At 62.9% G+C, this 56,309-nt stretch carries 55 protein-coding genes (1 of these 55 running past the window's edge); 28 read left to right on the top strand and 27 right to left on the bottom strand.

What is annotated here, in order from left to right; genetic code table 11:
* From glgA to rsmC, 3 genes are all read right to left on the bottom strand, one after another.
* On the bottom strand, positions 1–221 hold the beginning of the coding sequence (gene glgA, locus ACW5W7_RS11780; RefSeq protein WP_456501833.1) for a glycogen synthase GlgA. It extends 1,246 nt beyond the left edge of the window; only the first 221 of its 1,467 coding nucleotides appear in the window; its start codon is at positions 219–221; the stop codon falls past the left edge of the window.
* Positions 211–1,428: a glucose-1-phosphate adenylyltransferase gene (gene glgC, locus ACW5W7_RS11775; protein WP_349920889.1), complete on the bottom strand. Its 1,218-nt coding sequence runs from the start codon at positions 1,426–1,428 to the stop codon at positions 211–213. Before glgC ends, glgA begins: the two co-directional genes overlap by 11 nt.
* A 137-nt stretch (positions 1,429–1,565) precedes the next feature.
* Complete coding sequence (gene rsmC / locus ACW5W7_RS11770) at positions 1,566–2,594, bottom strand: 16S rRNA (guanine(1207)-N(2))-methyltransferase RsmC (RefSeq protein ID WP_456501832.1); 1,029 nt, start codon at positions 2,592–2,594, stop codon at positions 1,566–1,568.
* A gap of 275 nt (positions 2,595–2,869) precedes the next feature.
* Between rsmC and dapA the strand changes: the two genes are divergently transcribed.
* From dapA to ACW5W7_RS11755, 3 genes are all read left to right on the top strand, one after another.
* Positions 2,870–3,742 (top strand): 4-hydroxy-tetrahydrodipicolinate synthase, encoded by an 873-nt coding sequence (dapA, locus tag ACW5W7_RS11765; protein ID WP_349920891.1) that lies wholly within the window; start codon positions 2,870–2,872, stop codon positions 3,740–3,742.
* Between the two features lie 94 nt (positions 3,743–3,836).
* The gene (locus ACW5W7_RS11760; RefSeq protein ID WP_456501831.1) at positions 3,837–5,501 is read left to right on the top strand and encodes a GGDEF domain-containing protein; all 1,665 of its coding nucleotides are present in this window, start codon (positions 3,837–3,839) and stop codon (positions 5,499–5,501) included.
* A 143-nt stretch (positions 5,502–5,644) separates the two neighbouring features.
* Entirely contained in the window at positions 5,645–6,235 is a 591-nt protein-coding gene (locus ACW5W7_RS11755; RefSeq protein ID WP_456501830.1) for an HAD family hydrolase, read from the top strand.
* A gap of 135 nt (positions 6,236–6,370) precedes the next feature.
* Here the strand turns inward: ACW5W7_RS11755 and hfq are convergent, their stop codons facing one another.
* Entirely contained in the window at positions 6,371–6,730 is a 360-nt protein-coding gene (gene hfq, locus ACW5W7_RS11750; RefSeq protein ID WP_010675750.1) for an RNA chaperone Hfq, read from the bottom strand.
* A gap of 202 nt (positions 6,731–6,932) precedes the next feature.
* On the opposite strand from hfq, the gene ACW5W7_RS11745 reads away from it, so the two are divergent.
* From ACW5W7_RS11745 to ACW5W7_RS11735, 3 genes are read left to right on the top strand one after another with little or no spacing between them, the layout of a single operon-like run.
* Positions 6,933–8,177 carry a PqiA/YebS family transporter subunit gene (locus tag ACW5W7_RS11745; RefSeq protein ID WP_456501829.1) on the top strand — a complete coding sequence of 415 codons (1,245 nt, stop codon included), beginning with the start codon at positions 6,933–6,935 and terminating at the stop codon, positions 8,175–8,177.
* On the top strand, positions 8,170–9,816 hold the full coding sequence (gene pqiB, locus ACW5W7_RS11740; RefSeq protein ID WP_456501828.1) for an intermembrane transport protein PqiB: 1,647 nt from the start codon (positions 8,170–8,172) through the stop codon (positions 9,814–9,816). Before ACW5W7_RS11745 ends, pqiB begins: the two co-directional genes overlap by 8 nt.
* Positions 9,816–10,385, top strand: coding sequence for a PqiC family protein (locus tag ACW5W7_RS11735; RefSeq protein ID WP_456501827.1), 570 nt, complete (start codon positions 9,816–9,818; stop codon positions 10,383–10,385). Before pqiB ends, ACW5W7_RS11735 begins: the two co-directional genes overlap by 1 nt.
* A gap of 63 nt (positions 10,386–10,448) precedes the next feature.
* Here the strand turns inward: ACW5W7_RS11735 and ompA are convergent, their stop codons facing one another.
* Entirely contained in the window at positions 10,449–11,474 is a 1,026-nt protein-coding gene (gene ompA / locus ACW5W7_RS11730; RefSeq protein ID WP_456501826.1) for a porin OmpA, read from the bottom strand.
* Positions 11,475–11,758: 284 nt separating this feature from the next.
* A complete protein-coding gene (locus ACW5W7_RS11725) occupies positions 11,759–12,766 on the bottom strand; it encodes an SGNH/GDSL hydrolase family protein (RefSeq protein ID WP_456501825.1) in 1,008 nt (335 codons plus the stop codon).
* Positions 12,767–12,998: 232 nt separating this feature from the next.
* Here ACW5W7_RS11725 and ACW5W7_RS11720 point away from each other — a divergent pair, with 232 nt between their 5' ends.
* Complete coding sequence (locus ACW5W7_RS11720; protein ID WP_456501824.1) at positions 12,999–13,379, top strand: YgiW/YdeI family stress tolerance OB fold protein; 381 nt, start codon at positions 12,999–13,001, stop codon at positions 13,377–13,379.
* A gap of 63 nt (positions 13,380–13,442) precedes the next feature.
* Here ACW5W7_RS11720 and mltC read toward each other — a convergent pair whose 3' ends face one another.
* From mltC to ACW5W7_RS11695, 5 genes are all read right to left on the bottom strand, one after another.
* The gene (mltC, locus tag ACW5W7_RS11715; protein WP_456501823.1) at positions 13,443–14,543 is read right to left on the bottom strand and encodes a membrane-bound lytic murein transglycosylase MltC; all 1,101 of its coding nucleotides are present in this window, start codon (positions 14,541–14,543) and stop codon (positions 13,443–13,445) included.
* Between the two features lie 114 nt (positions 14,544–14,657).
* On the bottom strand, positions 14,658–14,930 hold the full coding sequence (locus tag ACW5W7_RS11710; RefSeq protein WP_139433930.1) for an oxidative damage protection protein: 273 nt from the start codon (positions 14,928–14,930) through the stop codon (positions 14,658–14,660).
* 21 nt (positions 14,931–14,951) lie between these two features.
* The gene (gene mutY / locus ACW5W7_RS11705; protein WP_456501822.1) at positions 14,952–16,013 is read right to left on the bottom strand and encodes an A/G-specific adenine glycosylase; all 1,062 of its coding nucleotides are present in this window, start codon (positions 16,011–16,013) and stop codon (positions 14,952–14,954) included.
* Between the two features lie 71 nt (positions 16,014–16,084).
* A complete protein-coding gene (gene exeB, locus ACW5W7_RS11700; RefSeq protein WP_349920903.1) occupies positions 16,085–16,771 on the bottom strand; it encodes a GspB family T2SS assembly factor variant ExeB in 687 nt (228 codons plus the stop codon).
* Complete coding sequence (locus ACW5W7_RS11695; RefSeq protein WP_456501821.1) at positions 16,771–18,390, bottom strand: ExeA family protein; 1,620 nt, start codon at positions 18,388–18,390, stop codon at positions 16,771–16,773. Before ACW5W7_RS11695 ends, exeB begins: the two co-directional genes overlap by 1 nt.
* Before the next feature lie 220 nt (positions 18,391–18,610).
* Between ACW5W7_RS11695 and ACW5W7_RS11690 the strand changes: the two genes are divergently transcribed.
* Entirely contained in the window at positions 18,611–19,849 is a 1,239-nt protein-coding gene (locus ACW5W7_RS11690) for a multifunctional CCA addition/repair protein (protein ID WP_456501820.1), read from the top strand.
* A 107-nt stretch (positions 19,850–19,956) separates the two neighbouring features.
* Here the strand turns inward: ACW5W7_RS11690 and ACW5W7_RS11685 are convergent, their stop codons facing one another.
* Positions 19,957–21,222 carry an inorganic phosphate transporter gene (locus tag ACW5W7_RS11685; protein WP_349920906.1) on the bottom strand — a complete coding sequence of 422 codons (1,266 nt, stop codon included), beginning with the start codon at positions 21,220–21,222 and terminating at the stop codon, positions 19,957–19,959.
* Between the two features lie 25 nt (positions 21,223–21,247).
* Positions 21,248–21,928, bottom strand: coding sequence for a TIGR00153 family protein (locus ACW5W7_RS11680; RefSeq protein WP_349920907.1), 681 nt, complete (start codon positions 21,926–21,928; stop codon positions 21,248–21,250).
* 169 nt (positions 21,929–22,097) lie between these two features.
* On the opposite strand from ACW5W7_RS11680, the gene ACW5W7_RS11675 reads away from it, so the two are divergent.
* The gene (locus ACW5W7_RS11675; RefSeq protein WP_456501819.1) at positions 22,098–23,060 is read left to right on the top strand and encodes a CYTH domain-containing protein; all 963 of its coding nucleotides are present in this window, start codon (positions 22,098–22,100) and stop codon (positions 23,058–23,060) included.
* A 93-nt stretch (positions 23,061–23,153) separates the two neighbouring features.
* Here ACW5W7_RS11675 and ACW5W7_RS11670 read toward each other — a convergent pair whose 3' ends face one another.
* The 8 genes from ACW5W7_RS11670 to hslR all read right to left on the bottom strand — a co-directional run bounded on the left by ACW5W7_RS11670 (position 23,154) and on the right by hslR (position 30,635).
* The gene (locus ACW5W7_RS11670) at positions 23,154–23,624 is read right to left on the bottom strand and encodes a glycine zipper 2TM domain-containing protein (RefSeq protein ID WP_456501818.1); all 471 of its coding nucleotides are present in this window, start codon (positions 23,622–23,624) and stop codon (positions 23,154–23,156) included.
* 128 nt (positions 23,625–23,752) lie between these two features.
* Positions 23,753–24,205, bottom strand: coding sequence for a GNAT family N-acetyltransferase (locus tag ACW5W7_RS11665; RefSeq protein ID WP_434665492.1), 453 nt, complete (start codon positions 24,203–24,205; stop codon positions 23,753–23,755).
* 89 nt (positions 24,206–24,294) lie between these two features.
* Positions 24,295–24,690 carry a nitrous oxide-stimulated promoter family protein gene (locus tag ACW5W7_RS11660; protein WP_349920911.1) on the bottom strand — a complete coding sequence of 132 codons (396 nt, stop codon included), beginning with the start codon at positions 24,688–24,690 and terminating at the stop codon, positions 24,295–24,297.
* A gap of 108 nt (positions 24,691–24,798) precedes the next feature.
* Positions 24,799–26,601 (bottom strand): aminopeptidase P family protein, encoded by a 1,803-nt coding sequence (locus ACW5W7_RS11655; RefSeq protein ID WP_456501817.1) that lies wholly within the window; start codon positions 26,599–26,601, stop codon positions 24,799–24,801.
* 33 nt (positions 26,602–26,634) lie between these two features.
* Positions 26,635–27,300: a GntR family transcriptional regulator gene (locus ACW5W7_RS11650; protein ID WP_349920913.1), complete on the bottom strand. Its 666-nt coding sequence runs from the start codon at positions 27,298–27,300 to the stop codon at positions 26,635–26,637.
* A gap of 171 nt (positions 27,301–27,471) precedes the next feature.
* Positions 27,472–29,097: a phosphoenolpyruvate carboxykinase (ATP) gene (pckA, locus tag ACW5W7_RS11645; protein WP_456501816.1), complete on the bottom strand. Its 1,626-nt coding sequence runs from the start codon at positions 29,095–29,097 to the stop codon at positions 27,472–27,474.
* Positions 29,098–29,246: 149 nt separating this feature from the next.
* Positions 29,247–30,131 (bottom strand): Hsp33 family molecular chaperone HslO, encoded by an 885-nt coding sequence (hslO, locus tag ACW5W7_RS11640; protein ID WP_456501815.1) that lies wholly within the window; start codon positions 30,129–30,131, stop codon positions 29,247–29,249.
* Positions 30,132–30,236: 105 nt separating this feature from the next.
* Entirely contained in the window at positions 30,237–30,635 is a 399-nt protein-coding gene (gene hslR, locus ACW5W7_RS11635) for a ribosome-associated heat shock protein Hsp15 (RefSeq protein WP_434665503.1), read from the bottom strand.
* Between the two features lie 212 nt (positions 30,636–30,847).
* Between hslR and exeC the strand changes: the two genes are divergently transcribed.
* The 12 genes from exeC to exeN all read left to right on the top strand — a co-directional run bounded on the left by exeC (position 30,848) and on the right by exeN (position 42,403).
* Positions 30,848–31,702: a GspC family type II secretion system variant ExeC gene (exeC, locus tag ACW5W7_RS11630; protein WP_434665505.1), complete on the top strand. Its 855-nt coding sequence runs from the start codon at positions 30,848–30,850 to the stop codon at positions 31,700–31,702.
* A 20-nt stretch (positions 31,703–31,722) separates the two neighbouring features.
* Complete coding sequence (gene exeD, locus ACW5W7_RS11625; protein ID WP_456501814.1) at positions 31,723–33,786, top strand: GspD family T2SS secretin variant ExeD; 2,064 nt, start codon at positions 31,723–31,725, stop codon at positions 33,784–33,786.
* Positions 33,783–35,288 (top strand): type II secretion system ATPase GspE, encoded by a 1,506-nt coding sequence (gene gspE, locus ACW5W7_RS11620; RefSeq protein WP_456501944.1) that lies wholly within the window; start codon positions 33,783–33,785, stop codon positions 35,286–35,288. The genes exeD and gspE overlap by 4 nt, the downstream gene beginning before the upstream one ends.
* A 1-nt stretch (position 35,289) precedes the next feature.
* Positions 35,290–36,510, top strand: a complete 1,221-nt coding sequence (exeF, locus tag ACW5W7_RS11615) for a GspF family T2SS innner membrane protein variant ExeF (RefSeq protein ID WP_349920919.1) — start codon at positions 35,290–35,292, stop codon at positions 36,508–36,510.
* An 86-nt stretch (positions 36,511–36,596) separates the two neighbouring features.
* Positions 36,597–37,028, top strand: a complete 432-nt coding sequence (exeG, locus tag ACW5W7_RS11610; protein WP_349920920.1) for a GspG family T2SS major pseudopilin variant ExeG — start codon at positions 36,597–36,599, stop codon at positions 37,026–37,028.
* Positions 37,029–37,153: 125 nt separating this feature from the next.
* On the top strand, positions 37,154–37,741 hold the full coding sequence (gene exeH / locus ACW5W7_RS11605) for a GspH family T2SS minor pseudopilin variant ExeH (protein WP_456501813.1): 588 nt from the start codon (positions 37,154–37,156) through the stop codon (positions 37,739–37,741).
* 17 nt (positions 37,742–37,758) lie between these two features.
* Positions 37,759–38,112, top strand: coding sequence for a GspI family T2SS minor pseudopilin variant ExeI (gene exeI, locus ACW5W7_RS11600; RefSeq protein ID WP_456501943.1), 354 nt, complete (start codon positions 37,759–37,761; stop codon positions 38,110–38,112).
* Between the two features lie 134 nt (positions 38,113–38,246).
* The gene (gene exeJ, locus ACW5W7_RS11595; protein ID WP_456501942.1) at positions 38,247–38,864 is read left to right on the top strand and encodes a GspJ family T2SS minor pseudopilin variant ExeJ; all 618 of its coding nucleotides are present in this window, start codon (positions 38,247–38,249) and stop codon (positions 38,862–38,864) included.
* Entirely contained in the window at positions 38,854–39,864 is a 1,011-nt protein-coding gene (gene exeK, locus ACW5W7_RS11590) for a GspK family T2SS minor pseudopilin variant ExeK (protein WP_349920921.1), read from the top strand. Before exeJ ends, exeK begins: the two co-directional genes overlap by 11 nt.
* A 111-nt stretch (positions 39,865–39,975) precedes the next feature.
* Positions 39,976–41,160 (top strand): GspL family type II secretion system protein ExeL, encoded by a 1,185-nt coding sequence (gene exeL, locus ACW5W7_RS11585; protein ID WP_456501812.1) that lies wholly within the window; start codon positions 39,976–39,978, stop codon positions 41,158–41,160.
* Positions 41,157–41,648 (top strand): GspM family type II secretion system protein ExeM, encoded by a 492-nt coding sequence (gene exeM / locus ACW5W7_RS11580; protein ID WP_456501811.1) that lies wholly within the window; start codon positions 41,157–41,159, stop codon positions 41,646–41,648. The genes exeL and exeM overlap by 4 nt, the downstream gene beginning before the upstream one ends.
* Positions 41,645–42,403, top strand: a complete 759-nt coding sequence (gene exeN / locus ACW5W7_RS11575; protein WP_349920926.1) for a GspN family type II secretion system protein ExeN — start codon at positions 41,645–41,647, stop codon at positions 42,401–42,403. Before exeM ends, exeN begins: the two co-directional genes overlap by 4 nt.
* Before the next feature lie 44 nt (positions 42,404–42,447).
* Here the strand turns inward: exeN and ACW5W7_RS11570 are convergent, their stop codons facing one another.
* Complete coding sequence (locus ACW5W7_RS11570; RefSeq protein WP_456501810.1) at positions 42,448–43,281, bottom strand: helix-turn-helix transcriptional regulator; 834 nt, start codon at positions 43,279–43,281, stop codon at positions 42,448–42,450.
* 141 nt (positions 43,282–43,422) lie between these two features.
* On the opposite strand from ACW5W7_RS11570, the gene tyrS reads away from it, so the two are divergent.
* Entirely contained in the window at positions 43,423–44,688 is a 1,266-nt protein-coding gene (gene tyrS / locus ACW5W7_RS11565) for a tyrosine--tRNA ligase (RefSeq protein ID WP_456501809.1), read from the top strand.
* Positions 44,689–44,889: 201 nt separating this feature from the next.
* On the opposite strand, the gene ACW5W7_RS11560 is transcribed toward tyrS, so the two are convergent.
* A complete protein-coding gene (locus ACW5W7_RS11560) occupies positions 44,890–45,525 on the bottom strand; it encodes a LysR family transcriptional regulator (protein ID WP_456501808.1) in 636 nt (211 codons plus the stop codon).
* 116 nt (positions 45,526–45,641) lie between these two features.
* Between ACW5W7_RS11560 and ACW5W7_RS11555 the strand changes: the two genes are divergently transcribed.
* Positions 45,642–46,745, top strand: a complete 1,104-nt coding sequence (locus ACW5W7_RS11555) for an NADH:flavin oxidoreductase (protein ID WP_456501807.1) — start codon at positions 45,642–45,644, stop codon at positions 46,743–46,745.
* A 30-nt stretch (positions 46,746–46,775) separates the two neighbouring features.
* Here the strand turns inward: ACW5W7_RS11555 and yrfG are convergent, their stop codons facing one another.
* A complete protein-coding gene (gene yrfG, locus ACW5W7_RS11550; RefSeq protein WP_456501806.1) occupies positions 46,776–47,444 on the bottom strand; it encodes a GMP/IMP nucleotidase in 669 nt (222 codons plus the stop codon).
* Positions 47,445–47,599: 155 nt separating this feature from the next.
* On the opposite strand from yrfG, the gene nudE reads away from it, so the two are divergent.
* The 3 genes from nudE (at position 47,600) to ACW5W7_RS11535 (ending at position 50,752) form a co-directional block, all read left to right on the top strand.
* Positions 47,600–48,217 (top strand): ADP compounds hydrolase NudE, encoded by a 618-nt coding sequence (gene nudE / locus ACW5W7_RS11545; RefSeq protein WP_456501805.1) that lies wholly within the window; start codon positions 47,600–47,602, stop codon positions 48,215–48,217.
* Between the two features lie 31 nt (positions 48,218–48,248).
* Positions 48,249–49,061 (top strand): 3'(2'),5'-bisphosphate nucleotidase CysQ, encoded by an 813-nt coding sequence (gene cysQ, locus ACW5W7_RS11540; protein WP_456501804.1) that lies wholly within the window; start codon positions 48,249–48,251, stop codon positions 49,059–49,061.
* Between the two features lie 413 nt (positions 49,062–49,474).
* Positions 49,475–50,752 carry an aromatic amino acid transport family protein gene (locus ACW5W7_RS11535; RefSeq protein ID WP_456501803.1) on the top strand — a complete coding sequence of 426 codons (1,278 nt, stop codon included), beginning with the start codon at positions 49,475–49,477 and terminating at the stop codon, positions 50,750–50,752.
* A gap of 95 nt (positions 50,753–50,847) precedes the next feature.
* On the opposite strand, the gene ACW5W7_RS11530 is transcribed toward ACW5W7_RS11535, so the two are convergent.
* The 3 genes from ACW5W7_RS11530 to metJ form a co-directional block, all read right to left on the bottom strand.
* Positions 50,848–51,186, bottom strand: coding sequence for a tRNA-binding protein (locus tag ACW5W7_RS11530; protein WP_456501802.1), 339 nt, complete (start codon positions 51,184–51,186; stop codon positions 50,848–50,850).
* Positions 51,187–51,269: 83 nt separating this feature from the next.
* Positions 51,270–52,013: a helix-turn-helix domain-containing protein gene (locus tag ACW5W7_RS11525; protein WP_456501801.1), complete on the bottom strand. Its 744-nt coding sequence runs from the start codon at positions 52,011–52,013 to the stop codon at positions 51,270–51,272.
* Between the two features lie 36 nt (positions 52,014–52,049).
* On the bottom strand, positions 52,050–52,373 hold the full coding sequence (gene metJ, locus ACW5W7_RS11520; protein ID WP_349920937.1) for a met regulon transcriptional regulator MetJ: 324 nt from the start codon (positions 52,371–52,373) through the stop codon (positions 52,050–52,052).
* A 220-nt stretch (positions 52,374–52,593) separates the two neighbouring features.
* On the opposite strand from metJ, the gene metB reads away from it, so the two are divergent.
* Together metB and ACW5W7_RS11510 are read left to right on the top strand one after the other, a co-directional pair.
* A complete protein-coding gene (gene metB / locus ACW5W7_RS11515; RefSeq protein ID WP_456501800.1) occupies positions 52,594–53,763 on the top strand; it encodes a cystathionine gamma-synthase in 1,170 nt (389 codons plus the stop codon).
* Positions 53,764–56,217, top strand: coding sequence for a bifunctional aspartate kinase/homoserine dehydrogenase II (locus tag ACW5W7_RS11510; protein ID WP_456501799.1), 2,454 nt, complete (start codon positions 53,764–53,766; stop codon positions 56,215–56,217). It abuts the gene before it with no gap.
* Positions 56,218–56,309 lie beyond the last annotated feature (92 nt).

Raw genomic sequence — 56,309 nt, 5'->3', positions numbered from 1 at the left:
TCAGCCCGATCCGGCGGGGTCGGCAGCCAGCGGGAGGCGATGAGTCTCGCCTCGTCCCGGCGTTTGAGGGTTTGGTAGAAGGGCAGGATGATGCGAACGTCGTGGCCCTGGCGGGCGAGATTCAGTGGCAGGGCTCTGGCGACATCCGCCAGGCCCCCGGTCTTGACCAACCCCTCGACCTCAGAGGCAACAAACAGAATTTTCAACGGGCTAGTAACCAACTCTTGCTCCCTTAGGTACCACGACGATACCGCCTTCGGACACGGTAAACCTCTCTCTGTCATGGTCCAGATTCTCACCGATCACGGTGCCGGGTGCAATTTCAACGTTTTTGTCGATGATGGCGCGCCGAATGGAGCTGCCTTCCCCGATCTTCACATCTCCCAGCAGCACGGATTCACTGATGTGACTGCAGGGGCCGACGTTGCAGCTAAAGCCCAGAATGGAGCGCTGGATCTGGCTGCCCTGGATGAAGCAACCACCGGAGATCAGGGAGTTGGCGATCTTTACCTTGCAGTCATCGGTGTCGATGAAGGTGGCGGGGGGCAGGGGCGGGTAGTGGGTATGCAACGGCCACTTGCGGTTGTAGAGGGAGAAGGGGGCGTCATCGGCCACCAGGTCCATGTGGGCCTGCCAGTAGGCATCCAGCGTCCCCACGTCACGCCAGTAGACGTTGGGCTTCTCTCCGGGGATCACGTTGCCGCTGTAGTCATAGACATAGACAGGGGTGCGCGGATAGAGGCTGGGGATGATGTCTTTGCCAAAGTCATGGCTGGAGTTCTCCTCCGCGGCATCCCGTTTCAGCTCCCGATAGAGGGTCTCGGTCTCGAAGATGTAGTTGCCCATGGAGACCAGGGCCTGGGTCGGATCCCCGGGGATGTGTTTGGGGTGCTTGGGTTTTTCCTCAAAGCCTATCATCCGCCCTTCCTGATCCACTTCGATCACCCCGAAGGCACTCGCCTCCTCGATGGGCATGCGCAGGGCGGCGACCGTCATGGCCGCGGCCTTCTGCTTGTGGAAGCTGACCATCTGGCTCACGTCCATCTTGTAGATGTGGTCGGAGCCGAAGATGCAGACATGCTCGGGATCCGAGGTCTCGATGAAGCGCAGGTTCTGGTAGATGGCGTCCGCGGTGCCGTCGTACCAGCGCTTGCCCATCCGCATCTGGGCCGGGATGGGATCGATGAAGCGATCCGTGATGCCGACGATGTTCCAGCCCTTCTTCATGTGCAGATAGAGAGACTGGGATTTGAACTGGGTCAGCACATAGATGCGCAGGAAATCGGCGTTGACGAAGTTGTTGAGGACGAAATCGATCAGCCGGTAACTACCGCCAAAGGGTACCGAGGGTTTGCTGCGAGTCGTGGTCAGTGGCTGGAGACGGGTTCCTTCTCCTCCGGCCAGGATCATGGTCAAAATGCCTGCCATCGTCTTTCTCTCTCTGTATGAAAAGGTTTTCAATCTGCTGCGAAAAAACACCCCAAAAGGGGTGGAAATCGTTTTCAGTCACCTTAACAGATCCCGTCTGGCACTCTCTATAGGTTTTATTAAGCACTTACATTTATTTACAGTTTGCTCAGGTAGACCTTGAATTTGGCATCGCTGCCGATGATCTCGGTCTGTTTAAAGTGAGCCTCCAGTATAGGCAGGTATCGCAGGAAGGCGTTGGCGACTATGGTCAGCGAGCCGTTGGCACTGAGGTAGGCGGGGGCTTTTTCCAGGAAGGTTTCGGTGGCGGCGTAGAAGGTCTTGAGGCCCGCATGGAAGGGGGGATTCGAGACGATATGTTGGAATTTCCCCTCAATGTCGGAGTAGACATCGGAGGCGTGCACCTTCCCCTGCAGACCGTTGGCAGCCAGGGTGCGGCGGCTGGATTCCAGTGCCAGGGCGCTGATGTCCACCAGGTTCACCTGCAGCTCGGGATTGCGCTTGGCCAGCGTGGCGCCGATGACGCCGGCTCCGCAGCCAAAGTCCAGCAGCTTGCCCGTCATGGGGGGGAGACTCGCCAGCAGCATCTGGCTGCCGAGATCCAGGCCGTCTGCGCTGAATACCCCGGGCAGGGCCATCACCGTCAACGAGGTGTCCCCGGCCTGGCATTCATAGCGGCTGAACCAGGCGTCCAGCTTGAACGGGGTGACCGGCTTGCTGAGCTCCCCGTGATAGAGGGAGCAGCGGCGCGCCGAATCCCGCTTGACCGGTTTCTCCCCATAAGCGGCCAGCAGCTTGTCGGCCCCGTTGATCCCCCCTCTGTTTTCTCCCGCCAGCAGCAGATCGGCACCCGTCTCCAGCAAGGGGGCCATCATGGCCAGCAGGTACTGGGCCTCGGCCTTGGCCTTGGGCATCAGCAGCAGCAGGGCATCGAAGCGGGGGGCGCCGCCAAGCTGGTGATCGAACAGAATGCGTTCGCCAAGGGCGGCCTGCTGGCTGAGGTAGTAGCAGTAGTCGGTGGTGAAGACCGCCAGGGAGTCAGTCAGTTCGGCCAGCTGGCGCGGATAGTCATCCTCCAGGGCGCCGCAGACGAGCAGCCGCTTGCCGACGAAGAGGGCTTGGTTACGTTCCAGCATCTGGCTGACGGCACTGACAGGACGACTCATTGGTTTTCTCCACGCAATTTTGGGCGGCCATTATACATGGCTGCTTTCGCCTTGACATTTATGCCGCCTTCCCGAAATATGCCAGACACCTTATATATCCAGAGATGAGCCATGCGTCAGCGCGTATCGAAACGAAAGCATAAACACAGCCTGATCCCCGGGCCTGCTGACGTGCGCGCGTAACCTCTCATCTCTGAGACGATTCTAGCCCCGGTAGCGACCCTCGTACCGGGGCTTTTTATTGACCCATTAATTCAGTCAGGAGAAGGAAATCCATGTTTCAAGGTTCGATAGTTGCCCTGATCACCCCTTTCAAACAGGGCCAACTGGATGAAGCCGCGCTGGTCCGTCTGGTGGAGTGGCACATAGCGCAGGGGACCCATGGCATAGTGCCGGTCGGTACCACGGGGGAGAGCCCGACCCTGACCCACGACGAGCATTGCCGGGTGGTGGAACTGGTGGTCAAGCAGGTGGCCGGTCGGGTGCCCGTCATCGCCGGTGCCGGCTCCAACAACCCGGTGGAGGCCATCGAGTACACCCGTCACGCCGAGCAGGCGGGGGCTGACGCCACCCTGCACGTGGCCGGTTACTACAACCGCCCGAATCAGGAGGGGTTGTATCATCACTTCAAGGCGGTGCATGACGCCACCACCAAGCCCATCATCGTCTACAACATCCCGCCCCGCGCCATCGTCGATGTGCAGCCGGCGACCCTGGCCCGGCTGGCCGAACTGCCGCGCATTGCCGGGGTGAAGGACGCCACCGGCGATCTGGCCCGTCCCTGGACCGAGCGTCAGCTCATCAAGAAGCCCTTCGCCTGGCTCTCCGGTGAAGATGCGACCGCGGTCGCCTACAACATAGGTGGCGGCCAGGGCTGCATCTCGGTGACCGCCAACGTGGCGCCCAAACTGGTGGCCGAGGTGCAAAACCTGGCCCTGGCCGGTGAGTGGCAGGCGGCTCGCGAGTTGCAGGACAAACTCATCCCGCTGCATCAGGCCATGTTCGCCGAGCCCAGCCCCGCCGGTGCCAAATATGCGGTCTCCTTGCTGGGGTTGTGCAGCGAAGAGTGCCGGCTGCCGGTGATGCCTCTGTCCGAGGCGACCCGCGAGCGTATTCGCAGCGCCATGCAAGCACTGGACCTGCTGTAAAAATGGGCTCTGGATCGCGCTTTTGATTGCCAAGTCAGTTAGCCGCTGACTTTGTCGATATACTCGCTTGGATACATTTCAAGGATGAGTGGGCATGCAAGAATGGGATCCGGAGCACTTCACCAGCTTTGAACATCTCTGTGAAGTGACCCTGGCGGCGGTCAGCGAGAAGACCGAAGCCGAGCAGATCTATCTATGGCTGCGGGCACCCGTGCCCCAGCTCTACTGTTACCGGCCGGAGTCGGGCTTGCTGTGCCTGGCTGCCGACGCCCTGTCGACCCTCCCGCTGCCCGTTTCCTTCATCGAACGCTCCCTGGCGCTTGGCCAACTGCTGGTGGAACCTGTGGCACCGACCCATGGGATCTGGGAGAGCGTCGAACCCGAGGCGCCGCGCCTGCGGGTCAGTTTCCCCCTCAAACGCCATCAGGGACTGGAGGCCGTGGTCTATCTGGAGACCCGCCGCCGCATAGATCGCCTGTCAAATCAAAAGAGACAGAGTATTCAGCTGCTGATGCATTATCTGGCAGCGGAACTGGAAGGAAGAAGGCTCGCCAGCCAGGTGGACAGGGAGCGGGATCAGCGCCTCAACACGCAGGCGGACCTCGTTCGCAGCCAGGCCCTGCAGGATGCCTTCCTCCATCTGTTGCAGGCCCTGCATGAGGTCGGAGTCAGGCTCTCTCGCTGCGACAGCGAGGATCAACTGCTGCACGACGCCGTGGTGCTCGCCCGGGAGGAGTTACAGTTCGATCGGGTCGCCATCTTCCTCATCGACAACGACCGCAAGACCATGCACGGCACCTGGGGTACCAACGAGGCGGGAGAGCTCACCAACGAACGCCATTTCGTCACCCCCATCCCGGAGCATCCCACGGTGCAGGAGGCGCTGCGGCGCAAGGATTATGTGTTGGTGCTGGAGGATGCCCCCCTCTATTACGAGCAGCAGGAGGTGGGACGGGGCTGGAATGCCATGGTCTCGCTGTGGGACGGGGCCATCCCCATCGGCTGGATCGCCGCCGACAACCTGCTCTGGCGCCGGCCCCTCAAGGCTTATCAGAGCGAGATCTTCAAGCAGTATGCCGCCACGCTCTCCCAGTTGCTGATCCGCCAACGTACCCAGTCGGCGCTTGAGCGTTTCAATCGGGAGCTGGAGCAGAGGGTGCAGGAACGCACCCGGCAGCTGGCCGATACCAACAGGGCGCTGGAGGAGGCCAACCGGCGCCTCTCCCTATTGTCCCTGGAAGATCCCTTGACCGGGATTGCCAATCGCCGCCAGTGGGACATCACCATGGAGCGGGAGTGGGAGCGGGCCCGCCGTCATCAGGGGGTATTGGCGGTGCTGATGATCGATGTGGACGAGTTCAAGTCCTACAACGATCACTTCGGCCACGGCAAGGGCGACCAATGCTTGCAGCAGGTGGCGGCGCTGCTGCAGGAGACGGAGCGACGGCGGACCAACCTGGTGGCCCGCTATGGCGGGGAGGAGTTTGTCATTCTGCTGTGTGCGCCGCAGCCGGGAGAGGCGGAGCGGCTGGCGGAGCAGATCCACCAGGGACTGGACAGGCTGCAGATCCCCCATCCCGCCTCCCGGGTGGAGGCACATCTCACGGTCAGCATCGGTTTCAGCTATCTCATTCCCTCATCGGACAAGGGGTGGCAGACCCTCACCGAGCAGGCGGATCAGGCGCTCTATCATGCCAAGTCCCGAGGGCGGGCCTGTACCCTGGCCTATCGGGTGGACTCTCTCGTCGCTCCCCATTGAGCCCGCCTGGCTCACGGGCTTCGACGAGTGTGATCCCATCATCATAAATGGGGCCGCAAGCGTTTCTCGTCCTCGGGCGCATGGCGAGATGCCCCGGCTCTGGCTAGAATGGGGGCCCATTTTTCAACGACAGATCCCGCATCATGACCCTCTCCGGATTTAAAGGCCTGGTTTTCGACCTCGACGGAACCCTGGTGGACTCCATGCCGCTGCACCTGGCCGCGTGGGAGCATACCGCACGGGAATTTGGCTTCCGCTTCGATGGGGAGTGGTTTTATGAGCTGGGGGGCATGCCGAGCCGCAAGATAGCCCTGCTGGTGGCCGAGGATCAGCAGATTGTGCTGGATCCTCTGGTCGTGACCCGCTGCAAGACGGAGCACTATGTGGCCAACCTGCACAAGGCGACGCCTTTCCCGGCCATGCTGGAACTGGTGGAGCGCTATCATGGCCTCATTCCCATGGGGATTGGGACGGGATCTCCCCGGGTCAATGCCGAGGCCGTGCTGCGCAATACCGGATTGGATCGCTACTTCCCGGTGGTGGTCACCGCCGACGATGTCGAGCTGCACAAACCCCATCCGGACACCTTCCTGCTGGTGGCGCGTCGCCTCGGGGTCGAGCCGGGTCAATGTCTGGTATTCGAAGACACGGGCATAGGTGCCCAGGCCGGTCAGGCGGCGGGCATGCAGGTGTGCATGGTCAAGGCAGGAAAGCCGGTCGGATTGAGCTACTGAGTCGGGAGGGGGCGGGTCTGGCCACCCGGGGTAAAACGTCCACTCTCATACGGGACAGGCGATAAACATGAGAGTGGACGGTCACTTGCGCCAGGAGATGACGTGGCGAAGCGCGGGGCAGGAAAAGAGCGAGCCTTATTGCTCGCTGCTGCCGCCCTGATTGTCGTCATAGCGACTCGGTGCACCGTGGGGGCGCGGCGCCATGGAGACGCGGGGCTTGCGGGCACGCTGGATGCTCACGGCCGGGCGACCGGAGTGCATGGCGATGGTGGAGATCTTGGCCTTGTAAACCAGCTGCTGGTTGCCATGGGCATCGGTCAACAGCACGCTGTACTGGTCGAAGCCGCTGATGGTCCCCTCCAGCTTGATGCCGCTCACCAGGAAGATGGCGACCTGACTGCGATTTTTGCGCAACCAGTTGAGGGCGGAATCCTGCCCATTTCCAAGTGAGAATGCTTGCTCAATCGTGGAGTAGCTTGGGGATTCAGTTGTCATAAATTATTGTCCCGCGAAGAAAAGTGGCGTTTGATTGTGCTAAATGGTTACAGGCTTGTCAAAGCCATTCTCTTTTCCTAGATGAGGGCTTAATGCCCCAAAGAACAGGGCTGGTGGTTCAGGGCGGCGGCTGCGATAATTGACCGCTCTGGCCGTGACAGGCCTCCGCTGGGATCCTATCTTGCATCCGGTTTCAAATCCAATGACTTATACCCATGACGCGACGGCCTGTGAAGAGTGCGATCTGCTGGTCCCGGCCACCTCCCTCGCGGTGGGGGAGACGAGCAGTTGCCCCCGTTGCGGTCACACCCTGAGCCGACACCTGCCCGAGCAGGAGCGCAGGCCGCTGGCCTATGGTTTTGCCGCCCTCATCATGTTCGTGCTCTCCAACACCTTCACCTTCATGTCGTTCTCATCCAACGGGTTGGGGCAGGAGATGACCTTCCTGCAGTGCATTACCACCCTGGTGGAGCAAGGCTATCTGTTCCTCGGCGCCGTGTTGAGCCTGACCCTGATCGGTCTGCCTCTGGTCTATGTGGGCTCCATCATGCTGGTGCTGTGGCGCATCGACAAGGATATGCACAGCCGTGCACTGCGCTCCCTCGGCCGTTTGCTGTGCCGGATCCGGCCCTGGCTGATGGTGGATGTCTTCCTGATCGGGGTGCTCATCTCCCTGGTCAAGCTGATGGGCATGGCGGACATCAAGATGGGGCTGTCGTTCTGGGCTTTCGTCGGCTATACGCTGCTGCTCATCAAGATGATGTCATCGCTGGACAGGATGTGGCTGTGGCAACGGCTGTTTGGCCAGACCGAGCCGAGGGAGCTGGATCCCGAGGCGAGCGCCATGGCATCCGGACTGGTTGGCTGCCACATCTGCGGCGCCCTGAGCGAGGCCGGTACCGACCGTTGCCCGCGCTGCGGCGATCACCTCCATGCGCGCAAGCCAGGTGGGCTGAACCGGACCTGGGCGCTGCTGATCACCTCGGTGATCCTCTACATTCCCGCTAACGTCTATCCCATCATGGACACGGTGTTTCTGGGTGACGACAGCCCCTCGACCATACTGGGCGGGGTGGTGCTGCTGTGGGCGCTGGGTTCCTATCCCATCGCCGCCGTCATCTTCTTCGCCAGCGTGGTCATCCCCCTGGTGAAGATCCTGGCGCTGTTGTGGCTCTGCTTTGTGGTGCAGCGGGGCCAGGGCGCCTCGCCCCTGCGCAAGCTCAAGCTCTATCGCATGACCGAATTTGTGGGACGCTGGTCGATGATCGACGTCTTCGTGGTGGCCATCCTGGCCGGTCTCATCCGGCTCGATAATCTGATGTCCATCTATCCTGGCCCCGCCGCCGTCGCCTTTGCCGGCGTCGTGCTGATCACCATGGTGGCCGCCATGAGTTTCGATTCCCGTCTGATCTGGGATTTACAACAAGGAGAGCGCGAACGTGAGTGAGCGTAAGACAAGGTGGAAACCCGGCTCGGACTTTCTGAGCTCGGCCGCCGCAATCTGGATGGTGCCGCTGCTGGCGCTGTTCATCGGTGCCTGGATGCTGTTCCAGCATTGGTATTCGCAAGGCCCCAGCTTCACCCTGACCGTGGCCACGGCCGAGGGCATAGTCGCGGGCAAGACGGTGATCCGCTCCCGCGAGGTGGAGGTGGGCCGCATCGAAGCGGTGGAGCTCAGCGACGACTACAGTCACGCCGTGCTCAAGGGGCGGCTGAGCAATGCCGCCGCTGGCATGCTCAAGAAAGACAGCCAGTTCTGGGTGGTCAAGCCCAGGGTTGGACGGGAAGGGGTCTCCGGCCTCGGCACCCTGCTCTCCGGCGCCTATATCGAGCTCTCCCCCGGCAAGAAGGGCAAGGCGCTCAACACCTATGCTATGCTGGACAGGCCGCCTCTGGCTTCGCTGGATGCCAAGGGGCTGCGGCTCTCCCTCAGTAGCCGCGATGCGCGTGCCCTGGGGGTGGGATCGCCCATCAACTACCAGGGCTTCACCATCGGTCAGGTGGAAGAGGCCAAGTTCCTGCCAGAGAAGAGCGAGATGGAGTATCAGCTCTTCATCAATGCACCCTATGACACTCTGGTAAGCAGCAACTCCCGCTTCTGGTTGACCCCGGGCTTCGAGGTCTCCATGAGCAGCGAGGGCATGAAGGTCAAGATGGACTCGCTGGAGACGTTGCTCGACGGCGGCATCACCATGGGGCTGCCGCCTGGCTGGTACCCCGGTGAACCGGCCAAACAGCATGACGAGTTCGTGCTGTTCCAGGACGAGGCGAGCGTGCTGGCCGGTAGCCTGGATCAGTTCATCGATTACGTCTTCCTGTTCGAGGACAACGTGGGTGGCCTGCATCCCGGTGCGGCGGTGCAATATCGCGGCATCCGGGTGGGTACCGTGATCTCGGCCCCCTATCTCATCGATGACAAGGGCGTGCAGCTGTTCAAGAATCGCGAGATCCCTGTGCTGGCCCGCATCGAGGTGCAGCGGCTTTCCCATCGCTATGCCAATGCGGAGAAGGAACAGTGGCGCGCCCTGTTCAGCAAGCAGTTCAAGGAAGGCTTGCGGGCATCCCTCAAGACCTCGAACCTGCTGACTGGTGGCAAGGTGGTGGATCTCAACTTCTACCCGGATGTGCCGGCCTACAAATCGGTCAAGGTGGCGGGTTATCAGGTGTTCCCGACCGTGCAGGCCGGGCTGGATCAGATAGAGCGCAAGGTGAACCTCATCCTCGACAAGTTCGTCGACATGGACATGACCACCACACTCACACAGGTCAACAGCACTCTGGCGACTCTGGACAAGACCCTCAAGCACGTCAGCGCCGTGAGTGCCAATCTGGAGCAGTTTACCGGTCAGGACTCGACCCAGCAGTTGCCGGCCTCGCTCAATGAGAGCCTCAAGCAGTTGCAGGAGACGTTGCAAACCTATGATGCCAGCTCCCAGACCAATCAGGAGTTGCGTCAGTCGGTGCAATCCCTCAACCAGCTGATGGGCGAATTGCAGCCCCTGGTACATTCCCTGAACGAGCAACCGAGTTCACTGATCTTCGATCGCTCTCGTCCCCAGGATCCTGAGCCCCAGCGAGGAAAATGATGAAAAAAAGGATGATGACCCTGGCCTTGCTGGGCCTGTTGGCGGGTTGCAGCTCGGCCCCTGCCAGCCTGCACTATTATTCGCTCGATACGGGCAGCCAGCCCGCGCCGCTGATGGCGACTAAACCCCAGCATCAGCTGGTGCTGCGCCCTGTCGCCCTGGCGGGGCAGCTGGATCGTGTGAGCCTGGTCTATCAGCTGGAGGGCAACGAGCTGCACTTTGCCGAATACCACCGCTGGGCGGGCTCGCTGGATGCCCAGCTGAACCAGTTGGCCCTGAGCGGCCTCTCCAGCCGGTTGCCTAGCTGGGTGGTGCGTCAGGACGGGGCCCGCAAGGGCCCGGTGCTGAGCATCTCGGTAGAGCGCTTCCAGGGACGTCACGACGGCCGCGCCTTGCTGAGTGGCCGCTGGCGCCTGTTGACGGAGGACGGTGTGGTGCTGCGGGACGTGCCCTTCCAGCAGGCGCGGGTACTGCCAGCCGATGGCTATGGCACCCTGGTCGACGAGCTGGGACAGGGTTGGCAACAGTTGCTGGACCAGATCGCGACAGAGGTGCGCAAAGCCGGTTGAGACCGGCATGAAAAACGGGAGGCCAAGGCCTCCCGTTTTGTTTTCTGGCAGATACGGACGAGGTTACTGCTGGACCTCGGAGACCCCTTGCACCTTGACCTCGACCCGGCGATCCGGGGCCAGGCAGACGATCAGCTCACGCTTGGACTTGCTGGTGCAGCTGTCGCCGGTAACTGGGGAGTTCTTGCCGTGCCCTTCCACGTTCACCTTGCCAGCAGGCAGGCCCTTGCCGATCAGGTAGTTGGCCACGGTCTGTGCCCGCTGCTCGGAGAGCTTCTGGTTGTAGGCATCGGAACCGATGCGGTCGGTGTAACCGATGACGGTGGCGGAACCATCCTTGGGTCTGGCTTCCTCAATCTGGTTGTAGAGGGTGTCCAGCGCCTGGCCGGCTTCCGGCTTGAGGGTGGCCTTGTTGAAGTCAAACAGCACATCCGAACTCAGGGTGAACTGCTTGTCCACCACGACCGGCTCTGGTGCCGGGGCGGCGACAGGCAGGGCCGGTGCAACCTGACCGAAGCGATAGACGGCGGCCACGGAGAGCAGGCCGTTGTCCATGCGCAGGCCGGTGTCATCTCGGCTGCCATAGGGGGTGCTGTACTGGTATTCGAGGCGGGCGGCCCAGTCCAGGTTGAGGGCATATTCGGCCCCGAGGGCGCCGACGAAGATGCCACGGCTGTCATTGTCCAGCTCGTCGCTGCTGCTCCAGCCATAGCCACCACCGACGCGGCCATAGAGATCCAGGCTCTCGGTGACCGGGAAGCCGAGTTTTAGAGAGAGCTGGGCCATCTGGGCCTCGACGGCATCGTTGAAGGCCGCGCCGTTACGGGTACCGCTATATTTGTATTTGCCCAGATAGTCGTAACCCAGCTCGACCCCCAGATTCCGGTTGATCTGGTAACCCACGAAGGCACCGGCGCCGACTTCGTCGTCATCCTTGTCCGTGGTGGTGATGGTGTTGCTTTCGTCGAAGTTGTAGAAGTTGGACCAACCCAATTTGGCACCGCCATACCAGGTATTGTCTTGTCCGGCTGCCTGAGCGTTGGCCGCAAGCAAGCCTGAAACCAGCAAGGTAATCAGTGTTTTTTTCATGTGAAGCCTCTGCAATTTTGTTTGTCGGGAGGCTGGAACCGTATCGCCTCGCCGTATGGGTTGGGCCAGTGGCCGGCCACAACATGTTTAAACGTAGCCCGTTTTTTTTGAACCTCAAGCAACTGATATAAAACATATTGTGATAACTATGCCCATCATAGGGGAGTTATTCGGGAAGAGGGCCAGTATGACTCCGATTTGTGACGGGGGTCATATGAGTTGCTTGGAGGTTGCTCAAGCGGGCAGACACAAAAAAGGCCGACATGCTGTCGGCCTTGGCATCCTCACTGGGGGATGAACTCGTACTGCTGCTCGATGAAGGCGCCAGCCCGCTCGCTCAGGGCCGCATGCACGGCCGTGGTGGGGTGCACCTGATCCCAGAACATCTTGCCCTCGCAGTTGAGCTCGCTTGCACTGCGACGTGCCATGGGGGAGGCGACGGCCTGCGCCAGCAAGGGGTTGCCGGCGATGGCGAGGCGCTCTGGCTCGCTGAAAGCCGCGAGCTGGTTGTTGCTGGCCGCGCTGCGAGAGGCGAATGGCTTCCACACATAGCCGCCGCCGTAGCAGGCATGTTCGGTGTCGCTCAGGCCGAAGTTCTGCGGCTCACGCAGCATCTCGGCGAATTGCTTGTCTATCTCGAACAGCTTCACCAGGCCGGTGGGCGCCAGCTGGCGTGCCAGATTCAACAGCAGTTCGTTATGGTAGGCCGAGACATGGCTGGCGGCTTTCACTACATTCTGGCTGCGTGCCGAGGGGTTCTGGCCGAGATCCGGCAGGTTGAACAGCAGTATCTGCTTGGCACCGTTGAGCACCATGCGATTCGCCGAGTCGCTGATGACATCCCGCACCCGCTTGGCATCCTGCTCGGTGTTCCAGCCATAGGCCAGATAATCGTTGGCGCCGACCCAGAGGATCACCAGATCGTCAGGCTTGAAGCTGTCTTTCTCCAGGAACTGGGTGATCTCGTAGTCAAGGTTGTTGATGACCTGATACTTGGGGTTCCAGGAGATCTTGTTGTAGGCCACCGCGGTGGCGCCCCCTTCGGCCTCGTTGGCGATCGTCAGCCCCGGGAACTGCTGGGTCAGCTGCTCCAGCCAGACCGGACCGTTGGAGAAACGGCCCTGATAATAAGGAGGGCTGGAGGGGAGATAACCGCGCATCTTGCCGTACATCTTGCCGGTGTCGGAGAGGCTGTCACCGAACATGACGATGCGGGAGAAGGCGGGACGCGGCTCGGCGGCCTGGGCCGTCAGTGCGCAGAGTCCCAATAAATACAGAAACCATTTTTTCATGTCGTCTTTCTCATTGGATGCAGGCCTTGCCTGCGGGCTTTTCCTCGATGGCGCCGGGCTGGGGACCCGTTTGCCACACCGCAGGGTATTTGGCCGAATTTAATTTCGCATCCATGGGGTATAATTAAATCGATTTCGGTCACACTCGGCTCCCCCACATGGGGGAAGCTTCACGTTTGTTTCACGGTCAGGGGGGCAAGATAGCCCCATACCGCAACGACAGGAGCATGAGATGAACAAAGCAAGCGTAATCGGCCTGGTGGCCCTGATGTCCGTATCCTCTTTCGCCATGGCGGCTTACACAGGCCCGCAGGAGCAGAATGTCATCACCGTTGCCCAGTTGAAGGATCAGCGTGACGATAGCTGGGTGACCCTGGAAGGCAAGCTGACCAAGCACCTGGGTGGCGAGAACTACCTGTTCCGCGACGCCAGCGGCGAGGTTGAGGTGGAAGTGGATGGGGATGTGTGGCGTGGCATCGAAGTGGGCCCGAACGATCTGATCCGCATCCGTGGCGAAGTGGATCACAGCTGGGACAAGACCGAGGTCGAGGTGGAACGCCTGGAAAAAGTCGGCGCAGCGGCCCCGAGCAAGGGTGGCTTCATCACCAAGTAAGCGGCGAAAGCCGCTCCAACGAGAAGGGCGCTCCATGAGCGCCCTTCCTGTTTTGGGTGGTCGTCAGCCGGCCCGGCTGGGCACGCTGCGCTTGAACCCCTTCTCGGCCTGATTGACCTTGTAGAGGTAGCGACGGGCTTCTGCTTTGGGATGCTGCTCGGTCAGCACCTGATAGACCGCCTCGGGGGAGAGCCGGTTTATCATGCCGGGGGCCGCCTTGCGGTCGCTGGAGAAGGTGTTGAGCACCCCTCCGGCCCCGCCGTTGTAGGCGGAGATCACTGCATAGCGCCTCGACTGGGGATCCTGGATATCCGCCAGATAGACGGTCTGCAGCAGGTGCAGATAGGCGGTGCCCACGTCGATGTTGTAGGCCGGATTGAACAAGTCCTCCCGGGTCGGCTGGCCGTTCTTGCCCTTGACCCGCACATAGACGTCGCGCCCCGCCGTGGCCGGGATCACCTGCATCAGGCCGTAGGCGTTGGCGTGGCTGACCGCATAGGGGTTGAAGCTGCTCTCGGTCTTGATCACCGCGTAGATCAGGCTCTCGGCGACTCCGTACTTGCGGGAGGCGTCGCGGATGATGCTGGCGTATTTGTAGCCGCGCTTGTCCTCATGGTTCGCCACCATGGGGATGTCGATGAAGAAGATGTTGCGAATACCGAGGGTGCGCTTCTTCATGGCGGTGTTGAGCAGGTAGTCCGCATAGCGCTCTGCGCGCCAGCTGGAGCGGATCGGCTGGCCCTGGTTGTCCAGCACCTGACCGTAGAGGAAGGGCTCGCCGCCGGGCATGATCTCCCGGTCGGAGTAAAGATCCACTTCCGCCGGATCGTCCGGTGTCATCAGGGTTTCGATGATGGCACGGCGCAGGTGGGCGCGGGGATCCAGTCCGGAGACGGTCTCCACCATGATGTGGCCGCTGGAGAAGTCGATGTGGGCCCGGCTCTTGTACTGATCCGTGTATTTGACGTAGTCAAACTTGCCCGCCAACAAGGCTTCTCGCCCCCAGATCTCGTTCACGTTGTGAGAGAGGGCACTGATCATGTGTTCGAAGCCACGTATGTCCTTGCCGTTGATCAGGTCCTCGTCATCTTCGCGGGGGGCGGGGGAAGAGGAGCAGGCAGAGAGAAACAGCACGGCGCACAGCAGCCAAAAAAGTCGACCCATAAAATCCTCAAGCAAGGTGGCCGGGCCACCCGTCATTCATGAACCCTGAGCAAGGAGGGAGGTGGCCGTTGACGGCCCGATGCTGGAAGGCGAACCCCTGCCCAGGGCTAATTGTTACTGGCTGGGAGGGGTGTAGCCGTCGATGGCCACTTCACCCGCTTCAAACAGGTAGCTCACCATCTCTTTTTCCAGCAGCTGACGATGTTCGAGGTTCATCATGTTCAGCTTTTTCTCGTTGATCAGCATCACCTGCTTTTTCTGCCATTCGGTCCAGGCTTCCTTGCTGATGTTGTCGAAGATCCGCTTGCCGAGCTCACCGGGGTAGAGTTGGAAATCGAGACCCGGCGCCTCTTTCTTCAGACGCTGGCAGAATACGGTACGGCTCATGTTGACCTCTGTGGTTGCAACTCAGGATTGTAAGTCCGGGTAGGCGAGCAGGCGGGCCGTAGCGGCCGCCAACCCCACCTCGGCAGGATGGCGTAAGTTATACCAGAGTCGGGAATCCGCTTCCATGAGCAGCGGGGGCGGCGGGGCAGTCAGTTCGATCAGCAGAGGCTGGATATCCAGGTGGAAGTGACTGAAGGTGTGACGAAAACCAGTCAGTTCCCGGTAGCCGGCGCCCTGCAGTCCCAGTGCCTGCAAACGCGCCTCCACCTCGGGCAGTGCCTCCACCTGCGGGAAGCAGTAGAGCCCGCCCCAGATCCCCTGGGGAGGGCGCTTCTCCAGCAACAGCTGATCGCCGCTGCGGATGATCAGCATGATGCCGGTGCGGGCGGGGATGCTCTGCTTGGGCTTGCTGTTGGGGTAGGCGGTGGGGTTGCCTTGCGACAGCCCCTGGCAATCGCTCTGGACCGGACAGCGCCCGCAGGCGGGCTTGCTGCGGGTACAGACGGTGGCCCCCATGTCCATCATGGCCTGGTTGTACTGGGCGACGCCGAGCCTGGGGGTGAGGCGAGTCGCCAGATCCCAGAGGGTGTTCTCCACAGTCTTCTGCCCGGGCCAGCCCGGCAGCGCCAGCCAGCGGGTGAGTACCCGCTTCACGTTGCCGTCCAGAATGGCGTGGGGCTGACCGAGCGACAGGGAGAGCACGGCGCCGGCGGTGGAGCGGCCGATCCCTGGCAGGGCCATTACCTCCTCCAGCCGTTCCGGGAACAGGCCGCCGTGCAGATCGCGGATAGCCTGGGCTGCCTTGTGCAGGTTGCGGGCTCGGGCGTAGTAGCCGAGTCCGGTCCAGTGGTGCAGTACTTCGTCGATGGGGGCATCGGCCAGGGCCAGCACATCGGGGAAGCGTTCCATAAAGCGCTGATAATACGGAATGACCGTCGCAACCTGGGTCTGTTGCAGCATGATCTCGGAGATCCAGACCCGGTAGGGGGTCTTGTCCTGCTGCCAGGGCAGGGTCTTGCGGCCATGGATCTGGTACCAGTCCAGGATCCGGGTGGCGAAGGAGGCGTTGTCTGGGTTGCTCACGATATGCTCATCTTATTGATTAAAAAGGGGAGCTCTCGGGCTCCCTCTTGTGGTCTGTCGATATGGCGGGGTTATCCGCGCCAGTCCTGCAGCGCCTTGAGGCTGGCATGCTGGCCGCCGACCTGCAGCACTATATCATCCTGGGCGATGGCGATCAGGGTGACCCCGGGGGCAATCTCGCTCCCTTCATGCAGCTCTCGCCCGTTGAGCACCACGGCCCGCTTGGCCGGATCGGAGGAGTAGTTGTGGGCACCATAGGTCAGCGGTGGCACCTGCTGCTTGATGGCCGCGGGCAGGGCACCGAGGGGAATGGCCCCGGCCGAACGCTCGATCTGGGGCGTCGACTCTTCCACCAGCGGAGTGTTGTTGAGGGCCATCATGATGCGCTCCGCCAGACTCTGGCCATTGTTGGTGGCGCTGGCCGTTGCCTTGGGGGCCGGGGCCGCCTTGGGTTGCACCACGGGTTCCGGCAGCGGGGGCGGCAGGGGGCGGGTGATCATCGGCTTGGGCTCGACCCGCACGAAGGGCGGCGTCACCACCTCTTTCACTTCGATCTGCTGCTCGATGGGCTTGAGGTGATAGAGATGCCAGCCATAGTTGGCGCCCGCCCCCATGACGAGGGCGAGCGGCGCCAGCAGCCACCAGATCCAGCGGCGGTTGGGCTCTTCATCCTGGCTCACGGGCAGCCCCATGAGCGGCATGTGCGGGGTGAATTGGGGTTGATCGGCCCGGCGCAGGGCTTTGAGCAGGGTCGACATCAGGAGGCCTCCTCCATCATTTCATCCAGTTTCACCGGGACATCGGCGCGCAAGGTATCGTCCTCCAGCTTGGGCATGGGTTCACCCGCCTGCACGTTCAGGCGCAGCAGGGTGTTGCTGCCGGCAATCCCGTCCGGGGTCAGCCCCTGCTCGCGCTGGAACTGCTGCAACTTGTTCTTGAGCTCGGCATCGAAGCGGCTCACCTTGCGATCCGGCTGTTGCATGGCGCGGCTGAGGGCATTGTCCAGCCATTGCACCTGGGTTGGGCCGGCGTTGCTGCCGATGAGCGACACGCCGCCTTTGGGCATGCGCCACAGCAGGGTGTAGCTCCCTCCCCAGGCATCGGCGAGCCACTGGCGGTCTACCTGCCAGCTCTGGTTGCCGATGAGCAGGGAGGCCTTGTCCGGCCCCAGATTCACCAGGGTGGCGTAGTAGAGACCGCCGGTCGCATCGGTCAGGCTGATGAGGGCCGGGTGTTGCAAGGCTTGCAGCTCCGCCAGGGTGGCATCCCCCTCCTGGCAGCGCAGACCGGCGCGAGGGGCGTTGTCACAGGTCGCCTCCTCCAGCTCGGCCTGGTAGCCCCACACCTTGTAGAGATTCTGCATGGCCACATCGGGCTCGATCGCCTGATTGATGGCCCGGGTCAATTGCTCCTGCTGCTCCGGCGTGTCGTCCACCTTGACCGGGATCTCCACCTTGACCACAGGACGGGTGGGGAAGACGCCGATGAACTGCCAACCCCACCAGCCGGTCGCGACCAGCAGGGCGCCGACCAGCGCCACGGTCAGGCCGGACTGCCAGCTTCCCTCATCACGAATGCCGCTCACCTCGAAGGCCGCCTGGCTGATGTCGCCATGGACTATCTTGTGGCTGCCACGGGCGAAGGCGGCGATGAGGGCGCGATCGCAGATGAGGTTGATGAGGCGCGGGATGCCGCCGGAGAGGCGGTGCAGGGTCTGGATCGCTCTGGGAGTGAAAATGGGCTGGATGCAGCCGGCCACCTGCAGGCGGAAGCGCACATAGGCATCCACATCCTGGCGCGACAGCGGCAGCAGGTGGTAGCGGGCGGTGATGCGCTGGGCCAGCTGACGCAGCAGGGGCTGGCGCAACATTTGTTGCAGCTCTGGCTGGCCGATGAGCACGACCTGCAGCAGTTTCTTCTCGTCGGTTTCGAGATTGGTGAGCAGACGTAGTTGTTCCAGCACGCCTGGTAGCAGATGCTGCGCTTCATCCACCAATACTACAGTGCGTTTGCCTGCCGCCAGGTTGGCCAGCAGCTGATCGCGGATGAGGTCGAACAACGGCTTGAGGCCCGCGTCTTTCTCATAGGACAGCTGGAACTCGTCGCAGATGGCCGCCAGCAGATCCCGCTCGGTCAGGGAGGGATTGAGGATGTAGGCGATCTCGGTGTCGACCGGCAACTGCTGCAACAGGCAGCGGGAGACCGTGGTCTTGCCCGTTCCCACTTCTCCGGTGAGCAGCACGAAGCCCCCCCCATCCTGCAACCCGTAGTTGAGGTGGGCCAGGGCCTCCCCATGGCGTTCGCTCATATAGAGATATTTGGGGTTGGGCGAGATGGAGAACGGGGGCTCCGACAGACCGAAGAACTGTGTGTACATAAGGATCCATTCCATTGTTATGGGCGGCAGGTTAAAGCCTCCCCCCGGGGATGTCAAAGACCCGGATACCATAAGAGGGTCATCCTACCCGGTGGCTCAAATGGCGAGGTTGATCGGGGTCGAATTATCACACCCGCTGACGGAGATGCCGGAGTTGGGGACATCGTCTCCCCGGCGCAAAAGCGGTATCATCGAGGCAGGTTTATTGAGGAGAGTGCGTGTGCAGACTTATCTGGTTGGGGGAGCGGTGCGGGATCGCCTGTTGGGCTTGCCGCAGGGGGACAGGGATCACCTGGTGGTCGGTGCGACCGTGGAGCAGATGCTGGGTCTCGGCTTCACTCAGGTTGGCCGCGATTTTCCGGTGTTCCTGCATCCCAAGACCCAGCAGGAGTACGCCCTTGCCCGCACCGAGCGCAAACAGGGGCAGGGCTATACCGGTTTTGTCTGCCATGCCGCGCCGGACGTCACGCTAGAACAAGATTTGCTGCGCCGGGATCTCACCATCAACGCCATCGCCGAGGATGAGAGCGGCCAGTTGCATGACCCCTATGGCGGTCTGCAGGACCTGAAGGCCCGGTTGCTGCGCCACGTCTCCCCGGCCTTCGCCGAGGATCCCCTGCGCATCCTGCGGGTGGCGCGCTTCGCCGCGCGCTTCCATGCCCAGGGTTTCGTGGTGGCCCCACAGACCCAGGCTCTGATGCAGCAAATGACGGCGGCGGGAGAGCTGGCCCACCTGACCCCGGAGCGGGTCTGGAAGGAGCTGGAGAAGGTGTTGCTGGGGCCGACCCCCGCCGTCTTCTTCGAGGTGCTGCGCGAATGCGGTGCCCTCAAGGCGCTGTTCCCCGAGCTGGATGCCCTGTTCGGGGTACCGGCCCCGGCCAAGTGGCACCCGGAGATAGACACCGGCATCCACACCATGATGGTGCTGACGCAGGCCTGCCAGCGCTCCCCCGATCTGGCGGTGCGCTTCGCGGCGCTTTGCCATGACTTTGGCAAGGGGCTGACCCCCCCTGAGTTCTGGCCGAGCCATCACGGCCATGGCCAGAAGGGGCTGCCTCTCATCCGGGATTTCTGCGAGCGCTTTCGGGTGCCGAACGATTGCCGGGATCTGGCGCTGCTGGTGAGCGATCTGCACACCCACATCCACATCGCGTTTGAACTCAAACCCGCCACCCTGCTCAAGCTGTTCGACAAGGCGGATGCCTGGCGCAGGCCCGAGCGCTTCGCCCAACTGCTGGACACCTGCCGCGCCGACTTCCACGGTCGCACCGGCTTCGAGGAGCGGGTCTATGCCGAGCCGGACTATGTGGCCCAGGCACTGACGGCGGCCCAGGCCGTGCCGGTCAAGGAGATAGTGGCGGCAGGCTTCAAGGGGGAGGCGATCCGCGAGCAGCTCGGCAAACGGCGGCTCGATGCCATCAGCCGGGTGCGGGACGAGTGGACCTTTATCGACGAGTGATGAGATCCCTTCAGCGGCTCGATGGGCCAAGCCTGAACGGTTGTTCGAGACAATGGAGATATAAAAAAGCCCGGGTCACTGACCCGGGCTTTTTGCTGCGAGGCGCCTTAAGAGAAGCAGGCCTGCAGCACGTAGAAGATGGCGATGGCCAGGATGGCGCCAGCGGGCAGGGTGATGACCCAGGAGACCACGATGTTGCGCAGTACGCCGAGGTTCAGGGCCGCAATGCCGCGGGCAAGACCCACCCCCATCACGGCACCCACCAGGGTCTGGGTGGTGGAGATGGGCAGGCCGGTGCCGGAGGCGATCACCACGGTGGCGGCGGTGGCCAGCTGGGCGGCGAAGCCACGGCTCGGGGTCAGGTGGGTGATGCCGGTGCCGACGGTCGCCATCACCTTCTCACCCATGGTGGCCAGACCGATGACGATGCCTATGCCGCCAAGGGGCAGGATCCACCAGGCGATGTGGGAGCTGCCGCCGATCTCGCCGCCTGCCGCCACGATGGAGGCGACCGCGGAGAGCGGACCGATGGCGTTGGCCACGTCGTTGGAACCGTGGGCGAAGGCCATGGCACAGGCGGTGATGATCATCAGGATGCCGAACACCTTCTCCACGTTGGCGAAGTGCATCTTGCTGTCATCCTGCGGGTTGTACTTCTGACCGCGAATGTAGAGCCAGCCGGCAAAGGCCACGGCGATGGAGATGGCGATGGAGAGCAGGATCCCCTCGCCATTGCTCAGGTGCAGGCCGACATGGGTCAGCCCCTTCTTGATGGTGACCAGGCAGATGACCAGGGCCGTCAGGAACATGTAGAAGGGGACATAACGCTTGGCGTTGTTGAGGGGATCATCGGTGTTGAAGATGAGCTTCTGCACGCTGATGAACATGAAGTAAGCGATCACCCCCGAGATGGCGGGCGTCACCACCCAGGAGCCGACGATGCCACCGAACTTGTTCCACTGCACCGCTTCCGGGCCAATGCTCACCACGGCGAAGCCGACGATGGCACCGATGATGGAGTGGGTGGTGGAGACGGGCCAGCCGAAGTAGGAGGCCAGGATCAGCCACAGACCTGCCGCCAGCAGGGAGGCAATCATGCCAAGCACCAGCAGATCCGGCGTGTCGGCAAAGGCGTTGCTGTCGATGATGCCGTTGCGGATGGTGGCCGTCACTTCGCCACCGGCCAGATAGGCACCGGCAAATTCGAAGATCATGGCGATGATGATCGCCTGACGGATGGTCAGGGATTTGGTACCGACCGATGTGCCCATGGCATTGGCAACGTCATTCGCGCCAATTCCCCAGGCCATCAAAAAGCCGAACAAGGCCGCCACGAGCACCAGGGTGGTGCCGTAATTTGCGATAATGTCCATTAGTAGTGTTTACCCTGTCAGTCGATTACGAACGAGCCAGCATCAATTCCAGACGGGCGCCAACGCGCTCGGCCTGATCAGCCAGGTCACCTACCCATTCGAGGATCTTGTAGAGGAACATAACGTCGATCGGATTGTATTTGTGCTCAACGGCTTGCAGCTGTTGGCGCAGCCCGATCTGCATGGTGTCAGTATCGTCCTCGATGAGATCCAGCTGGTGGATCATCTCGGCAACCATTTCAACTTCACGTCCTTTAAAGCCGGTTTCGAGCAGCTCATCGAGTTCTCCGATGGCTTTTTCGGCTTGGGCGGTCGCATCGATACAACGTTTGAGATAGGCCATGAAATCGGCACGCATCTCGGAGGGGAATTCCATTTTACGGCCAAGCATGCGGCCGGAAATATCCTTGGCACGGTTGGCAATCTTGTCCTGCTGGGTCAGCATCTCCAGCAGGTCGGTACGGGCGACCGGCAGGAACAGGCCGCGGGGCAGCTTGAGACGGATTTCACGTTTGAGGATGTCCGCTTCTTTCTCCAACTGGGCAATCTGCTGCCGGATCTTCTCGGCATCTTCCCAGCGGTCTTCGGCAACGGCATCAAAGAACGGAATCAACTGCTCACAGCACACGTGAACCTTGACGATATGCTTCTGCAGCGGCTTGATGGGGGACTTCGCGAAAAGTCCCAGGATAGTATTTACTGGCATGGCCAAACCTGTGTCGGTGAAAAAACACTCGATACTATTTCATGAGGGGCGCATGGTAACCGAACTATGCCCTCAATAAAACCGTGAATTAATCCTGATGTTTCGCTGGCATTATATCTTCGTGGCGGGGATCATGCCCCCCAAAGTTGCCAGCCAGCCCGGAATGACTATGCAAACTGAGATCGAGATAAAATTTTTCGTCGCCACGGACATCCAGGAACAACTCTCCAACCTGCTGAATAAACTCGATATTATCTCCGCAAGCAGCGCGAGCCTCGGCAACGTCTATTTCGATACGCCAGAGCTGGCACTGCGCAGGCTCGACATGGGGCTGCGCATCCGCCGCAGCGACGATTTCTCCGAGCAAACCATCAAGTGTCGGGGTCAGGCGATCGGAGGGCTGCATGCCCGCCCCGAGTACAATGCCCCGGTCAGCGGGGAGTTGCCGACCCTGACAGCCTTCCCCGACGAGATCTGGCCGGCTCTCGCCCATCGTGATGCCATCCAGTCCCGGCTGGTGGCCCAGTTCAAAACGGATTTCGTGCGTCGTCACTGGTTGATCGCGTTTGAGAAGGCGGGCCAGGCAGCCGAGATCGAGCTGGCCTGGGATCGGGGAGAGATAGTGGGGGAGCAGGGGCGCAGCGTCATCGATGAGCTGGAGCTTGAGCTCAAGTCCGGCGAGGCGAGTACCCTGTTCGCCTTGGCTGCCGAGCTGGCCGGGTTGGGGGGCATCCGGTTGGGGGCCCAGTCCAAGGCCCAGCGTGGCTACCGGCTGGCGGGGCTCGGCAAGGGGATGGCACCGCAATCTCTGCCGGATCTGGAGGGCCGGGATGCCGGGGTGCGCATCGCTCTCGGGTTGCAGCACTGGCAGCATCACGAGCAGCTCTGGCTGGAGTCTGACGGCACGGCCAAGGTGCAGGCCCTGTCCAGTCTTCTGGAGGGGGTTACCCTGCTGAAGGATGCGGCGGCCACCTTGGTGGGAGCCCCCGCCTGGTTGCCAGCCCTGCTGACCCAGCACGCCTGGTTGGCGCAATGGGGGGGAGAAGAGGACGCACTCCTTGCCCGAGTTCACAGCGCCGACTACGTGCGGCTGCAACTGGCCATCTCGGCCTGGCTGCATCTGGGGGCTTGAGGGCCGTTCGCGATATGGTTTCGTGATGACACAAGCAACAAAAAGGTGAGCCTTGGCTCACCTTTTTTCGTTTCAGTCGGGGCTGCCCTGGGATCAGTTCACCACGGCCACGTTGATGCTGCCGTTGCCCTGGGTCATGCGAACACGGGCCCCCGGCACAAAGGTGGGGCTGGCTTTTTGCACAACGACAATGGATTCCCCGTTCTCTTTCTTGATCTCGAGTTCCACCCCATCGACCTGATTGAGCTTGTCGCCAGCCGCCTTGCCGGCCGCGGCGCCCGCGATGGCGCCACCGGCGGCGGCGATGTCGCTGCCCCGGCCGCCACCTATGGTGCTGCCCAGCAGGCCGCCGACCACGGCGCCACCTATGGTGCCGAGTACCGAGCTCTCATCGGCCTGGATCTTGACCGGGCGGGTGGACTGTATGGTGCCGTAGCTGACGGTCTGGACCTGCTTGGCGCGATCCTTGGTGTAGACGTCACCGGAGTAAACGTCGCTGTTGGCACAACCCGTGAGGGCGGTGGTCGCGGCCAGCAGGGTGACGATGGCGATACGTTTGAACATGATGAGCCTCCTGGGCGAGCATCGGGTTGATCTCTTCGTTGAGCTTAACTTTACGCCAAGCTGATCGCGCATGAAACTGGCAAAATGTAACCATTTATGTGCCAGGGGCCCGCTGCCACGCTATCTCCTCATGACAGAGGCTTCTCCAGCAGCAGACGATCCTCCCCCGGGCCGAAATAGCCGGGCTCCTCTGCCAGCTGCTGGTAGCCGAGACGAAAGTAGAGACGCTGGGCCGGGTTGGCCGGATCCACCGTCAGCCTGACTCCTGTCGCTGCCAGTGCCGCCAGCCCCTGTTCGACTCGCACCATCATCCGTTCGGCGAGCCCGAAGCCACGAGCTTCCGGCAGCACGGCCAGAGAGAGCAACCAGCCCTGCGACCGATCCTGTCCAAGCCCGCCCAGGGCATAACCCAGCAGCTTGCCATCCCGCTCGGCCACGATCAGCAGATCCGGCCACAAGTCCATGGCCTGGCGAAAGAAGAAGGGAGGGTAGACATCTTCTCCAAAGACCTCGACGTCGAGCCGCCCGATGGCGTGCATGTCGGTGTGGCGGGCCACTCTCAATAGGGGGGGCTGGTGCATCCTGACTCCTTGGGACTTGCTGCCGGGCGGCAGTCAAAAAAGAGCCACAGGGTAGTGAGCCAGCCGGTGCGATGCAAGGGGCAGGGGATTTACGGTGGCAGTGGCCTGCCATGGGGACGCCTGGGGGCCTTGCGGCGGCTGTCCAGCAGGTGGCGCAGGGCGAGCCAGGGGTGATGCCACAGCATGCGCGGGCCGCTCCATTTCATGATCTGCTGGATCTGCTTGCGCATGGCGGGGGCATAACAGTGGATATCGCACTTGGCGCAGGTGGGTTTGTGGCCCTGACCATAACGGCAGCGACGCAGCCGCTGGTGGGCGAATTCCCGCAGCTGGCGGCAATGCCGGCAGTCGGGATCCTGATGATGGTGGTTGCAGTAAAGGCGGATCATGGCGCTGACCGTCAACTGCTCCCGTCTGAGCCTGGGGTGATCGGGTGCCTGGCTGGCACGGGCACTGCGACGAGTGCCTGGCTGTTCGGAGTTCATGGCGCCATTGTCCTGACCAGGGCGGCCGGGGTCTTGATACAGGTCAAGGCGGGAATGAAAAACAGGGCCCTTGGGCCCTGTGTCATCACTGTATCTCGATTGCCCCGATCAGATGAGGCTGGTCGCCTGCTCCAGCCAGGCGAGATCTTCACCTTCCAGCAGCGGGCTCAGGCGGCGGAAGACTTCCACGTGGTAGTCGTTGATCCAGCGGAACTCATCCTGGCTCAGCAGACTGCGATCGATGAGGCGGATATCGAACGGCACATAGGTCAGTCGCTCGAAGCCCAGCATCGGCAGCTCGCCGCGCGCCTCCAGCTCGGTCACCACCACCAGGTTCTCGCAGCGGATGCCGAAGGCGTTCTCGCGGTAGTAGCCCGGTTCGTTGGAGAGCACCATGCCCGGTTGCAGCGCCACCAGGCTGCCCTTGGGCGCAATGCGCTGGGGACCCTCGTGCACACTCAGGAAGTGGCCGACCCCGTGACCGGTACCGTGGTCATAGTTGTAACCGGCTTGCCACAGGGGCATGCGGGCCAGCACGTCGAGCTGGATGCCGGCGGTGCCGCGAGGGAAGCGGGCCTGATCCAGGGCAATGTGGCCTTGCAGCACCCGGGTGAACATGGCCTTGTGCTCCTCGGTCACCTCGCCCACCCGCAGGGTGCGGGTGATGTCGGTGGTACCGTCCAGATACTGGGCGCCGGAGTCTACCAGATAGATGCTGTCCTGGCCGAAGGGGCGCGGCACACCGTTGGTGTGGCGGTAATGGCACATGGCAGCGTTGGGGCCCAGGGCCGAGATGGTGTCGAAGCTCGGCTCCACATAGTGATCCTGCTCCTTGCGGAAGGACTCCAGCTGATCCGCCAGGGCACCTTCATCGACGCCCTCGAACTCACCGCTGGAGACCAGACGGTCCAGCCAGGCGAGGAAGCGAGTGACGGCAACCCCATCGCGCAGGTGGGCGGCGCGCATGCCGGCCAGCTCCACGGCATTCTTGCAGGCCTTGGGCAGCATGGTGGGATCCTGACCGGCCACCAGGATGGCACCGGCTTCTTCCATCACGAGTTGGGTCCAGGCGTTGGCGGTATTCGGGTCGGCCAGCACCTTCTGTTGATCTTCCCCGATGCGCTGCAGCACGTCACCCAGCTTGTCGATGGGGTAGACGGAGACATCCTGCCCCACGTGCTGGCTGAAGGCGATGCAGTCGATCTTGTCGGTATCGACGAAGAAATCCATGGTGGCGTTGGCATAGAGTACCGCGAAGCCCAGTACCACGGGCAGACGCTCCACGTCGCGGCCACGCAGGTTGAGCAGCCAGTTGATGGGCTCGGCCTGAGTCAGCAGCACGGCATCCAGTCCGCGCTTGCGCAGATCCATCGCCAGCTGTTCGCGTTTGGACTGGCTCGACTGGCCCGCCAGCGCCTCGCTGTAGAGGATGACCGGGCTCTTGGCGGGCACTGGACGATCGATCCAGAGCGGGTCGATGGGATTCTCGTCCACCCGTACCAGTTCGATGCCACGATCCGCCAGCACCGCCTTGGCGCTCTGGTACCAGGCCAGGCTGTGCAGACGGGCGTCGAAGCCGACCCGGGCGCCAGCCGGCAGTTGCTCCGCCAGCCACTGTACGTGGGGATCCTCATTCAGATGGAGGAATTCAAACAGTTCGGCGGGTGCCTGCATGCGGGCCTGCACAGTGTAACGACCGTCGATGAACAGGGCCGCCCGCTGCGCCAGGATGATGGCGAGGCCGGCGGAGCCGTTGAAACCCGTGATCCAGTCCAGCCGCTCGGCATGGGCGGGGATGTACTCCCCCAGGTGCTCGTCATCGTGAGGGACGATGAAGGCGTCCAGTTCCTGGGTGGCCAGGGTGGTCCTGAGCTGGGCGACGCGGGTTTCAATAATCTCGAAATGATTCATGTCGTTACTGCCAGATTGTGGTGATGTGAGTGTTCACTGGGATTGACTGCTCGCCAGGATCTGTTTGATCGACTGGCCAGCCGCCTCGATATGTTGCCTGAGCAGGACGACCGCCTCGTGCTTGCGGCGTTCGCGACACAGCGCCAGCAACTGGGCGTGCTCGCGCTCGGCCTTGTCCACGCCCCCCTGGGCAAACAGCAGCTCGAAGCGCACGTAGCGATCGCAGCTCAGGTTTATCTGGGCGATGAGCTCCAGCGCCTGGGGACGATTGGCGGCCTGATAGAGGGTGGCGTGAAAACTGTGGTTCAACTCGGCCCAGTGCTCGACCTGGGTACCGGACTCCAGCGCCAGATCGAACTGGGCCAGGATGGCTTGCGCCTTGGCGAAGGTCTCCTCCGTCATCATGTCGACGGCGTGGAACAGGGTATCGGCTTCCAGCAGGGCTCGCAAATAAAAGAGCTCGTCGATGGCCGAGGCGTCCAGCATGGTCACCACGGCGCCGCGATGGGCCTCGAACTTCACCAACCCCTGGGCTTCCAGCTGCATCAGGGCTTCTCGCACCGGGATCCGGCTCACCGCCAGCTCCCTGGCGATGGCGTCCTGGCGCAGGGGGGCGCCGGCGGGGAACTCGCCGCGCAGGATCCGGCCGCGCAGGTTCTCCATCACCATCTGGGTGCGGGTCTTGTAGGGTGGGCTCATGCTGGGGTCACGGGGCAGGTTGCAAAATTGTATATTGTATAAAGTTTGGCTGAATCTAACGCGCTACCGTCCCGCTGGCAAGGCTTCGCGGGAGTCAAACGCTGCGGTTTGGCCAAAAAAATACCGGCCAGCTGGGCTGACCGGTATGCAATCCTGGAAAGTGGCTGGTCGTTACAGCTGCGGACCCGCCGCCACCAGACGCTTGCCTTCGTCGTTGTCGGTGAAACGTTCGAAGTTCTTGATGAAGCGCCCCGCCAGATCCACCGCCTTGGTATCCCAGTCGGCCTTATTCGCGTAGGTGTCGCGCGGGTCGAGGATCTCGGTGTTCACCCCCGGCAGTGCGGTCGGCACGGCCAGGTTGAAGATAGGCAGCACCTTGGTCTGCGCCTGCTCGATGGAGCCGTCAAGGATGGCGTCGATGATGGCGCGGGTGTCCTTGATGGAGATGCGCTTGCCGGTGCCGTTCCAGCCGGTGTTGACCAGATAGGCCTCGGCCCCTGCCGCTTCCATCCGCTTCACCAGCTCCTGACCGTACTTGGTCGGGTGCAGGCTGAGGAAGGCCGCGCCGAAACAAGAGGAGAAGGTCGGTGTCGGTTCGGTGATGCCACGCTCGGTGCCCGCCAGCTTGGCAGTGAAGCCGGACAGGAAGTGGTACTTGGTCTGCTCCTTGGTCAGCTTGGCGACCGGGGGCAGTACCCCGAAGGCATCGGCAGTCAGGAAGATCACCTTGGTGGCGTGACCCGCCTTGGAGACCGGCTTGACGATGTTCTCGATGTGATAGATGGGGTAGGAGACCCGGGTGTTCTCGGTGCGGGAGCCGTCGTCGAAGTCGATGGTACCGTCGGCAGCCACGGTGACGTTCTCCAGCAGCGCATCGCGACGGATGGCGTGGTAGATGTCCGGCTCAGCCTCCTCGGAGAGCTTGATGGTCTTGGCGTAGCAGCCCCCCTCGAAGTTGAACACGCCGTTGTCGTCCCAGCCGTGCTCGTCATCGCCGATCAGCTGGCGCTTGGGATCGGTGGAGAGGGTGGTCTTGCCAGTGCCGGAGAGGCCGAAGAAGATGGCCACGTCGCCGTCCTGACCCACGTTGGCGGAGCAGTGCATGGAGGCGATGCCGCGCAGGGGCAGGAAGTAGTTCATCATGGAGAACATGCCCTTCTTCATCTCGCCACCGTACCAGGTGCCGCCGATGAGCTGCATCTTCTCGGTCATGTTGAAGGCGACGAAGTTCTCGGAGTTGAGGCCCTGTTCTTTCCAATCCGGGTTGGTGCACTTGGCACCGTTCATCACCACGAAGTCCGGCTTGAAGGTCTTGAGTTCTTCCTCGCTCGGGCGAATGAACATGTTCTTCACGAAGTGTGCCTGCCAGGCCACCTCGGTGATGATGCGCACCGCCAGACGGGTGTCCGGGTTGGCGCCGCAATAACCGTCCACCACGAACAGGCGCTTGCCGGAGAGCTGCTGGGTCACCAGGGATTTCAGATGTGACCACACTTCCGGGGTAATGGCCTTGTTATCGTTCTTGCCCTGGTCAGACCACCACACAGTATTCTGGGTAGTGCCGTCTTTGACGATATATTTATCTTTCGGGGAACGACCGGTGAAGATGCCGGTATTGACGTTGACGGCGCCCAGCTCGGTGACGACGCCACGTTCGAATCCTTCTAGGTCTGGGCGGGTCTCTTCGGCGAAGAGCTGCTCATAAGAGGGGTTGCGAACGATTTCTTGGCTGTTTTTGATACCGTACTGGTCCAGTTTCAGTTGTTGGGCCAGGGTGGGTTCTGCCACGATAGTCATTATATTCTCCTGGGTTCAGAGGTTTGTAGGGTTCTATCTGACGATCATGCTACCACCTAGGTGGTAGAGTTTAGCGATCGCCATCAAACTTTATAAAATAGGGTATTTTTTTGTTATTTAAGTTAAAGGCGGGTTTTGCCCGCCTTCATTTAGTGTAACTTGTTTGCATCATTACCGGGAGCCCTGCTGAACAGGGTTTCGACGTCGATCCCATCGAATGGGTACTCGGCGCCGCAATAGTCACAGTGCATGTCGATCTTGCCGAGATCCTGCACCATGGCCATCGCCTCCTCTTTACCGATCTGCAGCAAGGCCCCTTCACAACGGGCACGGGAGCAGGTGCAGCGGAACTCGATGGCCTGGGGATCGAACACCCGTACCTTGTCCTGGTGATAGAGGCGATAGAGGATCTCCTCGGCCTCCAGACCAAACAGCTCTTCATCCTTGATGGTGCTGGTGAGCTGTTCCAGATGCTCGAAATCGGCGCTGTGATCCTCGCTCTGGGCCGGCAGTTCCTGCAGCAGGATCCCGGCGGCGCGGGGCTGGCCTTCGTGATGGCCGGTGCGGATCCAGAGCCGGGTGGCGAGCTGCTCGGATTGGGCGAAGTACTGCTCGAGGCAGTCTGCCAGGGTATCGGCTTCGAGGGCGATGATGCCCTGATAGCGCTCACCCTGATCCGGGGTGATGGTGATCACCAGCTGGCCGTTGCCGATCAGGCTCTGCAGCTTGCCATCCTCCGGCAACTTCCCTTCATAACGGGCCACACCGCGCAGTTGCTGGTTGTGATCGCCGTTGATCACCGCCAGGCGCACCGGGCCGTCCCCTTGCAGCTGCACCGTGATGGAGCCTTCAAACTTGAGGGTGGCGGTCAGCAGGCTGGTGGCGACCAGCAGTTCACCCAACAGCGTTTGCACCTGCACCGGATAGCTCTGGGCTTCCACGATGTGGCGGTAGGTGCTGTCCAGCTGGACCAGCTCCCCGCGGACTTCGTACTCTTCGAACAGATAGCGATACAGGAGATCTTGGTTACTCATCATGCATTCCTGGGTTTTCTTGGGGATATGAACAAAAACATTGTTAAACAGCCGGTTAGGAACTAATTCCTCCGCCTGTCGTCATAAAAGGGCCACAAGGGCTGATTAGTATTGTTTGACCTTGATAAGCTGGCGTCGTTCCTGTTTGTCGGGACGGCGCTCCGGGCTTGGGGCAAACTGGCTGTTGAAACGCCGGGCCTCGCTGTTGTCGGCGCGTCGTTTCAGGCTTTCGGCGGTCTCTTCGTAGAGCAGCTGGGCCAGCGGAGCAGATTTGCGCTGCTCGCTCACCTCTAGCACTCGCACCTCCCGCTCGTCCTGGCCCTGCCAGAAGCGGATGAGGGCGCCGACCTCGACCTGCTTGCCCGGTTTGCTGCGCTGGCCGTTGTAGTGCACCTTGCCGCCGTCTATCTGGTCCCGCGCCAGACTGCGGGTCTTGTAGAAGCGCGCAGCCCACAGCCACTTGTCGAGGCGAACCTGAGTGCCGGTTTGTACTGGGTTCGACATGAATCGGCTCCGGATGGCTAAAAGGGTGCCTGATTATACCAGAGGGGAGCCCCGGGGTAGAAACAGGGGACGCCTTGGTGTGACGGGATCTGTATTTTCACCGCTTCACCTCATCCGGTCGGTTGTCTCTGGGTCCATTGCCGTACACAATAGCCAACCGATTTGGATGTCAGAACATTTTGATAAACATGACGCTACCGCCTAGGGATGACTTGTTGAACTCCCTGCTGGCCCGTTGCAAGACGGTGCCACTCGCTCGTTTGAGCCAGCCTCTGTTCTGGCTGCTGCTGCTATTGCTGGCCCAACAGTGTGCCGGCCTCACCTGGCGTCTGTTCGGCCTGACTCAACCAATTAACTCCCAGCCCTGGCAACCCTCGGTCACCGCGAGCCAGGGTGCAGGGTCGGCTCGTCTCGATATCAGCGGGGTCAGCCGCCTTTCCCTGTTTGGCAAGGCGCCCCCGGCCAATGCTGGCCAAGTGGCCCAGACGGTCGCGGCCGATGCCCCCAAGACCCAGCTCAATGCCCAGCTCAACGGCGTACTGGCGAGTTCTGATCCCGCCAAGTCCATCGCCATCATCGCCCATAACGGGTTGCAGAATTCTTACGGCATCGGTGATTACATCGATGGCACCCAGGCCAGGATCCGTCAGGTCTTTGCGGATCGGGTCATCATCGCCCGGGATGGCCGTGACGAGACCCTGATGCTGGACGGAGAGGAGTACGGCAAACCCTTGCCCAAGGCGAGCCAGCCCCAGAGCAAGCTCTCCACGGTACGCAGCGAACTGATGAGCAACCCCGGCAAGATCACCGATTACCTCAATATTTCCCCGGTACGGGTGGATGGCCGCATGGTCGGCTATCGCCTCAATCCGGGCAGCAATCCGGAAATGTTCAACCAACTCGGGCTGGTCGCCAACGATCTGGCGGTCAGCATCAATGGCCTGGATCTGCGGGACAACGCACAGGCCATGCAGGCTATGCAGCAAGTGGCGGGCGCCACTGAAATGACCGTCACCGTCGAGCGGCAAGGACAGCTCTACGACGTGTATGTCGGCTTGTCAGAATAATGATTGGAGTAGCACCAAGAATGAGAAATAAAGGGAAAGGCTGGCGTCTGGCCACGGTCGCGGCAGCCTTGATGATGGCAGGCTCTGCCTGGGCCACCGAATATTCCGCCAGCTTCAAGAATGCCGACATCGAAGAGTTCATCAACACGGTCGGCAAGAACCTGAACAAGACCATCATCATCGAGCCCTCGGTGCGCGGCAAGATCAACGTCCGCAGTTACGACCTGCTCAACGAAGAGCAGTATTACCAGTTCTTCCTGAGCGTGCTCGACGTCTATGGCTTCGCCGTGGTGCCCATGAACAACGGGGTGCTCAAGGTCGTGCGCTCCAAGGATGCCAAGACCTCCGCCATTCCGGTGGTGGACGATAGCAACCCCGGTATTGGGGACGAGATGGTGACCCGGGTGGTGCCGGTGCGCAACGTCTCGGTGCGCGAACTGGCACCGCTGCTGCGTCAGCTCAACGACAATGCCGGTGGCGGCAACGTGGTGCACTACGAGCCCTCCAACGTGCTGCTCATCACCGGCCGCGCCGCCGTGGTCAACCGCCTGGTGGAGGTGGTGCGCCGGGTGGACAAGGCCGGTGACCAGGACATGGACGTCATCAAGCTGAAATATGCTTCCGCCGGCGAGATGGTGCGGCTGGTGACCAACCTCAACAAGGATGGCAACAACCAGGGTGGCAATGCCCCCCTGCTGCTCTCCCCCAAGGTGGTGGCGGATGAGCGGACCAACTCCGTGGTGATCAGCGGTGAGCCCAAGGCCCGCGCCCGCATCATCCAGATGGTGCGTCAGCTCGATCGGGATCTGCAGAGCCAGGGCAATACCCGGGTCTTCTACCTGAAGTACGGCAAGGCCAAGGATCTGGTGGACGTGCTCAAGGGAGTCAGCTCCAGCATAGAGTCGGACAAGAAGGGGGGCGGAGCGGCGACGACCGGCGGCGGTGCCAGCATCGGTGGCGGCCAGCTTGCCATCTCGGCGGACGAGACCACCAATGCCCTGGTGATCACCGCCCAGCCGGACGTCATGGCCGAGCTGGAGCAGGTCATCGCCAAGCTCGATATCCGCCGCGCCCAGGTGCTGGTGGAGGCGATCATCGTCGAAGTCTCCGACGGTGACGGCATGAACCTCGGCGTGCAGTGGGCCAATACCAACGGCGGTGGCACCCAGTTCACCGATACTGGCCTGCCCATCGGTTCCCTCGCCATCGCAGCCAAGGATTACGACGACAACGGCAACACCGACGGTCTCGCGTCGCTTGCCAGCAACTTCAGTGGCATGGCGGCCGGTTTCTACAAGGGAGACTGGGCCATGCTGGTGACGGCCCTCTCCACCAACAGCAAGAATGACATTCTCTCGACTCCGAGCATCGTCACCATGGACAACAAGGAAGCCTCCTTCAACGTCGGCCAGGAAGTGCCGGTGCAGAGCGGCTCCCAGAGTTCCACCACCAGCGATCAGGTGTTCAACACCATAGAACGCAAGACGGTGGGCACCAAGCTGGTGGTGACGCCCCAGATCAACGAAGGGGACTCGGTACTGCTCAACATCGAGCAGGAAGTCTCCAGCGTCGCCCAGAAGCAGGCGACCGGTACCGCGAACCTGGGCCCCACCTTCGATACCCGTACCGTCAAGAATGCCGTGCTGGTGAAAAGCGGCGAAACCGTGGTGCTGGGGGGCTTGATGGATGAGCAGACCCAGGAGCAGATCTCCAAGGTGCCGCTGCTCGGGGACATCCCCGTGCTGGGCTACCTGTTCCGCTCCTCCAAGACCTCGACTTCCAAGCGCAACCTCATGGTCTTCATCCGCCCGACCATCTTGCGCGATGCCAACGTCTACTCCGGCGTCTCCAGCAACAAGTACACCCTGTTCAGGGCCGAGCAGCTGAACCGCGCCGCCGATGAAGGCTATGCCACCTCGCCGGCCCGCCAGGTGCTGCCTGCCTACGGCCAGGATGTGATGATGTCCCCCGAGGTACAGCAGCAGATCGAGCGGATGAAGGCGCAGCAGCAGGCGACCGCCACCGGCGTCAGAACCCAGGTGCAGCAGCCCCAGAGCCAACCCTTCGTGCAGAGCAAGCCCTGATGGCTTATCAACTGGACAACAGCGAACTGCCGGCTGAACTGCCGGAGTTGCCGTTCGCCTTCGCCCGCAACTTCGGGGCCATCCTGACCGAGCGTCAGGGGGAACCCCTGCTGCTCTGCCGTCAGGGGATCAGCCCCCAGACCCTGCTGGAGGTGCGGCGGGTGGCCGGCTGCGGTTTTGCCGTCGAGCTGCTTGGCAACGACGAATTCGAAACCCTGCTGATGGCCCACTATCAGCGCGACTCTTCCGAGGCTCGCCAGCTGATGGAGGATCTCGGCAACGAGATGGACTTCTTCGCCCTGGCCGAGGAGCTGCCCCAGAGTGAAGACTTGCTGGATGCGGATGACGACGCCCCCATCATCCGCCTCATCAACGCCATGTTGAGCGAGGCGATCAAGGAAGAGGCGTCCGACATCCATATCGAGACCTTCGAGCGGGCCCTGGTCATTCGTTTTCGTATCGATGGCGTGTTGCGGGAGATACTGCGCCCCCATCGCAAGCTCGCATCGCTCTTGGTGTCGCGCATCAAGGTCATGTCCCGCATGGACATCGCCGAGAAGCGGGTGCCTCAGGATGGCCGCATCTCCCTGCGCATCGGCGGCCGGGCCGTCGACGTGCGGGTCTCCACCATGCCGTCCAGCTACGGCGAGCGGGTGGTATTGCGACTGCTGGACAAGAACAACGTGCGCCTCGAGCTCAAGCAGCTCGGCATGACGTTGGCCAATCGCAACGTCATCAGCGAGCTGATCCGCAAACCCCACGGCATCATCCTGGTGACCGGGCCGACCGGCTCGGGCAAGTCCACCACCCTCTATGCGGCGCTCTCGGAGATCAACTCCCGGGATCGCAACATCCTGACCGTCGAAGATCCCATTGAATACGATCTAGAAGGGGTGGGGCAGACCCAGGTCAACAGCAAGGTGGACATGACCTTCGCCCGCGGCCTGCGCGCCATTTTGCGTCAGGATCCGGACGTGGTGATGGTGGGGGAAATTCGTGACCTAGAGACCGCCCAGATCGCGGTGCAGGCCTCCCTCACCGGTCACCTGGTGATGTCGACCCTGCACACCAACACCGCCATCGGCGCCATCACCCGGATGCGGGACATGGGCATAGAGCCCTTCCTGCTCTCCTCCTCTCTGCTGGCGGTATTGGCCCAGCGGCTGGTGCGCACCCTCTGCCCGGATTGCCGTGCCCCCCATCCCATCAGCGAGCAGGAACGGCTTGCCATGGGCATGCCACTGCCGCCAGATCAGCAGATCTGGCGCCCGGTGGGATGCGAGCAGTGCAACCACACCGGCTATCGCGGCCGGACCGGGATCCATGAACTGGTGGTGATCGACGACGCCGTGCGCGAGGCCATCCACGGCGCCAGCGGCGAGCTCGCCATCGAGCGGCTGATCCGGGGTCATACCCCCAGCATCCGCCGGGACGGTATCGACAAGGTGCTGCTGGGGCAGACCAGCCTCGAAGAAGTGCTGCGCGTGACCCGGGAAGACTGAGATGGCAGCGTTCGAATACAAGGCTCTCGACAGCAAGGGACGCAACAAGAACGGTGTGCTGGAAGGCGACTCCGCCCGTCAGGTGCGCCAGCTGCTACGCGAACAGGGTCTGACCCCGCTCGAGGTGAACGAAACCACCGAGAAGGCGAAGCGGGAGGCCAATCGCTTCGTGCTGTTTCGCCGCGGGGCCTCCACCTCCGAGCTGGCCCTCATCACCCGCCAGCTGGCGACCCTGGTGGGGGCCGGTCTCACCATCGAGGAAGCCCTCAAGGCGGTGGCCGAGCAGTGCGAGAAGGCCCACCTGCGCAGCTTGGTGGCGACGGTGCGCAGCAAGGTGGTGGAGGGTTACTCCCTTGCCGACTCCCTCGGCGCCTTCCCCCATGTGTTTGACCAGCTGTTCCGCTCCATGGTGGCGGCCGGCGAGAAGTCCGGTCACCTGGAGAAGGTGCTGAACCGGCTTGCTGATTACACCGAGCAGCGCCAGCACATGCGCACCAAGCTGCTGCAGGCGATGATCTATCCCATCGTCCTCACGTTGGTGGCGGTGGGGGTCATCTCCATACTGCTCACCGCCGTGGTGCCCAAGGTGGTGGCCCAGTTCGAGCACATGGGTCAACAACTGCCCGGCACCACCCGTTTTCTCATCGGTACCAGCGAGTTGCTGCAGCACTACGGGCTCTGGTTCCTGCTGCTGTTGTTCATCGGCGGTCTGATCTGGCGCTGGTGGTTGGGGGATGCGACCCGTCGTCGCCACTGGCACGCCGTGCTGCTGCGTCTGCCGGTCATCGGCCGGGTCAGCCGCGGCCTCAACACCGCCCGTTTCGCCCGCACCTTGAGCATCCTCAATGCCAGCGCCGTGCCTCTGCTGGAGGGGATGAAGATCGCCGGTGAAGTGCTCTCCAACGACTTTGCCCGCCACCGTATCGGCGAGGCCACCGAACGGGTGCGAGAGGGGACCAGCCTGCGCAAGGCGCTGGATGAAACCAAGATTTTTCCGCCCATGATGCTGCACATGATCGCCTCGGGCGAGCAGAGCGGTGAGCTCGACAGCATGCTGGAGCGGGCGGCGGACAACCAGGACCGGGAGTTCGAAACCCAGGTGAATATCGCACTCGGGGTGTTCGAGCCCATGCTGGTGGTCTCCATGGCCGGGGTGGTGCTGTTTATCGTGATGTCGATCCTGCAGCCGATCCTCGAACTCAACAACATGGTGAATCTCTGATGCCGGCGTGACCCGCCGGTTTGAATGCCACAACAAGGTTAATCATCGATGGCGCTGGCCATCTTATTCGTTAGGGAGTCATAGCAATGCACAGTCGTCGTCAACGGGGTTTCACCCTGCTGGAAGTCATGGTGGTCATCGTGATCCTGGGGATCCTGGCCAGCCTGGTGGTGCCTAACCTGATGGGCAACAAGGAGAAGGCGGATCAGCAGAAGGCGGTGTCCGATATCGTCGCGCTGGAGAATGCTCTGGACATGTACAAGCTGGACAACAACCGCTACCCCACCACCGAGCAGGGGCTGGATGCCCTGGTCAACAAGCCGACCGCTTCCCCGGAGCCGCGCAGCTACCGGGAAGGGGGCTACATCAAGCGCCTGCCGCAGGATCCCTGGGGCAACCAGTACCAGCTGCTGAGTCCGGGCCAATTTGGCAAGATCGACATCTTCAGCATGGGGCTGGATGGGGAAGCCGGTACCGATGACGACATCGGCAACTGGAACCTGAAGGACTTCCAATAAGTGTTTGAAGGCGCCCTGATGCCTGTCGGGCCTGCCGCCATCGGGCAGGCCTTGTCTCGTTCATCCGCCATGGCCCGACCATGGAGGTAGTGCTCGTGACATGCCGTCATCAGTCAGGAGTCTCTGTGCCGGATTGCCGCCATCTTGATGGGGGACAGCTGGTGAGGCGCCGTCACCAATCGGGGTTCACCCTGCTGGAAGTCTTGCTGGTCGCCATGTTGATGGGGCTTGTCGCCACCGCTGTCACCCTCAGCATGGGGGGCGCCCGCGGAGACAGGGAGCTGGACAAGCAGGCCCGCCGCTTCATGGCGACCCTGCAGCAGGCACAGGAGTATTCGGTGATGGATGGCCGGTTGCTGGGACTGCGGACCGAGGCCAACGGCTGGCAGTTCATGTCCCGTAACCCGAAGGATCGCAAGTGGCAGGCGCTGGAGGGCGACAAGATCCTGGGGCCGGTACAACTGCCCGAGGAGATGGTCCTGACCATTGAACTGGAGGGATTCAGCTGGCGTACCGACACCGATGACAAGACGGAGCAGAATCGCGACGAGCGGGAGCGCACGCCCCAGATCCTCATCTTCCCGGGGGGAGAACTCACCCCCTTCGTGCTGACCCTGAGCCAGCAGGTGGATGACGAGAAATATCTGCGCACCGTCAAGGGGGACGAGTTCGGTCGTCTCTCCCTGCAAGAAGACGAAGAGGAAGAGGAGTGAGGCGCCAGGCTCCCAGGGTGCGCGGCATGACGTTGCTGGAGGTCATGGTGGCGCTGGCGGTATTTGCCATCGCCGGCCTCGCCGTGATGAAGACCGCCAGCGAGCATCTCTCCGGTCTCAACTATCTGGAAGAGAAGACCCTGGCGACCTGGGTGGTAGAGAACCAGCTGGTGCAGCAGAAGCTCGAAGCCAAGTGGCCCGGCGACAGCTGGGTGGAAGGGGACGAGGAGATGGCGGGTCAGACCTGGTACTGGCGCTATCGCGGCGTCGCCACCAGCGATGCCAACTTCAAGGCGCTGGACATGGAGGTGCGCACCGCGCCCAAGGCCGAGAGCCCGGTGGCCACGATCAGGACCTATATCAGCCGATGAGCGGGACTCAACGAATCCAGAGGAGCCCGAGCCAGGGTCGGCGAAGGGCGCTCCCCGTGACCCACTCCCGCCACGGCGGTGTTACCCGGCGGGAGGCGTCGACGGTGCCATCGGCCAGAGGGCGCCGCGCGGTTTTGAGGGCGCGCGGCTTCACCTTGCTGGAGATGCTGGTGGCCATCGCCATCTTCGCCACGCTGAGCCTTGGCGCCTATCAGGTGTTGCAGGGGGTGCTCACCAGCGACGAGGTGGCGAAGAAGAAAGAGACCCGGCTTGCGGAGCTGCAGCTGGCCTTCAGCCTGCTGGAGCGGGACGTCAGCCAGATGGTGCCCCGCAGCGGGCGCATCGACGGGGAAAACAACAAGGTGCTGCTGGCGGCGTCCCGCTTCGGTCAGCAGAGCGATGACTGGGGCATGGCCTTCATCCGCGGCGGCTGGCTCAATCCGGATGGCATACTGCCACGCTCCGGTTTGCAACGGGTGGGCTGGCGTCTCAAGGATCAGACCCTGGAGCGGCTGAGCTACCTCTACCCGGATCCCGTGATAGGCACCGAGCCGCGCATCCAGCCCGTGCTCAAGGGGGTGACGGCGCTGCGCCTCTATTTCTACGACAAGGGGATGTGGAAGGAGGAGTGGACCCAGCGAGACCTGCTGCCCCATGGGCTGGCGGTGGAGCTGGATCTGGAGGATTACGGCACCATTCGCAGACAGTTCCTCATCGGAGCCGGTGGTCAGAGGGCTGAGAATGGCAACTAAGCGTCGCGCTTCGCCCACTCGCCAGGGGGGCATGGCCCTGCTGGTGGTGCTGCTTATCCTGTCGGTGATGGTGATCATCGCCAGCAACATGAGCGGCCGCTTGCAGCTGGAATTGCGCCGCACCAGCAACCTCACCATCGGCAAGCAGGCCTGGTGGTACGCCATGTCGGCGGAGGCCCTGGTGATCAAGGTGCTCAACCAGGACTTCAAGGACGATCCCGATGTGGTGAACCTGGGACAGAACTGGGCGCGTGAGGACGGGGTCTTCCCGGTGGATGATGGCACCCTGGCCGGCCGGGTGCGGGATCTGCAGTCCTGCTTCAACCTCAACAGCCTGAGTGTGGCGAAGAAAGAGGGTGAAGACGGGGACAACCTGGAGTCTCAGCCCTATGCGGTGAAGGCGTTCCGCGCCCTGCTGGAGGCGCTGGAGGTCGAGGAATATGAGGCGGTGCAGCTGACCGATGCCATCCGGGACTGGACCGACAAGGATACCCAGCTGGTGTCGAGCTACGGGGCCGAAGATGCCTACTACGAGGGGCTCCAGCCCCCTTATCTGGTGGCCAACCAGTGGATGCTGGGCACGGATGAGTTGCGGGCGGTGCGGGGCATGACGGGGGCGCTCTATGCAAGGCTGGCCCCCTATGTCTGCACCCTGCCCAACGACAAGCTGGTGGTGAACATCAACACCATCAAGCCCGAGCGGGCGGCCCTGCTGGTGGGCCTCTATCAGGGCAAGATTGGGCTGGACGATGCCAAGCAGGTGTTGACCAGCCGACCCAAGAAGGGCTGGAAAGAGAAGAAGGCCATGACGGATCAGTTGCCGGTGCAGCCGGGTGCCGTCAGCGGTCTCGACGCTGCCCTGGACATCAAGAGCAGCTACTTCGAAGCCAGCCTGCTGGCCGAGGTGGGGGACGCGCGGGCCCGGCTCAAGACGGTGTTCCAGCGCGGCAAGGACAACAAGCTGGTCATGTTGCGACGTCTGAGCGACGGCGCAGAATAACCGGGACGGGCGACCACTGGCGTCGTCCGTCCCGACCCCGTATCGATACCGCAGCCCAGGCTGCGTTCCCGCCCATCGACGATGATGGCGGGCATGGCAGGAGAACGATTAGTGAGCGAGAGTCTGGTCATCCGTCTGGGGACCAATGCGCAGCAGCCGGTACACTGGCTGGTGTGGTCGACACAGGAGCAGGAGATCATTGCCTCCGGCACCCTGGCCTCGGCCCATGCCCTCGGCGAGTTGCAGGAGCGTGCCGGTGGCCGCCCCGTGGTGACCCTGGTGCCCGGCAGCGATCTCATCTTCCGGCGGGTCAGCCTGCCGGGCAAATACAACCGCCAGAGTGCGGCGGCGCTGCCCTATCTGCTGGAGGAACAGATTGCCTCCGATGTGGACGCCCTGCACCTGGTGGTGCTCGGCCATCAGGGCAACGAGGTGGATCTGATGGCGGTGGACAAGGCCAAGATGCAGGCCTGGCTCGGCTGGCTGCAGCAGGCAGGGCTCAAGACCCTGCAACTGCTGCCGGATGTGCTGACCCTGCCGCTGGCCACCGAGGGCTGGTCCGCCCTGCAACTGGGGGAGGAGTGGCTGCTGCGCCAGGGGTCTCGTCAGGGCATAGTGGCGGAGGAGCCCCTGTTGGCCATGTTGCTGGCCACCCAGGCTGAGCCCGTGACCATCCACAGCCACACGCCGCCACCGGCCATGGCCGGTGCCAACTGGCTGCCGGCGGATCCCGAACTGCCCATGCTGCTGCTGGCCAAGGGGGCCCTTGGCTGCCAGGCGAACCTGCTGCAGGGGAAGTACCGTCCCCAGACCGAATACGCCCGTCACTGGTTGCAGTGGCGCAAGGTGGCCGTGGTGGCCGGTTTGCTGCTGCTGGTGGCCCTGACCCAACGTGGCGTACACCTGTATCAGCTGGCGGAGCAGGACAAGGCGCTCAAGGCCGAGATCCGGCAGGTCTATACCCGTATCTTCCCGGGGGAGAGCCGGATCGTCAATGTGCGCAGCCAGATGACCCAGCACCTCAAGCTGCTGGGAGAGGCACCCCAGGACGGGGTCCTGCTGCTGTTGACCGAGCTGGCCCCGGTGTTTGCCGAGGTGCCGGGTCTCAAGCCCGAAGTCATGCGTTTCGATGCGGCCAGGGGCGAGCTCAGGCTGCAGGTCACCGCACCCGGCTTCACCGAGATAGAGCGTTTTCGCGAGCTGGCGGGCAAGCGCTTCGAGGTGCAGCAGGGAGAGGTGCGCAGCACCGAAGGCAAGGTCGAAGGGGCACTGGTGCTCAAGGGTAAATCATCATGATGGACAAACTGCAAGGCTGGTGGCGTGGCATCAGCACCCGTGAACAGCGACTGGTGGCGGTGGGGGGCGGCATCTTGCTGATCGGGCTCTGCTACTGGGTCATCTGGCAACCCGTGGCCAACCGCATCGCCGAGCGCGAGCGGCAGGTGATCAATCAGCAGCAGACCCTGGCCTGGCTCAAGGAGAAGGGCCAGGAGGTGCTGGCGATGCAGGGTAGCCAGGGTCGTCAGATAGACACCAGCGGCACCCTGGACGGGGTGGTGAACCGCACCGCCTTCAACCAGAAGATCAAGATCGCTCGCCTGCAGCCACAAGGGCAGGAGTTGCAGGTGTGGATCGACACCGTGCCTTTTGACGATCTGCTGCTCTGGCTCGCGACCCTGTCGGGTCAGCACGGGGTTCAGGTGCAGATCATCGAGGTGGCGCGGGAGAATCTGGCGCCGGGTCTGGTCAAGGTGAGACGTTTACAATTGAGTCGTCCCGAATGAAGCATAGAGTTCTAATTCCAGTCATTTTTTTGGTGACTTATCTCGTCTTTTTACTGGTGCAACTGCCCGCTACCCTGGTGGTCCGTTACCTGCCTCTGCCCGCCAACCTGGTGCGGCTGGAGGGGGTGAGCGGCACCCTCTGGAGCGGCCAGATAGCCAGGCTGCAATACGCCAGTGAATCCCTGACCCAGCTGCGCTGGGACCTCAACGGCTGGTCCTTGTTGCGATTCGCCCCCGAGGTTTCGGTGCGCTTCGGGGACAGGGCCGGTTTCAACGGTCAGGGGATCGTCGGCTGGAATGGCGCCGCCTTTGGCCGCGACATCACCCTCAACGCGCCGGCCCCCTGGCTGCTGGAGCGGCTGCCCATGCGGCTGCCCTTCCCGTTGACGGCGGCGGGCCAGTTGCAGCTCAAGGTGGATCAGTTTGCCCAGGGCAACCCCTGGTGCGAACAGCTCTATGGCAATCTCTATTGGTATGGGGCCGAGGCCGACACCCCGGCGGGCAAGCTGGCGCTGGGGGATCCCGAGGCCAAGCTGACCTGCCTGGATTCGCACCTGGTGGCCGAGCTCAAGCAGGGGTCGGAGGCGGTCCAGGTGATGGGCAAGCTGGAGCTGCAGGCCAATCGCCAGTACCTGTTCCAGGGCAGTCTCAAGCCGGGCCCTGAGCTGCCGGATCAGATGAAGCAGGGGCTGCCCTTCCTCGGCCAGCCCGACGGTCAGGGGCGCTTCCCCCTGCGCTACCAAGGCAGGATCTGATTCTTTGCTCGATGCAGAACACCCCGCCACGGCGGGGTGTTCTGTTATGGGGGGGAAGAGGCGTCGGTATCCGGTGTCGGGGTCGTGATCAGGTGATTGAGGAAGTAACCAAACAGCTCCGCTTGTGAGCCGATGCGCAGCTTGCCGTAGAGGTGCTTGCGGTGATTCTTTACCGTGCCGCTGCCTATCCCGAGCGTGGCGGCGATGGCCTCGGCATCCTGGCCCTGCAGCAGCAGTTCGGCCACCTGCCGCTCCCGCCGGGTCAGCAGCTCGGCCCCCAGACTCTGCATCCCCTCATCGATCACCTGCCTGAGGCGGGTCCCGTCCAGCCTGGCGCCATCGTCCTTGGTGGCGTCCTGTGCCAGCAAGGGGGATGCTTGCCGCCAGTGCTGGCGACAGAGGGCGTGCAGCAGGGGGAAGAGCTCGTTCAGCCTGGCCCGTTCCCCGGTACTCAGCGCCCGGCGTTTGGCGAGCCGGCCGAGAAACAGCACCAGGGTGAGATTGGGGCGGATGGGCATGATCAGCCCTACTTCCTCCTGCCAGCCGGTCGCCTCGTAGAAGCGCTGGCGATAGTCGGGATCCAGCGGGCCACGGGTGACCTCGGCCAGGGTCCAGACCCCGGCACCGAGTCCGTTTTCCAGCGCCTGCATGAAGGGATCCTGGCCGAAGTGGCCGGCGAGGTAGCGATCGAACAGCAGTGCCCGCTGATGGCTCAGGTTGTCGTAGAGGTAGACGGGCCGCCTGCCCACCCCGAGCAACAGGGCGCAGTCGAATGCCACCCGCTGCTGGATGAGACGCACCAGGGCGGCCGGAAAGGCCAGGCCATGAAGGGACTCGACAGTCTGGGTCAGGGCGAGGGTATGGGCGGCGCTGTTCATCTGAGGACGGGATCTCTGCTGGGGCTGGGCCCGATAGGCCCCATGCTAGCACGGCAGTGATAAAACTGTCCCCAGAGGGACATATCCGCGGGAAGGCGGCGGAGAGAGGATAGGGGCTTTTCCTCTGCCGCTGGAGCACCCATGACAGACCCCCACCTGCTCGATGATCTGATGGCCCGTGGGCTCATCGCCCAAAATTCTGACCCAGAGGCCCTGGCCGCTCACCTGGCTGCGCCGCGCACCCTCTATTGCGGCTTCGATCCCACCGCCGGCAGCCTGCACATCGGCCACCTGGTGCCGCTCCTGATGCTGCGGCGCTTCCAGCTCGCCGGTCACAGGCCGGTGGCCCTGGTGGGGGGCGCCACCGGCCTCATCGGGGATCCCAGCTTCAAGGCGGCCGAGCGCACCCTCAACAGCGGCGAAACCGTGCAGGGCTGGGTCGCCAGTCTGTCGGCCCAGATCGCCGCCCTGCTGCCGGCCAGTGACGGCTTGGCGGCGCCGCAACTGGTCAACAACGCCGACTGGATGGGGCAGATGTCGGCCCTGGATTTCTTGCGGGACGTGGGCAAACACTTCTCCGTCAACGCCATGCTGGCACGGGAGTCGGTACGCCAGCGCCTCGCCCGCCCGGATCAGGGCATCTCCTTCACCGAGTTTGCCTACGCCCTACTGCAATCCCAGGACTTCGCCGTGCTGCACGAACGGCTCGGTTGCACCCTGCAGATAGGCGGCAACGATCAGTGGGGCAACATCACCAGCGGCATGGATCTCACCCGCCGCCTGCACCGGGCCCAGGTGTTTGGCATGACCCTGCCCCTCATCACCAAGGCCGATGGCACCAAGTTCGGCAAGACGGAAGGGGGTGCCATCTGGCTGGATCCGGCGCTCACTTCCTCTTACGCCTTCTACCAGTTCTGGCTCGGCACCGCGGACGAGGATGTGTACAGCTTCCTGCGCTACTACAGCTTCATGCCGCTCTCAGCCATTGCTGCGCTGGAGGCGGAGGATGCGGAGCGTCAGGGCCGCAAGCGGGCACCCCAGGTGCTGGCGGACGAACTGACCGCCCTGGTGCACGGTGAGGCCGCGCTCGCGCAGGCGCAGGTCATCAGTGAGCAGCTGTTCAGCGGTCGGGTGGCAGAACTGGGCGAGGCGCAACTTGCACAACTCGCCGCCGGTGGTCTGCCGACCTCGACCCGGCAGCCCGAGGACGATCTGGTGGCGCTGCTGGTGACGAGCGGACTCGCCGCTTCCCGGCGGATCGCCCGCGAACTGCTGGCCGCCGGTGCCATCAGCCTCAACGGCCGGCTGGCCGAGGGGGCGGAACTAGCCGAGACCGACTGGCGTTTTGGCCGCTACCTGCTGCTGCGCCGGGGCAAGAAGCAGTACCACCTGGTACTGCAATCCTGATGCTGGATGCCCCATGTCCGGTCTGCTCGCGGATCACGTAGTCGAGGGCGCGTGTGACGAGGGCCGGGTAGGCGCGACGCCCGGTCAAAGCGTCAGGAGGCTGATTGTTCCGGTGATGCCGAAGGCCCGCCGAGTTCACGGATCACGTAGTCGAGGGCGCGTGTGACGAGGGCCGGGTAGGCGCGACACCTGGTCAATGCGTCAGGAGGCTGATTGTTCCGGTGATGCCGAAGGCCCGCCGAGTTCGCGGATCACGTAATCGAGGAAGTGGGTGATGAGCGCCGAGTCCGCCCGCCGCTGGGTATAGAGGGCGTAGAAGTGTGCCCCCTTGGGCCGGTAGGCGGGCAGCACCTCGCACACCGTGCCCGCAGCCAGATCCTCGGCCACCAGATAGCGGGGCAGGCGGGCGATGCCGAATCCCTGGCACATCGCCATCTGGATCGACTTCTTGCTGCTGAAGGCGAGCTCCCCCGTCACCTCGAGGGGAATATCTCGACCCTGGTGGAGCAAGGGCCAGGTGTCGTGGCGGGCATAATCCTGGCTGCGGGTGATGAGGCTATGGCGACGGCGCTGCAAACCGTCGAGTAACTCTTCGTGCAGGGCTATCATCTGGTCGGCCTGCTGGCAGGCCAGCTTGCCCGCATCCGTCAGCTGCACCCGGCGGGTGGTGCGGCTGAGCAGCACGGCTCCCAGATTCTGCTCAAGGTGACGCAGATCCTTGGAGGCCTTGCTCGGGGTGATGCCGAGGTGGTTGGCGGCCGCGGCGAAGGAGCCGAAGCGGGCGATGGCGAGCAGCAGCCGCATCAGGTAGAGGGTATCGAGCTTGTGGTTGTCCATGGGGGCTCTTTATTACGTCCTGTTGGGAATGAGTGTCTTTCTTTCAGGTCTGATTATGTCTTTTGGGGCTGGGATTATAGTGGCGTCAACGAGGCACAGATGCCAGGAGAAAGCACATGCACCAGCCATTGAACGAAACCTTCCACTTTGTGCGGGCCGGGCTGCGGCTCAAGAATCGGGCCGTGCTGGCCCCGCTGACCCACAACATGAGCGCCGACAATGGGGATCCCGGCCGGACGGAGCTCGACTGGCTGGCCCGCTGCGCCGAGGGAGGATTTGGCCTGCTCATCGGCGCCGCCACCCAGGTACAGCCGGGGGGACGCTGCTGGCCCGGCCAACCGGCCCTGATGACGGATGCTCAGCAATCGGCCTTTGCAAAGCTGGCGCAGAGCGCAGGGGAGCACGGCGCCCTGGCGCTGATCCAGCTGCATCACGGCGGGGTTCGTGCCTTGCCCGAGCTGAACGGTACGGCCCCGGTGGGCCCCGGCGCCATTCCCCCGGGGGGGCGTTATCCGCTCGGAGTATCGGCACTGACGGAGCCGCAGATCCTGCAACTGGTCGACGCCTTCGTACTGGCCGCCGAGCGTGCCCATGGCGCCGGTCTGCATGGCATTGAGCTGCACGCCGCCCATAACTTCCTGCTCTGCAACTTCCTCAATCCCTTGCTGAACCGGCGGGAAGATGGCTGGGGAGGGAGTCTGGCCGGGCGGGCACGCATGCTGCTGGCCATAGTGCGAGGCATCCGGGAACGTCTACCGCGAAGCTTCCTCATCGGGGTGCGGCTCTCGCCGGAGAGCTATGCCCACATAGAGGGCATCCAGCTCGCCAACCAGCTGGCGCTGGTCGAGTTGCTGGTGGAGGAGGATGTCGACTACCTGCACTTCTCCATGGGGGACAGCTTCAAGGCGGCGAGCGAGGATCCCGCCGGGGGTTCCCTGCTGGCCGCGGTGCGCGCCGGAGTCGCGGGACGGGTGCCCCTCATGGTGGCGGGCAAGATCCGGGATGCCGAGTCTGCCAGGCAGGCCCTGGCGGGCGGGGCGGATCTGGTGGCCATAGGGTCGGCGGCCATCGGCAATCCGGACTGGCCGAAGAGGGTGAACCGCGATCTTCCCCTGGATCAACCCCCTTTCGAGACAGCCCGGCTGACGATGTCCGGCTTCACCCCCCGGGCCCAGGATTACCTTCGCAGCTTTCCCGGTCTGGTCGCGCAAGCCTCTTGAGGTGAAGGCCGGACGCCCGGTGAGGGGGGGTCAGGCAGTGAGGGGCAGCAGGTCGGCGTAATCCTTGAGAGCCGGGAAGTGCTGGAACCGCAGGGGCGGCATGGCGCTGTCGGGCTGGTGGATGCCGAGCTGATGGGCCACGCCGTAGTCGGCGGAGGCCGTCAGGATCCGCTCGCTGTCGTCGATGAAGAGGGTGCGGGCGGGATCGAAGGGCAGGCGTTCGGCCAGCGCCTGCCAGCAGTGCTGGCTCTCCTTCGACCAGCCGAGCTCGTGGGTGCTGACGATCTCGTCGAGATGCTTATCGAGCCCAAGCCGTTCGATCTTGACCGCCAGGCTGGCGGGATGGGCGTTGGTGAAGAGAACCCGGCGCTTGCCGGCGGCCTTGAGGGCGGCGAGAAACGCGACGGCATTGGGGCGCCACTGGATCTTCCCCAGGATCTCCTGCTTCATCCCCCGGATGTCGAGCCCCAGTGTCTGGCTCCAGTAGTCCACGCAGTACCAGTCGAGGGTCCCCGCCACCGCCTCGTAGTGGGCGTCGATGCGCCGCTTTGCCTCGTCCAATGCGAGATGGTGACGCTCGGCATAGCGCGCCGGTACCAGGGTCTGCCACAGGTGGCTGTCAAACTGCAGGTCGATCAGGGTGCCATCCATGTCGAGCAAAACGGTATCAATATGGTGCCAGGGGAGGGAGGCGGGCATGCATCATCCTTTCGTATCGCGTAGCGAGGGAGGTGGGGTGGAAAGGGCGGGATTATACCGGATTTTTCAGACACCTTTAGCACACTTGCCCCGTGGTGTTCGTTCGGTGAGTCGTTTACTCTTGAAGCACGATTTTTGATGAGCAGCCAGCCCCGATGAGTGACAGTCACAAGTGCAACCCCGTACACCTCAGTGTCGATGCCCTGGCACAGGACAAGGCCAAACCGGCGATCCTCAAGGCCGAGATCGTGGCCGAGAGCCGGTTGTTCAAGGTGGAATCCCTGCACCTCCAGTTTTCCAACGGGGAGGAGCGGGTCTACGAGCGGATGCGTGGCGGCAACCGGGGGGCCGTCATGGTGGTGCCCCTGCTCGATGCGCATACCCTGCTGCTGGTGCGGGAATACGCGGCGGGCACCCACTCCTATGAGCTGGGCTTCCCCAAGGGGCTGATCGATCCCGGCGAGAACGCCTTCGAGGCGGGCAACCGGGAGCTGATGGAAGAAGCGGGCTTCGGGGCCCGGGATCTGGTGTCCCTCAAGCAGGTCTCCCTCGCCCCCGGTTACTTCTCCAGCCGGATGGACATCCTGCTGGCACGGGAGCTCTACCCCGAGCAGCGCGTCGGCGACGAGCCGGAGCCCCTCGAGGTGATCCCCTGGCCCCTCGACCAGATCGATGAATTGTTGGCGCGACCCGACTTTACCGAGTCGCGCAGCATCAGTGCCCTGCTGCTGGCCCGCAAGTGGCTGGCAGAGCAGGGAAACGAGCGCCCCTGAGGCGCAGAGCTTGGAAAGTAGAGGTAGCGAGATGCAGGAGCTGTTGTCCTGGGTGCCTGGGGTCAAGGAGATTGCCCGCGAAGCAGGCAGGATCCTTCACGAAATCTATCACGGCGGTCAATTCGAGCGTCAGCTGAAGGAGGATGCGACCCCGGTCACCAGTGCCGATCTTGCTGCCGATGCCTACCTCAAGGAAGCGCTGTCGGCGCTGACTCCCCATATTCCCGTGCTGACCGAAGAGGCAGCCGACGTTCCCTTCAGCCTGCGGGCCGCCTGGCGGCAATACTGGCTGGTGGACCCTTTGGATGGCACCGGCGAGTTCATCGCCGGCAGCGGTGACTTTGCCACCCTGATCGCCCTGGTGCGGGACAACGTGCCCGTGCTCGGGGTCATCTATGCCCCCGAATCCGACGTGCTCTACTGGGCGGTGCGTGGCCACGGTGCCTTCAAGGAGGCGGGGGGGGAGGTCTATCCCATCAGCGCCATGCACCACGAGCACGATCAGCCGGATGCTCTGGTGGTGGCCATCAGCCGTCGCCAGAAGCTGGAGCGACTGACCCGCCGTCTCAACCCGGCCATCAACTACGAGCTGATCCCGCTCGGCTCCAGTTCGCTCAAGTCCTGTTTGGTGGCGGAGGGGGCCGCCGACTGCTACGTGCGCCTCGGCCCCACCGGCGAGTGGGACACCGCCGCCGCCCAGTGCATCGTCGAGGCGGCCGGGGGGCGCATCCTCAGCCTGGCGCTGCAGCCTCTCAGCTATAACGAGACGGAGTCGCTGGAGAACCCGGACTTCATCGTGATGGGGGATCCGGATCTCGCCTGGGGCAAGATCCTGGTCAGCTGAGGGAGCGGGATCCCGCTGCCGACATCGAAAAGGGCGACCTCAGGGTCGCCCTTTGCGTTAGCGTAATCATCTGCATTCATGCATGTTCAACAGGGATATGCGCTAGCCATTGGCGTGAATGGCAGTGGATCGTCACAACAAGCCATGATTGTCTGGTCTGTCATTTCATGTAATTCTGCAATACACTAACCTGTCAAAGTAAAAAATCAAATTTATCGATAATTTTGGTTTTATATATCGCTAAACTGTTCTTGTTTGGTATTTCTTGAACATCAAGGCCGCTTCCCCCTTCCCGATCACACTGGCTAGGCCGCGCTTTGGTAGTGAGATCTGCCAGTCACCTTTTTTGAGAATTAAATTCTGAAAGAGCACAATCATTGCAGTTTTAAATACTGACAATAAGTGAATTATCGATGAGTTTATCTGCAGAGGTCACCGCGGAGCTGTCCGGTTCCCAAGCTGTCGTCGCCCACACCGGCTGGCGTCGTCACGATACCCACTGGGTCATCAGCCTGTTTGGCACCGCGGTCGGTGCCGGCATCCTGTTCCTGCCCATCAACCTGGGTCTCGGCGGGATCTGGCCCCTGGTCATCGTCGCCGTACTGGCCGGTCCCATGACCTTCCTGGCTCACCGTGGGCTGGCGCGCTTCGTGCTCTCCTCCTCCCGCCCCCAGGCGGATTTCACCGAGGTGGCGGAGGAGCATTTCGGCAAGATGGCCGGTCGGCTCATCTCCATGCTCTATTTCCTCTCCATCTTCCCGATCCTGCTCATCTACGGCGTCGGCCTGACCAACACGGTGGAGAGCTTCATGGTGAATCAGCTCGGCATGCTTGCCCCAAACCGGGTGATGCTCTCCGGCGTGCTGGTGCTCGCCATGATCGCCGTGATGCTGGCCGGCGAGAAGGCCATGCTGCGGGCCTTCGCCTTCATGGTTTATCCGTTGGCGGCCATTCTGGCGGCGCTCTCTTTCTACCTCATTCCCCAGTGGCACTGGCCACAGATGGTGGCATTTGAAGGGGGGAGCTTTCTCAACACCGTCTGGCTGGCGCTGCCGGTGACGGTATTTGCCTTCAGCCACGCCGCCGCCATCTCGGGTTTTGCCAACGTACAGCGCCGGGAATACGGCGAGCAGGCGGAGGCCAAGAGCGGCCTCATCCTGCGCAACACCACCGTCATGCTGGTGGGTTTCGTGCTGTTCTTCGTCTTCTCCTGCGTGCTGAGCCTCTCCCCGGCCCAGCTGGCCGAGGCCAAGGCCCAGAACGTCTCCGTGCTCTCCTATCTTGCCAACATCACCGACAACCCGGTGATCATCACCCTGGGGCCGCTCATCGCCTTCATCGCCATCAGCTCCTCCTTCCTCGGCCATTTCCTCGGGGCCCGCGAGAGCCTCAAGAGCCTGATCGCCAAGCCCACCGGCCTGTCGCTCGGGAGGGCGGACAAGGTCGGCATCGCCCTGATGTTCTTCGCCATCTGGGGGGCGGCGGTCATCAACCCCGGCATCCTCGGCCTGATGGAGACCCTCTCCGGCCCCGTCATCGCCATGATCCTGTTCATCATGCCGGTGGTGGCCATCTACAAGGTGGAGGCGCTGGCGCGTTTTCGTCAGGGCTGGGTCAACGGTTTCATCCTGCTGACCGGATCGCTCGCGGTGTCGGCGGTGCTGTACAGCCTGCTGGTAAAAGCCCACTGAAACAACCGTATGACGTAAAATAATCAAACGCGCCGCGACCCCGGGGTCGCCTCTCTTGTTTCGTCTGGCTGAGTGTTCTGTTCACGGAGGGGGATTTATCCCAGCTTGGCGCCGTTTTCCACCGCCTGCTCCGGGATGGCCATCACCACGGCGCCGTCCGGGCGGTAGAAACCGGTGAGCAGAAATTCCGACTGGAAGGGGCCTATCTGCTTGGTGGGGAAGTTCACCACCGCCACTATCTGGCGGCCCACCAGATCGCCCGGTTGATAGAGGTCGGTGATCTGGGCGCTGCTCTTGCGCACCCCGATCTCGGGGCCGAAATCCGCCCACACCTTGTAGGCGGGTTTGCGCGCCTCGGGGAAGGGCTCGACCCGCACCAGGGTGCCCACCCGGAGCTCCACCATCTCGAAATCCTGCCAGCTTATGGTCTGCATCTTGGCTCCTCGTTTCGCCTGCTCCATCTGCCTGCCAGCATGCCTCATGAGCCCGGCGTTGTCTTCGGCGCAGAGCCGATCCGTTATGGCAACTGGCCGTTTTGCTGGCGCCAGAGGGACGGGGTCAGGCCGGTCTCGGTGAGGAAGCGTTCGGCGAAGGCCCCCTGATCCCGGTAGCCGCAGCGGCAGGCTATCTCGCCGATGGGCAGGGAAGTGTGGGCCAGCAGGTTGCGGGCCAGCGCCATGCGCCGCTGCCGGATGTAGTGGGAGACGCTCATGCCGAGCTGCTGGCGAAAGGCGTGCTTGAACTGGCTCTGACCGAGGCAGGCGAGGGCGGCGAGGCGCGCGTTGGTGAGGGGCTCGGCGAGGTGGGTCTCGATATGGCGCTGGACCCTGACGATGCGCGGGGGGATGGGGACGGCTGTGCTCTGAGGCTCCGCCAGCAGGTTCAGCCAGATCTGATCCATTCCCGCCACGTGGCGATCTTCGGCCACCATCTGGCGCAGGAAGGCAAGATAGTGGCGCTGGGCGGCATCCAGCTCGATAAAGGGGCGCTCGCCCAGGCGGCCCGGCAGCCAGGGGCTCTCCTGCACCAGGAAGGAGAGAGCCGGGTCGGCGGCGTAATCGTGACGCTCACCGGGGGCGATGACGCAGGCAAAGCCGGGGGGGAGGTGTCGACCCCGGCCCTGCACTTCTATCTCGATGGGGCCGTCCAGGGGGATCACCAACTGGGCGAAGTCGTGGCTGTGGCTGCTGATATCAGACTGGTAGCGGCGCAGGCTGAAGGGACTGGCCGATGACAATGACGCGGCCAGGGGCCGCGTCATTGAGGGGGAAGTGCTCTTTGCCATCTGCTCGCAAGCTTATTCGGCGTCGAAGTCTTCGATCTCCTTGCCGAGCGCTTCCATGATGGCGCGCGCCTCGGCTGGGACGCTGTCCGGGTGATCCTTGCGCAGATCCTCGTCACCGGGCAGCGGCTGGCCGGTAAAGGCGTGCAGGAAGGCTTCACAGAGCAGCTCACTGTTGGTCGCATGACGCAGGTTGTTCACCTGGCGACGGGTGCGCTCATCGGTCAGCACCTTCAGCACCTTGAGCGGGATCGAGACGGTAATCTTCTTGACCTGTTCGCTCTTCTTGCCGTGTTCCGCGTAGGGGCTGACGTAGTCGCCGTTCCACTCTGTTCCCATGATCCACCTGTTCTCATTTGGCCGTGAGCGCGGATTTTAACCCTTAAGGAAATCAATGGCAATCCAACAGCAAAGCCATTTAGACGTCCAGAAGTGTTGACGGCTTTTTTAAGCTGGCGTACTGTGGTTCATCATGGGCCTGTGCTATGGCCGACCGAGAGGGATGACGTGGGCGACTGACCGCCAGCACGGTCCCCAGACAGATCAAATGGAGAGTGACATGACCCACAAGGCCACCCTGGCGGTACGTACCGGCATTGAGACAGATACCCAGCACGGCGCCGTGGTGCCGCCCATCTATCTCTCCAGCAACTACACCTTCGCCGATTTCGGTGAACCGCGCACCTACGATTACGCCCGCTCAGGCAACCCGACCCGCACCAACCTGGCGGATGCGCTGGCGGCCCTGGAAGGGGGCGCAGGCGCCGTGGTGACCGGTACCGGCATGGGCGCCGTTCACCTGGTGACCACGGCCCTGCTCAAGGCCGGCGACCTGCTGATCGCCCCCCATGACTGCTACGGCGGCACCTGGCGCCTGTTCGAATACCTGGCGGCCAAGGGGTACTACAAGGTGCTGTTCGTGGATCAGGGGGATGCCGTCGCCCTGGCCGAGGCGCTGGCCCAGAAACCGGCGCTGGTGTGGGTGGAGACCCCCTCCAACCCGCTGTTACGGGTGGTGGATGTGGCCGCCATCGCCACCGCGTCTCACGAGGTGGGGGCCAAGGTGGTGGTGGACAACACCTTCCTCTCGCCGCTGCTGCAGCAACCCCTGGCCCTCGGCGCCGACCTGGTGGTGCACTCGACCACCAAATACATCAACGGCCACTCCGACGTGGTGGGTGGGGTGGCGATCGCCAAGGAGGCCGCCCTTGCCGAGTCGCTGGTGTGGTGGGCCAACTGCCTGGGGCTGACCTCGGGGGCCTTTGATTCCTATCTCACCCTGCGGGGCCTGCGCACCCTGGCGCCGCGCCTGCGCGCCCATCAGGAGAACACGGACCGGATCCTTGCCTTCCTGCAGCAGCAGCCCCTGGTGAAGACCATCTATCACCCCAGCCTGCCGAGTCACCCCGGTCACGAGATTGCGCGCCGTCAACAGTCCGGCTTCGGCGCCATGCTAAGTTTTGAACTCGATTGCAGCGAAGCAGGCCTGCGCGCCTTCCTGGATGCGCTGACCTTCTTCTCGGTGGCGGAATCCCTCGGCGGGGTAGAGAGCCTGGTGGCTCACCCCGCCAGCATGACCCACAGGGCCATGACCCCAGCGGCGCAGCAGGCGGCGGGCATCAGCGCCCAGCTGCTGCGCCTGTCGGTCGGCATAGAACACGGTGAAGACCTGGTGGCCGATCTGGCCCGGGCATTTGAACAAGCAGCATTGGCAGAGCAGGTGAAGTAAATGGAACAGCAGCAAGGAGAGGTAGCGGTGGCAGCAGAAGCAGCGTTGAAGCGGCGTCATGTGCACAAGTTCGGTGGCAGCAGCCTGGCGGATCCGGTCTGTTATCGCCGGGTGGCCAGCATCGTCGAGCAGCAGACGGGCGGTCATGAACTGGTGGTGGTCTCCGCCGCCGGCAAGACCACCAACCGGCTGATCCAGCTGGTGGAGCTGGCCGAAGCGGGAGATGAAGCCGCCGGGGAAGCCATCACCGCTCTGCACGCCTATCAGCAGAGCCTGATCGACGGTCTGCTGGAGGGCGAGCTGCAACTCTCCCTGAGCAAGCAGCTTGCCGCTGATCTGCAACTGATCGCCAAGACCCTGGAAGGGCAGTTCGATCGCTTCGAGCGCAACGGCCTGCTCGCCTTCGGCGAGGTGTGGTCCGCGCGTCTGCTGGCCGCCCTGCTCAGCAGCCGTGGCGAACCGGCCATCTGGCTCGATGCCCGCAGCTTCCTGCGGGCCGAGGACGGCGCCCTGGTCAAGGTGGATACGGCGCTCTCCAGCGAACTGCTCAAGGCTCGTCTGGCGGAGCACGCCGGTCGCATCGTGGTGACCGGTTTCATTGCCGCCGACCTGGAGGGGCGTTCCCTGCTGCTCGGCCGCAACGGTTCCGACTACAGTGCCAGCCTCTTGGCGGCGCTGGCTGATGGCGAGTCCACCACCATCTGGAGCGACGTGGCCGGGGTCTACAGCGCGGATCCGCGCCGGGTGAAGGAGGCGCGTCTGCTGGAGCGTCTGAGCCTGGCCGAGGCCAACGAGCTGGCCCGTCTCGGCTCCTCCGTGCTGCATTCGCGCACCCTGCAGCCGGTGGCGGACAGCCGCCAGCGCCTCACCCTGCGCTGCAGCTACAACCCGGACGAGGGTTGCACCCACATATTGCGCCGTGCGCCGCGCTCCGGCGGGGCCCGCATCGTCTCCTCGGTGGATCAGATTGCGCTGATCGAACTGAAGGTGCTGCCCCAGACTGGCTATGACCAGACGGTGGCGGCCATCGAAGCCCACCTGGCCCGTCATCGCCTGCACCCTCTCACCCTGCAACGCCAGCCGGATCGGCGGGTGCTGCGCCTCGCCTACACCCTGGAGGTGGCCGAGGGGGCCTTCGAGGTGCTGCGGGACTTCCAGCTGCAGGGCAACTTCACCGGCCTCATCCAGAAGGAGGGCTACAGCCTGGTGGCCCTGGTGGGAGCCGGGGTGACCGACAACGCCGAACAGTGTCACCGCTTCTATCAGCTGCTGGCGGATCAGCCCCTGGAGTTCGTGCAGGTGGCCAGAGATGGGCTGAGTCTGGTGGCCGTGCTGCGCCAGGTGGTGCTGGAGCCTCTGCTCATCGCCCTGCACAGCGCCTTGTTCAGCCGCCCGACCCGGGTCGGTCTGGTGGTGTTCGGCAAGGGCAACATCGGCGGCCACTGGCTTAGCCTCTATGCCCGCGAGAAGGCGCGTCTCGAGCATGAGCTCAACCTGGCGATCACCCTCTATGGGGTCTTCGACTCCAAGGGGGGCCTGCTGGACGAGGAGGGGCTGGATCCCCTCAAGGTGCGGGACAAGTTTGATCCCAGGCCCCTCATCTGGCCCGAGCTGCTGGGCCAGCTGGAGCAGCACGGCTTCGATGCCCTGATCGCGCTGGACATGACGGCGAGCGAGACGGTGAGCCGCTACTACCCGGATTTTGCCCAGCTCGGCATCCACATCATCGCCGCCAACAAGTTTGCCGGTTCGGCGGAGAGCGAGTTCTACCAGCGCATCAAGCAGAGCTGCCGGGATCATCAGGTGCAGTGGCGTTACAACGCCACCGTCGGGGCGGGCCTGCCCATCCAGTCCAGCATCCAGATGCTGCGCCAGAGCGGCGATCGCATCCAGGGGGTCTCCGGCATCTTCTCCGGCACCCTCTCCTGGCTGTTCCAGCAGTACGACGGCAGCCGCCCCTTCTCCGAGCTGGTGGACGAGGCCTGGCAGCACGGCCTGACCGAGCCGGATCCCCGCGAGGATCTCTCCGGCCAGGATGTGCGCAGAAAGCTCTTGATCCTGGCCCGTGAGGCGGGTTTTGAACTCGACTCCGCCGACATCGAGCTGGAGAACCTGGTGCCCGTGCCCCTGCGCAAGGTGACCACGGATCAGTTCATGGACCGCCTTCAGGAGCTGGATGCCCCTATCCAGACGGCGTTTGAGGGGGCGCGCCGGGTCGGCAAGGTGCTGCGTTACGTGGCCCGCTTCGAGCACGATGGCAAGGCGCGGGTCGGGCTGGAGGCGCTGGAGCCCCATCACCCGTTTGCGAACCTGCTGCCCTGTGACAACGTGTTCGCCATCGAGAGCGACAGTTACCGCACCAATCCCCTGGTCATTCAGGGGCCGGGGGCGGGGCGCGAGGTGACGGCGGCGGCCATCCAGTACGATCTGTGGCAGATCTGCGCCAGCTTGTGACGGCCAGCAGCAATGAAGAAGAGGCGCCCCAGGGGGGCGCGTGTGGGTTGATGTAGCCAGCGGGGGCGGTTTTACAGAACAGCCAGCCCCAC

Source organism: Aeromonas intestinalis, assembly GCF_054052485.1.
Note: the sequence above shows the minus strand (reverse complement) of the source record. Positions and strands in the feature narration are given on the sequence as shown.

Bases quoted from the DNA above. Each gene is read 5' to 3' on its own strand.
- glgC (WP_349920889.1), bottom strand. From the start codon at position 1,428: ATGGCAGGCATTTTGACCATGATCCTGGCCGGAGGAGAAGGAACCCGT.
- rsmC (WP_456501832.1), bottom strand. From the start codon at position 2,594: ATGAGTCGTCCTGTCAGTGCCGTCAGCCAGATGCTGGAACGTAACCAA.
- dapA (WP_349920891.1), top strand. From the start codon at position 2,870: ATGTTTCAAGGTTCGATAGTTGCCCTGATCACCCCTTTCAAACAGGGC.
- ACW5W7_RS11760 (WP_456501831.1), top strand. From the start codon at position 3,837: ATGCAAGAATGGGATCCGGAGCACTTCACCAGCTTTGAACATCTCTGT.
- ACW5W7_RS11755 (WP_456501830.1), top strand. From the start codon at position 5,645: ATGACCCTCTCCGGATTTAAAGGCCTGGTTTTCGACCTCGACGGAACC.
- hfq (WP_010675750.1), bottom strand. From the start codon at position 6,730: ATGACAACTGAATCCCCAAGCTACTCCACGATTGAGCAAGCATTCTCA.
- ACW5W7_RS11745 (WP_456501829.1), top strand. From the start codon at position 6,933: ATGACTTATACCCATGACGCGACGGCCTGTGAAGAGTGCGATCTGCTG.
- ACW5W7_RS11735 (WP_456501827.1), top strand. From the start codon at position 9,816: ATGAAAAAAAGGATGATGACCCTGGCCTTGCTGGGCCTGTTGGCGGGT.
- ompA (WP_456501826.1), bottom strand. From the start codon at position 11,474: ATGAAAAAAACACTGATTACCTTGCTGGTTTCAGGCTTGCTTGCGGCC.
- ACW5W7_RS11725 (WP_456501825.1), bottom strand. From the start codon at position 12,766: ATGAAAAAATGGTTTCTGTATTTATTGGGACTCTGCGCACTGACGGCC.
- ACW5W7_RS11720 (WP_456501824.1), top strand. From the start codon at position 12,999: ATGAACAAAGCAAGCGTAATCGGCCTGGTGGCCCTGATGTCCGTATCC.
- mltC (WP_456501823.1), bottom strand. From the start codon at position 14,543: ATGGGTCGACTTTTTTGGCTGCTGTGCGCCGTGCTGTTTCTCTCTGCC.
- ACW5W7_RS11710 (WP_139433930.1), bottom strand. From the start codon at position 14,930: ATGAGCCGTACCGTATTCTGCCAGCGTCTGAAGAAAGAGGCGCCGGGT.
- exeB (WP_349920903.1), bottom strand. From the start codon at position 16,771: ATGTCGACCCTGCTCAAAGCCCTGCGCCGGGCCGATCAACCCCAATTC.
- ACW5W7_RS11695 (WP_456501821.1), bottom strand. From the start codon at position 18,390: ATGTACACACAGTTCTTCGGTCTGTCGGAGCCCCCGTTCTCCATCTCG.
- ACW5W7_RS11685 (WP_349920906.1), bottom strand. From the start codon at position 21,222: ATGGACATTATCGCAAATTACGGCACCACCCTGGTGCTCGTGGCGGCC.
- ACW5W7_RS11680 (WP_349920907.1), bottom strand. From the start codon at position 21,928: ATGCCAGTAAATACTATCCTGGGACTTTTCGCGAAGTCCCCCATCAAG.
- ACW5W7_RS11675 (WP_456501819.1), top strand. From the start codon at position 22,098: ATGCAAACTGAGATCGAGATAAAATTTTTCGTCGCCACGGACATCCAG.
- ACW5W7_RS11670 (WP_456501818.1), bottom strand. From the start codon at position 23,624: ATGTTCAAACGTATCGCCATCGTCACCCTGCTGGCCGCGACCACCGCC.
- ACW5W7_RS11665 (WP_434665492.1), bottom strand. From the start codon at position 24,205: ATGCACCAGCCCCCCCTATTGAGAGTGGCCCGCCACACCGACATGCAC.
- ACW5W7_RS11660 (WP_349920911.1), bottom strand. From the start codon at position 24,690: ATGAACTCCGAACAGCCAGGCACTCGTCGCAGTGCCCGTGCCAGCCAG.
- ACW5W7_RS11655 (WP_456501817.1), bottom strand. From the start codon at position 26,601: ATGAATCATTTCGAGATTATTGAAACCCGCGTCGCCCAGCTCAGGACC.
- ACW5W7_RS11650 (WP_349920913.1), bottom strand. From the start codon at position 27,300: ATGAGCCCACCCTACAAGACCCGCACCCAGATGGTGATGGAGAACCTG.
- pckA (WP_456501816.1), bottom strand. From the start codon at position 29,097: ATGACTATCGTGGCAGAACCCACCCTGGCCCAACAACTGAAACTGGAC.
- hslO (WP_456501815.1), bottom strand. From the start codon at position 30,131: ATGAGTAACCAAGATCTCCTGTATCGCTATCTGTTCGAAGAGTACGAA.
- hslR (WP_434665503.1), bottom strand. From the start codon at position 30,635: ATGTCGAACCCAGTACAAACCGGCACTCAGGTTCGCCTCGACAAGTGG.
- exeD (WP_456501814.1), top strand. From the start codon at position 31,723: ATGAGAAATAAAGGGAAAGGCTGGCGTCTGGCCACGGTCGCGGCAGCC.
- exeF (WP_349920919.1), top strand. From the start codon at position 35,290: ATGGCAGCGTTCGAATACAAGGCTCTCGACAGCAAGGGACGCAACAAG.
- exeG (WP_349920920.1), top strand. From the start codon at position 36,597: ATGCACAGTCGTCGTCAACGGGGTTTCACCCTGCTGGAAGTCATGGTG.
- exeK (WP_349920921.1), top strand. From the start codon at position 38,854: ATGGCAACTAAGCGTCGCGCTTCGCCCACTCGCCAGGGGGGCATGGCC.
- exeM (WP_456501811.1), top strand. From the start codon at position 41,157: ATGATGGACAAACTGCAAGGCTGGTGGCGTGGCATCAGCACCCGTGAA.
- exeN (WP_349920926.1), top strand. From the start codon at position 41,645: ATGAAGCATAGAGTTCTAATTCCAGTCATTTTTTTGGTGACTTATCTC.
- ACW5W7_RS11570 (WP_456501810.1), bottom strand. From the start codon at position 43,281: ATGAACAGCGCCGCCCATACCCTCGCCCTGACCCAGACTGTCGAGTCC.
- tyrS (WP_456501809.1), top strand. From the start codon at position 43,423: ATGACAGACCCCCACCTGCTCGATGATCTGATGGCCCGTGGGCTCATC.
- ACW5W7_RS11560 (WP_456501808.1), bottom strand. From the start codon at position 45,525: ATGGACAACCACAAGCTCGATACCCTCTACCTGATGCGGCTGCTGCTC.
- ACW5W7_RS11555 (WP_456501807.1), top strand. From the start codon at position 45,642: ATGCACCAGCCATTGAACGAAACCTTCCACTTTGTGCGGGCCGGGCTG.
- yrfG (WP_456501806.1), bottom strand. From the start codon at position 47,444: ATGCCCGCCTCCCTCCCCTGGCACCATATTGATACCGTTTTGCTCGAC.
- nudE (WP_456501805.1), top strand. From the start codon at position 47,600: ATGAGTGACAGTCACAAGTGCAACCCCGTACACCTCAGTGTCGATGCC.
- cysQ (WP_456501804.1), top strand. From the start codon at position 48,249: ATGCAGGAGCTGTTGTCCTGGGTGCCTGGGGTCAAGGAGATTGCCCGC.
- ACW5W7_RS11535 (WP_456501803.1), top strand. From the start codon at position 49,475: ATGAGTTTATCTGCAGAGGTCACCGCGGAGCTGTCCGGTTCCCAAGCT.
- ACW5W7_RS11530 (WP_456501802.1), bottom strand. From the start codon at position 51,186: ATGCAGACCATAAGCTGGCAGGATTTCGAGATGGTGGAGCTCCGGGTG.
- ACW5W7_RS11525 (WP_456501801.1), bottom strand. From the start codon at position 52,013: ATGACGCGGCCCCTGGCCGCGTCATTGTCATCGGCCAGTCCCTTCAGC.
- metJ (WP_349920937.1), bottom strand. From the start codon at position 52,373: ATGGGAACAGAGTGGAACGGCGACTACGTCAGCCCCTACGCGGAACAC.
- metB (WP_456501800.1), top strand. From the start codon at position 52,594: ATGACCCACAAGGCCACCCTGGCGGTACGTACCGGCATTGAGACAGAT.
- ACW5W7_RS11510 (WP_456501799.1), top strand. From the start codon at position 53,764: ATGGAACAGCAGCAAGGAGAGGTAGCGGTGGCAGCAGAAGCAGCGTTG.